Source organism: Plesiomonas sp. PI-19 (assembly GCF_021368255.1).
Classification (GTDB): Bacteria; Pseudomonadota; Gammaproteobacteria; order Enterobacterales; family CAMTGL01; genus Plesiomonas; species Plesiomonas shigelloides.
In genome coordinates this window covers 2,224,212-2,281,882 of sequence record NZ_JAJNMQ010000001.1, presented here as the reverse complement: position 1 = coordinate 2,281,882, position 57,671 = coordinate 2,224,212, and the positions used below count along the sequence as shown (strand labels likewise).

Here is a 57,671-nt window from a genome sequence, read left to right as displayed (position 1 = left end):
TGAGCGCGCTCAACAACAACACGCGAATTCGGCCGTTGTCGGAGGAAGAAAATGCGTTGGCGCAAGGGATCCTGAGCCGTATTGGTCGACCGTTTATTAACAGCAATGCCGCGTTAAGTGGTAATGGCGAGCAAGCGCCAGTGATTCAGGAGGTTAACCAAAAACTGACTGAGCTGTATCACTATCTGGAGCTGATTGTGAATGCCAATGATCCGGGCCAATCGGCGCTGAAAGCCGTGCAAGTCCGCCTAGGTAACAAGTATGCCGATCCGGTGTTTGCTCTGCAGCAGTATGCGCGCAGTCTGCCGGCGCCGCTGAATCGCTGGGTAGGGCAGATAGCCGAGCAAAGCGCTGCCTTGGTGGTGGATATGGCCATGTCATCACTCAACCAAGAGTGGCAAGAGCAGGTGATTCAGCCGTTTACCACCCTGCTGGCCGATCGTTATCCGTTTGATTTAGGGGCGGATAAAGATGCGCCACTTTCTGAAATGGAGCGTTTTTTTGCTCCTGGCGGCACGCTGGATAGCTTCTATCAAACCAACTTAAAACCGATGGTAGACAGTGGGTTAATGAGTAGCGAACAAGGCTCGCCGTTGCAAAATGAGCTGTTAAAGCAGCTGGAGCGCGCCAGCAAAATTCGGGAAACCTTCTTTAACGCTCAAGGCTATCTGGAAGTGCAGTTTGCGCTGGAGCCTATTGAGCTGACCGCCAATAAACGGCGCAGTGTGCTCAATATTGATGGGCAGCTGCTGGAGTATGCGCATGGCCGGCGTAGCAAAATCCCACTGATTTGGCCGAACACGATGCGTGATGGTGCTGAAAGTAAAATCACCTTGGTGCCAGCTAACCGTGAAAACTCGCCCCGCAGTGAAAGCTTTACCGGACCGTGGGCGATGTTCCGCTTGATGCAAAAAGGTGAGCTGACACAGGTGAATGCTGGCACGTTTGATGTGCGCTTCCCAGTCGACAAAGGCGCGATGACCTATCGGGTATACGCCGATGCTAGCCATAACCCATTTGCCGGTGGATTGTTCAATCAGTTCCGTCTGCCCGAATCACTGTATTAAGCCGTTACGGGGCCATCAGGCCCCGAAGTGACAGGACCTATTAAAGATGCAAGATGCACAACAGGCGCTGAAAGTCGGGCAAGACCCACGCATGCTGCCGGAATATGAAGCGCTGCGCGCGGAAATTAACAAACTGAGCCACGCATCGCGCCCCGATGTGGATTGGCAACGGATCCATCAGCTCGCCAGTCGCATTTTTGAGATTCACGGGGTGGATTTACAAACCGCCATTTATTTCACCTTGGCACGTGCGCGCTTACAAGGGCTGCGCGGCTTTACCGAAGGCTGTGAGTTTCTGGCGAATCTGATTGTGACGCAGTGGGACACCTTCTGGCCGCCTCGGCATCAAGAGCGCGCTCGGATCGAGATGCTGGATTGGTTCATTGCCCGGATCAGCGATGTGATGCGCCAATACCCGATTAGCCATGAAGACAAACGGCTGATTTACCGTAGTGAGCGAGCGCTGCAATTGATCAGTGAAAAGCTGCATACCTCGGGGCTGAGTCGTGTGCCGCGCATTGAGAATCTGCTGCATTTCGTCGAGGGCTATAGTCATCTGTTTGATGAGACCGAGATTGTGATTGTGTCTGACGAACAGATCAGCAAAGTCGATGACATGCAGGTCCCGCCAATGGTGTTCTTCAGCCCTGACAGCGCGAGTGATGGTGCCGTGACGGTGGCACCAACCTTGCCACACGGCAGCATCTTGGTCGGCCGTGAAAAAGGGCAAGTGAAACCAACGGTACTCAAAATTGAGACCCAGCGTAAGCCAAAACCGGCATGGTTCTGGTTTGCCTGTGGCGCTCTGAGTTGTTTATTGCCCGCGTTGATTGCGTGGATTGGCTATGGCCAGCAAGAGAAAAAAGAGGCTGCGTTAGCACTGGTGCAGCCAGTGGCAATCCAGCCGTTGGCGCTGACCTATGACGATATTCGCCAAGCGCGATCTACGTTAGGTGAGCAGGCATTGCAGGGGATGGAGCGCCGTGTGTTATCTCGCTACCAGAGTCAATTGACGCAGGCTGAGCAAGCCTCGCCTTTGTATTGGTATCGCTATGGCGACAGCTTAAATCAGGCATTACAGATGCTGTATCCGGACTCTTTGGCCGTTAAAACTATGAACCAGCAATGGCAGGATGGCTTGCAAAAAAATCTCACCAATTTGCCATCGCTGGCCGATTACGATGCCGCTCGGGAAGGTGTTGATGCGTTATTGGAGCGTTTACAGGTACTCGAGAGTCAGCGTAAAAGCGTCAGTATTTCCTACCTCAAAACTCAGTTGTACGAAGTACAAAAGTCGTTGCTGACGGGAGCCCCGTTTGCACAGCGCTTGAATGCATTGGAAGCCAGATTGAGTGCGCAAGAGCCGATCAGTCAAGCCGATCTCAGTGCACTGGAAAGTGAGTTGAAAGCGTTCAGCGTGCGTTTGTATCAGTTGCAAAAAAGCCGCTCTGATAGCTAAAGGCCTCATTAACGGATCAGACGATCAATAGGAGCTAACTATGTGTCCTTCAATTGTATTGCTGGGTGATATCGGCACCGATCATGACGGCTTTCATCCTTCTCCGGTGATTGCGGCCAGCCCTGATGTGTTCTTGGACAACAAGCCGGTGGCACGGCAAGGCGATGCCCTTGAGCCGCACGATAAACCCAATAATCCCCCCCATCCACGCAGTATTGCAGCAGGGGTTGGTTCAGTGTTGGTGAATGGCCAGCCAATAGCGGTTACCGGTAAGCCGGTCGATTGCGGTGGTGTCGTCATCGGCTCTGGCAGTGGTCAGGCTGGCTGATAAGCGCGACAGAGAAGAGGATGGGTGATGACAGACAGTACGGGATTACAGTTTACGGTTAAGGTGGGCGCGCTGCCGCAAAACACCTTTGCCGTGGCGGCATTTGACTTGGATGAGCAGCTTAATACGCCGTTTTTGCTCAGCCTAGATTTGGCCAGTTTGCAACCGGATATCGATGCAGCTGACGTGTTGGAGCAGCCGTGCGAGTTGCTGATATGGTTTGATGGCGAGTTACAGCGCCGCGTGAACGGCGTGGTGAGTCAGTTCTCACAGGGTGATACCGGTTTTCGCCGTACTCGCTATAGCCTAGCGGTGCGCCCCGCGCTGTGGCGCTTATCGCTGCGCCATAACGCACGCATGTTTCAAGCCCTGACACCACAGGAAATCATCAGTATCTTGCTGCAAGAGGCTGGGGTGACTGATTATGCTTTTGCGCTCAAAGATAGCCATGCGCAGCGTGAATACTGCGTGCAATATCGCGAAACCGATCTGGCTTTTCTGGCGCGCTTAACTGCAGAAGAGGGGATGTGTTGGTATCACGAGTTTACCTCGGGCAAACATAGCGTGGTGTTTACCGATCATCATGCCGCGTTGCAGCAAGGCCCCGCGCTGTTTTTCAATCTGGCTAATCAAGGTCAGCAACACGGGCCGTTTGTGCGCCGTTTCCAGTATGTCGAAGCGGTGCGTCCGGCGGAAGTTGAGCTCAAAGATTACTGCTTCAAAACGCCGGCTTACGCACTCTCCCATCGTCAGCAAGGCAGTGCGCTTGCGCATCAGCAGGACCACTACCAACATTTTGATTATCCCGGACGTTTCAAGCAAGACCCGAGTGGTAAAGCGTTGAGCGGTTATCGCCTTGATGCGCTACGCGCAGATGCTCTTCGGGGGCAAGGTGAATCGAATGCGCCGCAGTTGCAACCCGGCATGGCCTTTACGTTAAACGAGCACCCGAATGCCAAATTCAACGTCGCGTGGCAAGTGGTTGGCATTCGCCATACCGGTCAGCAACCGCAAGCATTGGAAGAAGAAGGCGGTAGTGAGCCAACACTGTATTACAACCAGTTTGCGGTGATCCCGGCGGACATGTCATGGCGTGCATTGATGCCGCATAAGCCGATGGTGGATGGCCCGCAGATAGCGACCGTGGTCGGTCCGGCAGGTGAAGAGATCTATTGTGACAACTATGGGCGTGTACGGTTGCAGTTTCCGTGGGACAGATACGGCGCGAGTAATGAACAAAGCTCTTGTTGGGTGCGCGTATCGCAAGAATGGGCCGGTGGACATTATGGCGCCATGGCGCTTCCGCGCATCGGGCATGAGGTGATTGTGTCATTTCTGGACGGTGATCCTGACCAGCCCATAGTGACGGGGCGAACCTACCATGCCACGCAGCGCCCAGTGTATCCGCTTCCACAACATAAAACGCGCACAGTGCTGCGGACGATGACTCATCAAGGGCAAGGGTTTAACGAGCTGCGCTTTGAAGATCAGGCTGGGCAGGAAGAGATCTATATCCATGGCCAGAAGGATCTGAACGCTCTTATTGAGCAGGATGCGACTTGGCACATTACACATGATGAGCACTGCGCGATTGATAATGAACGCGTGACGCGGATTAAGGCCAATGATCACCTGACGGTTGATGTGCAGAAACGAGAGCACATCCAAGCTGATTACTCTTTGACCGTAGATACCAATATGCACCAAAAAGTGGGGCAATCCCTGTTGGTGGATACAGGCACTGAAGTGCACATCAATGTCGGAGAGAAATTGGTATTAGAAGCAGGCTCGGAGCTGACGCTAAGTGGCGGCGGTAGCTTTGTGAAGCTCGACCCAAGTGGCATCAAGCTGGTGGGTCCAGATATTAAGCTCAATGCAGGAGGAAGCCCAGAAGTGGGGACGAGTTGGGCGGGGCAGGCTCCCGCGCTTCCTAAAGGCATTGGCGCGGAGAAGGCTCCAGAGCCGGTTGAGCTGATTAAGGCACTGCCTACGGAAGAGGCGATGGAGGCATTGCTCAAAGAGCGGATGCTTAAAGTGGATTATCAACCGTCTGTTTGATGGCTTACGTATAATATAGGGTTGAACAGTAAAGATGAAAATCGTCTACCCCATGCAGTTGGCGGGAGAGGGTACTCCCAAGGAAATTGCATCACTTGATGAGTTTATTAGCCAGCTCAATAAATTAAATAGTGGAACCTTCCCTATAGGACGTAATCGTATTTGGCATGGTGGAGTTCACCTCAGCGAAAAAGGGGGATGGCATTCAAGCGGTGCTGTTCGTGCTATTGCTGATGGAGAAATTGTTGCTTATCGGTTTGCGACTGAACCTGCTAAAGCAACGCGTAAATCTGAAGCCGGGGAGCCTGAGCACGAGATTGATTTGTATACCTCTCCTTCGTTTTGCCTAATTCGTCACCGCTATGAGGCGGGAGAGAAAAATAAAAACAGCTTAACTTTTTATAGCTTGTACATGCATATAGCTTGTGAAAACAGCTATAGCGCTGAGCCTGAGCGGTATGTTGTTGATGGTAATGACGTCTCTATTTATAAGGGATCTGCGGGGTTGCAGCTTAAGTCTGAAGATAAATTAGGCATTGCGCGGAAAGGGGCTGAAGTTATTTTAGTGGATAGGAATAATTGGTCTGAGAGATACAACTTGCGCAATGAGCCTCAAATTTACCAATTGATGTGCTATGCCGAGCCCAAGGCCGGAGATCCTGAACTGTTTTATATTGCGGCAAAATATATCAAGGCCGAGTGTAAAATGAAACCTAACTGGCTGACTCCACCGGAAAGTAAGCCAGCTCGCTATACAGTACCTAATAATACATGGCTAAGAAAAACGGCGGACAGTACTGAAGAAAGTACTGGAGTACCTGCCGGTAGTGAAGTTGTGTTGTTAGGTGAGCAACAGATGGTAACGATTAACGGTGGTCTTACTGATTTTCGTCAAGTTCAAGTGTTCAAAGTGGGGAACGGAACCGTCAAGAATAGTGCTAATCAGGTGATGGCTAATGCTAGCAAGGGTTCGATTGGCTGGTTAGCAAAAAATAAATTCGGTGCGGCTTTAACCGCGGAATCTAGCATCCCGATTGAGTTTGATAAGGTTGTATTGCGTGATAGTAACCCAATAGCTGTTCAGGCAGGCGAGGTTATCGGCCATTGGGGCGAGCACCAAGTGGCAACGTCCAGTGCGAGTGGATTTAGCCTCGATCCTGATCAGAAGGCTGTACATTTTGAAGTGTTTGTCACTGAGAAAGATACGCAAGATAAGCAGATGCTTAACGATTGTATCCAGAACAAAGCGCAGGTAACCGGTGGTCAGGATTACTTGGTTATTAAGAAGAATGAGGTTGATACGTGCCGCCTGACTAACCATAAAAACCAACCAAGTTATAAGAATGTGGCTAAACTTGGTCCACTGACTGTCCCGTTGGCGGTAAAGAAGGCTGATATTGTTACTCATGGCACCCAAAAATTTGTTCGAGTACGCGAACGTGCTGCGGCAAAAGGGGAATTGGCTGGGGAATTTGTCTTATTGGCGGGTGATACTGAGTTACTAAGCCAACATGATTGGGGCAAGTTAGGGGTTAAACTCGTTGATGGCAGTAGTGATCCTGATGGGTTCTTGGATAAACAGGATACAGAAGGTCAGGAAGGTGGGGCATTTTTTAGCACTCTTTATGACCAACTAACTATAGATCGAGACAATGATAATGTACTGAGTGGCGACGAAATTAAATCTGCTTTGGCCGATGATGATTTGGCAAACAAGCTGCGCCGGTTATTTATCAAGCATGAAAGTGAATGGATAAAGCGTGATAAAGGGTGGCCACGTCTTCAAAAAGAGCTAGCTGACCAGCCTAAACTGTATGAATATGCAATGCAGGTACACAACAATATGGCTTGGGTTGAAGAAGCTAAAGAGATATTGGGCAACTCTAAAATGTGGTTTATTCATCCGGCTGGGATGATGGGGTTGGTGTCTGAGTTTTCAAAGAAAAAAATCACACTGGCCATGTTAAGAAAAATATGGAGTGACATAGGATTAGTCTCTGACGATTTACTAGATGTTGTTGCTAATGAATTAAATAGTAATATTGAAAATATGAAAATTAATACTAGTAACCGACTATACCACTTTATGGCTCAAGTTTACCAAGAGGTAGGTTCTTCTTTTAAGGTTGTTGAGAATTTAAACTATAAGCCAAGTGTTCTTATTGGTAAATTTGAATACTATTCTAAGAGGCCAGATGAAGCTGAGCAAGATGGAAGGACTCGAGAGCATCCTGCTAACCAAATCACTATAGCTAATAAAGCTTATGCTAATAGATATGAAAATGGTTCTGTGAAAAGTGGTGATGGTTATAAATATAGAGGTAGAGGCGCGAAACAATTAACGTTTAGAAGTAATTACAAGGAGTTCACCCGATTTAGTCGGGCAGAGTGGGGTACGCTTGATGATTATGAGTTGAATCCCGATTTACTTGTTAACATAGATATATCAATTCGCTCTGCATTGTTTTTTTGGCGACAAAAGAAATTATATTCCATAGCCGATCAAGGTGTCACATACGCTGAATCAAGCGCTATAACTAAAGTGGTTAACAAATATGATGATAGCTATCAAAAACGATTTAAAAATCTTACGTCATTTATTTCAATGGGAGTTTTTGATGATGTTTTATAAATTTTTCATCGCTGCATTTTTTTTCGTTTTTCCAAATAGCTCTGTTATGGCTACGGAGGTTTATGCTCGATTATTGAACGATTCATCTTGGGGTATATTCATCGAAGGAAAAAGTCATGAAATAATATCTTTTGAGTTAGATGGAAATGCTAGGGATGTTAATATTGTTGAAAAACATAGGCGAGAATGTAATTCTCAGGTTGTTGATGAAGTGGTGGTTAATTCTAACTCATCTAACGGTGATAGTGGTGAGGTATATTTTTATAAAATAGCAATATCCTCATCTGGTATAGTGATATTTTTTGATGTGTCCACATTAAGTTTAAATAAAAAAAATGGGCTTCAATCTTCACAGTCAGATATTTGCGATTATATAGATTCCGATCTTAATTTAAATATTTTGTATAAGAAGAAAATAAACACATTAAAATCACCTCTTCTGTTAGAGCGATTCAAAGACTCCCAAAGAAAGTGGTTAGCTTATAGAGATGCAGCTTGTCTTTATGAGTCAACTGATTTTAATTATGAGAGTGACGCTCCTTATATGAAGGCGGTGGGTCAAACCTGTATATCGAAAATTACTCTAGATAGAAATAAGTATATCGAAACCATTTAGATTTTATAAGAGTTAAGTTAATTGTATATTTTTAATTTAATTTTGCTAGGAATGGGTCTTAGATAACATGGTTTTTATTGTTCATGTTGACTTAAAATAATTATGTGGTAGATGTAGCGTAGTTTAGAGTTATTCAGACTAATTATAAATAATTGTGGGTTACTTGTACAGAGCGAACACCCCTGTGTAAGTAACCAAATTAGGATTCAGTATTTGCATCTATCTTAAATTTAAAACAGTACCATAAATCACCCCCCATACATTAATCTTCATGTTTTTATTTACCAAACATTACCACTCATCTCCGCTTACAAAATGTAACTCGCTGTTAATTTCGATGATTTGTGGAGGGAAAAAAGTCAGTCTACTGTTTTAGTCTCGGTGAGACAGAAGAGAAAAACGGAGTTCCTTATGAAGACCACGCTGCTTGCTGCGTTGATGACAGCGCTGTTTGCTGGACAGGTGTCCGCTTGTACCACCATTTTGGTGGGGAATCAGGCGTCGGCGGATGGCTCATTTATTGCGGCGCGTAATGAAGATTATTCCGCAACCAATGCCAAACACATGGTGAGCCATCCGGCGGCACATCATCAGAAAGGGGTTTTCAAAGCACACGGTAATGATTTTACCTATCCGTTGCCGCAAGAGGCGCTGAGCTATACCGCAATCCATGATTTTGATACACAAGATAAATCTATGGGCGAGGTGGGTTTTAACTCTGCTGGCGTGGGAATGACGGCGACTGAAACTATCTATAACGGTCAGCCGGTGCTGAAAGTCGATCCATATGTGGAAAAAACGGGGATCACCGAAGACTCGATCCAAACCGTGATTTTGCCGCGGATCCATTCTGCGCGTGAAGGCGTGGAATTACTGGGAAAAATTATTGAGCAGCAAGGGGCGGGTGAAGGTTTTGGGGTGGCGTTTGTTGACCAGCACGATCTTTGGTATCTGGAGACCGGCAGTGGCCACCAGTGGATGGCCACTCGTTTGCCTGCGGATCAATATTTTGTCTCGGCTAATCAGGGCCGGTTGCAAAAATACGATCCTAAAGATACGGCAAACTATTTAGGCTCACCAACCTTGATTAGCTTTGCTGAGCAGCATGGTCTGTATAACCCACAGCAAGGGCCGTTTAATTTCCATCAGGTGTATTCACAGGATGTCGAAAACGATCTGACCTATAACTATCCTCGGGTTTGGACTTTACAGCATATGTTCAATCCGGAGCTGAAAACCACCATTACTGATGGCAAAAACTTCCCAGTATTCCTAAAACCGGCGCAGAAGATCTCGGTCGCGCAGGTTGAACAGGCGCTGCGTAATCATTATCAAGGCACCAAACACGATCCGTATACGAACAATAATCCAGCAGAGCCATATCGCCCGATTGCTGTGTTCCGTACACAAGAGTCGCATATTTTGCAGGTTCGCCCGAACTTACCCAAAGCCATTGGAGAGGTGGAGTATGTGGCTTATGGAATGCCAGCGCTGAGTGTGTACGTGCCGTATTACCAAGGTATTCAGCACTATTTGCCAGGTTATGATAAAGGCTCCGATCAGGCAGATAATGAATCGGTAAACTGGAAATACCGCAAACTGCAGACGCTGGTGATGCAAAACTACAACGCGTATGCCCCTGATGTGCAACGCGCTTATAAAGCGTTCGAAGAACAAACCGCTGCGCGGCAAGCAGCGATGGAGCAAGAGTATCTGAAGCTCTATAAAACCGAGCCTGCTAAAGCGCAACAAGTGCTGCAAAAGTTTGAAGATAAAACCATGCAAGCGGCGCTTGATTTAACCGATAAATTGACCAACCAGGTCTTTACTAAAATGACCCATGACACGGATATGAAGTACCACTTCGAGGGGGCGTGATCCGCGGTTATGAGTGTTTGATGTGAATCAATGCAGAAAAGCGGTGCTGAGCACCGCTTTTTTGTGTCCGAAAGGCGGAGATGAGAGCGTGGCTTACTCTTCAATACGTAAACCGTAGGTTTTGAATTTCTCCAGCACCACAGCGATCTCTTCGTCTGACAGCACCGGCACTGGATCGGTAATTGCCAGTGTCGTGAGATAAAGGCGCGCTAATACTTCGACTTCATGTGCTAGCCACAGGGCCTTGGTTAGGTTTTCTTCGCAGGCGATCAGCCCGTGATGTTGCAGCAAGGTCGCTTTACGGTATTTCAGCGCTTTAATGACATGTTCAGACAGCTCCCGTGTGCCGAAGGTGGCGTAAGGCGCACATGGAATGCTGTTGCCGCCAGCGGCGGCAATCATGTAATGAATCGCAGGGATCGGGCGGTTGAGAATAGATACCGCTGTGCAGTGGATAGCATGGTTATGCAACACGGCATTGGCATCAGGGCGTGTTTGATAGGCGGCCAGATGGAAGCGCCATTCACTCGATGGCAGCTTACCGGCTTCATGTTGGCCATTGCCATCAATATAGACAATATGATCTTCGGTCAATTGCTCGTAAGGAATGCCGGTTGGCGTGATCAGCATACCATCACGATAACGTACGCTGACGTTACCGGCAGTTCCCTGATTCAGACCCAGTCGGGTCATCTCCAGACAAGTCGCAATAATCTCACGAGCCAGTGTTGCTCTTTCCATGCTGTACCCCTTTTACGACGAGCGTCATCTATGTTCGGTTATATTCAATCAGTGATAGGCGATGCCGGATCACCGGTGTTGGCCTTGAGTATGTGCTGGCGCCAAGTAAAGCGGTTTGGCAATACGTGATAATCGCACCAGATGAAAGCGTTAATGATTACGGTGTTTCGATATTTCGTTTTGGATTTTAATTTCGATAATTCGTTAAATACGTCTGCTTCTCTATACCCGTCTCTATATGTGAGTCTCGATAGAGGCAGTGAGTAAATTGTTGTTGAGTTATCTTCAGCTTAATATCGGTTGAATTGAATTTTTCGCGTTTATTTTGTGACGTTCGTCAATAGGAATTACTTTCTTTAAAGTAAACCCTATGTTTAATCGGGAATTATTTTGTCCGTTTGTTTTGTTGGGTCGCTAAAACGGGCATTAAATATGTGCGTGGCTGTATGAATGACCGTTTTTGATTATTACGCGCTTATTCGGTCATGATGTATTTGGTATTTGTGTTTTTTCTTTAGGGAACGAATCAAACGGTCAGCGGTTTATGTGGTGATAAAGTGATTAAATTCACATTTTAACCGGATGAAAGGGGGCGATGTGAGCCCCGTCATATTTTATTCGTGTTAGGTCTTTAAATTAATTGTCAGCAACACCCGCAAGCAGAAAGAAATGAAAAACAAAACAGAAACAAAATACAAAGAGTGCAAGCCAATAGAGCTCAGCAACAGAGATAAAAGTAGAGTAAGAAAAGCTAAATCTGACTGAGGGTTTTTTATCGTACGGATTGTTAAATCGCGAAGCTTTTTATGGCATCACTGGCGTGGTGTCATGAATAAATTAGATTGTGTGATTTAATGGCGGTGTGATGAGGCCTAAATCAGGATTATGAAAAAATCAGGTAAGAAGCGTATTACAGGTAGCAAACTCTGTGGCATAACAGCGCTGTTATCTGGCTGATGTTACTGAGCTTGTTGCTTACGCTTGGCGCTGAGAGACCGGTTTAACCTGCTCTTAGCTCTGCGGTGATGTATGCGGTTACCTGATGGTTATCTTACTTAGGTTTCCTTTTTCGGCAGCAGTGCTGCGCTGAAAAATGGGCCAATGACGTTAATCTGCAGCGCATTATGGTGGGCGAATGGCTATTCATCCACAGGCGTATTCTGGCGTCAGTAGTAGAAAGAATAATGCATTGCATTGCGACCAATTCCTTCTGAACTGCGGGACATCCCTACAGTCATGTTCCTGATTATTGTTCGGTTTGACCGTAATAAATAACAGCATGACATAAAAATAATGATGCCCTACCCGATAACCAATGGAGTGTTAGCCATGTCAGAAATAACGACCAAAAGCACGGAGGCTGCGGACATTATTGCTGGTAATGCACCGTCAGCCGAGGTGGTGCCTAAGAATATTCTGATCCCGTTTATATTACTGACCAGTTGTTTTGCATTGTGGGGACTGGCCAATAATATGACCGATGTGCTGATTGCACAGTTTAGAAAAGTATTTACCTTGACGGATATGCAATCTGGTTTAGTGCAGACTGCTTTTTATGGTGCCTATTTTTGCCTGGCTTTACCCGCCGCGCTCTTTATTAAACGGTTCAGCTATAAAGCCGGCGTGCTATTAGGCCTCGGATTATTTTGTACTGGCGCATTGTTATTTTATCCCGCCAGTCAAATTATGGAGTATGGCCCGTTCCTGATGGCGTTGTTCGTGCTGGCCGGTGGTTTATCGATTCTGGAGACCAGTGCCAACCCCTACATTATTGCGATGGGGCCACAAGAAACGGCCACTCGCCGTTTGAATCTGGCGCAATCGTTTAACCCGATTGGCTCTATCACCGGTGTCTTGATCGGTAAGTTCTATATTTTGTCGCAACTGCACCCCGCAACCGATGCTGAACGGGCGGCCATGTCGCCGGAAGCGCTGGGTTCTATCCAGTCGGCTGAATTGTCGGCGGTGATGGGGCCGTATGTGGTGGTAGCGCTGGTTATCATGCTGGTGTGGTTAGCCATTGCGTTTACTCGCATGCCAGTGGCCAGTGATACCGGTGGCAGTGACCAGAGCCTGAAGAGCAGCTTTGGGCGCTTGCTGGCCAAGAAATACTTTGTGCGCGGTGTGCTGGGGCAATTTTTCTATGTCGGTGCGCAGATTGGTTGCTGGTCTTACACCATCCGTTATGTGATGACGGAAATGGGCGGTAACGAGGCGGATGCATCTACCTATCTGCTGGTGTCTATCGTGTTGTTCTCGGCCTCACGTTTTGTGTGTACCGCCATGATGAAGTTTATCTCACCTGCGGTGCTGTTGGGGTTACTGGCTTCTCTGGCGTCACTCAGTCTGCTGCTGGTGATGTTTGTGGGCGGGATGACCGGCATTTATGCGTTGGTCGCGGTATCTGCCTGCATGTCTTTGATGTTCCCTACCATTTTCGGTTTGTCAGTGCACGGCCTGGGGAAAGACACTCAGTTTGGTGGCAGCTGCTTGATTATGGCCATTTTGGGCGGCGCGGTACTCACTGCGATTATGGGACAAATCTCCGATATGGCCGGGATCCGGATGGCGTTTGTTATCCCGATGCTGGGCTTTATCTACCTGATTCACTTTGGTTTTAAAGGTCACAAGGCCTAAGAGGGAAGAGGGCCTGCCGGTCAGGCCTCTTCTTGAGACGCATTAACAATCATTTTCATAACGCGATTCTGACAGCAGGCTGGCCAAGGCCGCTCTGACTTGCTTAGCCGATTACATGAGGTAACCCGATGAAAACGAAATTAAGTCTGCCAAAAGTAGGGATCCGTCCGGCGATTGATGGCCGCCGCATGGGGGTGCGTGAATCACTGGAAGAGCAGACCATGAGCATGGCGCGCGCTACCGCAGCGCTGATCAGTGAAACGCTGCGCCACCCTAGCGGTGAGCCGGTTGAGTGTGTGATTGCCGATACCTGTATTGCTGGGCTGGCCGAATCCGCGGCCTGTGAAGATAAATTCAGTCGCCATAATGTGGGCCTGACCATTACCGTGACGCCGTGCTGGTGCTACGGCAGCGAAACTATCGATATGGATCCGCAGCGCCCGAAAGCCATTTGGGGCTTTAATGGCACTGAACGTCCTGGGGCTGTCTATCTGGCCGCAGCGCTGGCAGCGCACAGCCAAAAAGGGATCCCAGCCTTCTCGATTTATGGCGAAGATGTGCAGGATGCTGGCGATAACAGCATTCCGCAGGATGTGCAGGACAAATTGCTGCGCTTTACGCGCGCCGGTTTAGCGGTGGCCGCCATCAAGGGTAAGAGCTATCTGTCGCTGGGCGGCGTTTCGATGGGGATCGCCGGTTCAATTGTCGATCATGATTTCTTTGAGTCTTGGTTGGGGATGAAGGTGCAGGCGGTGGACATGACCGAGCTGCGTCGCCGTATTGATCAGGGCATTTATGACGAAGAAGAGTTAGCGTTGGCGCTGTCATGGGCGGATCGGCATTTCCGCTATGGGCCGGATCTGAATAGCGAACAATATCGCCGTTCGCCGGAAGATAACTACCAGGTGCTGCGTGAAAGTCTGCTGATGGCGATCTGTATCCGCGACATGATGCAGGGCAATCCAAAGTTAGCTGAAAAAGGATGGGGTGAAGAGGCGCTGGGGTATAACGCGGTGGCCGCCGGTTTCCAAGGTCAGCGTCACTGGACCGATCAATACCCGAATGGCGATACCGCCGAAGCGTTGCTGAACAGCGCGTTTGACTGGAATGGGGTGCGTCAACCGCTGGTGGTGGCGACCGAAAACGATAGCTTAAATGGTGTGGCGATGCTGTTTGGCCATCAGCTGACCGGTACGGCGCAAGTGTTTGCTGATGTTCGGACGTATTGGTCACCGGAGGCGGTACAGCGTGTAACTGGTCAACCGCTGACCGGTCTGGCGGAAAACGGCATTATCCACCTAATTAACTCCGGCTCGGCAGCGCTGGATGGAACCTGTCGTCAGCTAGATGCGGAAGGGCGTCCAACTATCAAGCCGCATTGGGAGATTAGCCAAGAAGAAGCAGATGCCTGCTTGGCGGCGACCGAATGGTGTCCGGCGATCCACGAATATTTCCGTGGCGGCGGTTTCTCATCTCGCTTCCTGACCCGCGGTGGCGTGCCGTTTACCATGAGTCGCGTCAACTTAATCAAAGGGGTTGGGCCGGTTCTGCAAATTGCTGAAGGTTGGAGCGTCGAGCTGCCGGATGAGATGCATGACATTCTGGACAACCGCACCAATGCCACTTGGCCGACCACCTGGTTTGTACCGCGCCTGACTGGGCAAGGGCCATTCCGCGATGTCTATTCGGTGATGGCAAACTGGGGCGCTAACCACGGTGTGCTGACAGCCGGACACGTGGGCGCTGATTTGATCACGTTGGCCTCTATGCTGCGCATTCCGGTTTGCATGCATAACGTGGCTGACGAAGCGATTTATCGTCCGTCCTCGTGGGCGGCGCATGGCATGGATAGCGAAGGCCAAGATTATCGCGCCTGCAGTAACTACGGTCCGCTGTACAAATAAGGGCTTTCCTTTGCGCTTACGTTGAAATTACCTCAGTGGGCGGCTATGCCGCCCACATTTGCCAAGGAGCCTGTATGACTCATGATGTGGTTTTGGTTCTGGATTGCGGCGCGACCAATGTCCGAGCCATTGCGGTTGATTCACGCGGTAATCGGCTGGCGCAGGCAGCGGTCGCCAATGCCAGTGCACCGGGAGCGGAAAATCCCGATTGGCATGTGTGGTCTTTGGATGCCATTTTGCAGCGTTTTACGGATTGTTGTCGGCAAATCATGCCGCAATTACAAGGGGCGCGAATTCATGCGCTGACGGTGACCACGTTTGGTGTCGATGGCGCATTGGTGGATGCCAAAGGGCAGATGTTGTATCCGGTGATCAGCTGGAAATGTCCGCGCACGGTGACCGAGATGGAGCTGGTAGCACGCTATATTGACGCGACGCAGCTACAAACCCTGTCAGGGATTGGGCAGTTCAGTTTCAATACGCTGTACAAACTGCTGTGGTTTAAGCATCACCGCCCTGATGTCCTCGAACAAGCGCATGCGTGGCTGTTTATCTCTTCCCTCATTAATCAGCGTTTGACCGGTGAATTTACCACCGATCGCACTATGGCGGGCACCAGCCAGTTATTGGATGTTCGCAGCGAACGTTTCAGTGACGAAATTTTACAGCGTACTGGCCTGCGCAGTGATTTATTCCCCCGTATGGTTTCCGCCGGTGAGGTGGTTGGGGCATTGCTCCCGCAGATGGCTGAGCAATTGGGCATACCGGCGGGGATCCCGGTGATTTCAGCCGGTCACGATACTCAGTTTGCGCTGTTTGGCTCCGGCGCTGGCTTAGATCAACCGGTCTTATCCTCCGGCACCTGGGAAATTTTGATGGTGCGCACGCCGAACGTGAACACGGCGCTGTTACCGGCACATGCTGGCTCAACGTGCGAGCTAGATAGTTGTACGGGGCTGTTTAATCCGGGTCTGCAGTGGTTGGCCTCCGGTGTTTTGGAGTGGGTGCGGGAGTTGTATTGGCCGCAAGTCGCACGGTCAGACGCTTATCCACTAATGATGGCGGAGGCGGCGGCGGTAGCGCCTGGTTGTGACGGATTGGTGATGGACAGCGGCCTGTTGTCGGCCAAACGGCAAGCGGGTTGGCGCGGCGCGTCACTGAATACCCGTCGCGGGCATTTTTATCGGTCGGCGCTGGAAAGTTTGAGTGGGCAATTGAGCCATAACTTGAACGTGTTGCAAACCATTGGTGGGTTTACTGCCGAGAGTTTGCTGTTGGTGGGCGGCGGCAGCCGTAACAGCCTGTGGAATCAAATCAAGGCCGATATGCTCGGGTTGCCGGTGCGCGTGTTAGATAATGCCGAAACCACGGTGTCGGGAGCGGCGATGTTTGCTTGGAGCGGCGCGGGACATTTTAGCTCACCAGAGCGCGCGCGCGCAGAAGTGGCGCTGACCTATCATGAATACTTGCCGGGTGCGCAGCAGGCGCAGTACCACGCGTGGCGTGAACAGCTGGCGAGTCAAATCGAATGTGAGAGTGAATTATGCTGAAAAATATTTCGCCGTTAATTTCACCAGATTTACTGAAAGTGCTGGCGCAAATGGGGCACGGTGATGAGATTATTTTTGCCGATGCACACTTCCCCGCCCACAGCATGGGCCCACAAGTGTTACGTGCCGATGGCGTGAGTGTCAGTGATTTGCTGGCGGCCGTGATCCCACTGTTTGAGCTGGATAGCTATGCCCCACCGTTGGTGATGATGGCCGCTGTCGAAGGGGATAGCCTCGATCCGCAGGTGGAGTTGCGTTATTTGCAGGCGCTGGCCGGCGCCGATGCGCGGCAGCCGTTACCGCCGGTGCAGCGCATTGATCGTTTTGCCTTCTATGAGCGAGCACAGCGGGCCTTTGCGATCGTAGTCACAGGAGAGTGTGCCAAATACGGCAATATCCTGTTAAAGAAAGGCGTGACCCAGTAATCTTGCCCTGCTGCCGCCTGCGAGGTGTGGGCGGCCTTGTGCAGGAGGCAGGATGAAAAGCGAACGCCATCAGGCTATTGTGCAGTTATTGGCACAGCATGAAACACTGTCTACCGAGGCGCTGGCGCAGATGCTGGCAGTCAGCAAGGAAACCATTCGTCGCGACTTGAATGTGTTGCAGAAAGAAGGGCGCATTGTGCGCCGTCATGGCCGCGCGGCCGCCATCGGATTGGGAAATCAAGACAGTGGTGATCCGTTTAGCTCCCGTCTAAAAAGTCATTTTTCCAGTAAAGCCGATATCGCCCGCCAAGCATTGTCATGGATTGAGCCGGGGATGGTGATTGCGTTAGATGCCAGCTCGACTTGCTACTATTTAGCGCGGCAGTTACCGGATATTGATATCACGGTATTTACCAATAGCGTGCGTATTTGCCAAGAGTTAGCGCGCTGTCAGCATATCCGGCTCATCAGCTCAGGTGGGGTGCTGGAACGCAAATATGCCTGTTATGTTAATCCGGCCATTCTCTCCCAATTACGTCATCTGGAGATCGATCTGTTCATTTTTTCCTGTGAAGGGATTGATGCGCAAGGCGAGCTGTGGGAGTCCAATGCCTACAACGCCGATTTTAAATCTTTGCTGCTTAAGCGCGCATCACAATCATTGTTGTTGAGTGATAAAAGCAAATTTAATCGTGCGGGGGAAATTCGGATTGGTTCGCTGGCAGACGTCACGCAAGTCATAAGTGACACTTAGTGTGTAATTTTATGTTTACGCTTTGCTGCCATTAGTCAAGCACTATTGTGTGTGGTATTGATTGTTCTGTATGCTCAAGTTCAAAAAAATGAGAAATATATTTCGCCTAAAAAATAAACGATGAGTTCTATTTATAGCGCTTTATTGTAATACATTATGTGTTATCAAAACATCGTATGAAATAAAATGACGGAATATTGTCAGCATTACGTTCCACATCAAATGTATGCTTATTCACCTCGTTTTACATCGAATTTTCGTTATGGTATACCTTCCCTAGCATCTGCGGGATGTTATTTAAAATGCCCTTATATAAAACGAAGATAATTATAAATGTTAAACAACGTTCTCTTTAAATATAAATATAGAGAAATGGAGTTCGGAGTCATCGCGCAACCAATAATTGAAAATAGGACTAAGAAAGTCAGTTCTTTTGAATTACTTTCACGAAGTATCGCCATTGATTGCGTGGACAGCTTCTTCGGAACCCTTTCGGCCTCTGATGTGACAAAAGTTAGCTGCATTCAAATGAACCAGATTGCTGATCTTTTATCGGTCAGTAATAAAGGTGATAACCTGCGTGTACATGTGAATATTCATTACAAAACGCTATTTAATGCCGATTTTATAAAGTTGGCTAAAAAAATAAAATGGGTTAAATTTGCCTTTGAGATTAATGGTTTTGAATGTGATGCAGAACAGCTAATTAAATTAAAAAACGCCTTTAAAATAATTCAATCTTTTGGTCATGAAATATGGTTGGATGATCACGGCGTCAATAATGCGACAGTCAGCTTGTTACTGGACTTACCTTGGGATGGGGTCAAGATCGATAAAGAGATTGTCTGGCGCAGTTCGCAAGAGCAACTCTGCGCCTTAGTGCATTGCTGCAAATGTTATGCAGGCAAAGTGACGCTAGAAGGGGTGGAGGATGAGTATCTGCAAGACTTGTCGGTGTATGCAGGATCAGATTTTAGCCAAGGCTTTAATTGGCGCTTGTTAAATAAGGGCTTTTTTATGCAAGAAAGCCCTCTGCTGCTCGAAGCGTGATGTCATGACTGTGCCACAAGCTCGACTCCGAGTGGATGTGTTGCTTGTGGCTACCATGCGGATTGTTACGGCGAATAGTCACGGCGGATTGCCACAGCTAGTGATCAATCCGCCGAGCAATGTTGCACGGTTTACGCGTAAGCCGTGCTTGCAACGGCAATGGATGGCTGCAAGTCGGCACTTTTAAGTTTAAATGTGCAGCCTTGCGCGATCAGTTCGGCGCGATTTTTCAAGATGATTGGCGCGTGTGCCGGTTGCTGATGATGCTCACCATCAAAGCTGACTTGCATCCGCTCCAGCGCGTAATGCATCAGCGGCATACGCTGGGTTAACAACAAATGTCCGTCGTCCATCGCGTAATCGGCGGCAATAATGGCTTGTTGTCCGGCGCTCAGATGTGGATTGGGGATAATCTCGGCCGTAACCAAGGTGTTCCATTCGACATCGTGCTCGCGGCCATGCTCGGAGGCATCCAGCAAATCCGGTTCACCGCGAAAGCGGCTCATCACAAAATCCAAATACTCGCCTTTTTTCTCGCAATACGCGCGCACATGCCAGCGGATCCCATCATAGACTAGAGTGTGCGGCACGATATTACGTCCGCTTTCCTCTTCCGAGCTGAGTGATACATAGTTCACATCCACCCGTAACTGACCACGTGCCGCTTGCACCAACCCGCGCACAATCACCGGATCGACATGGCGAGTGGGAACATCCAGCATCTCGATATGGCCGTAGCGCAAATCCAGCAGCGGGAGTGTCAGTAGCGCTTGTTGCTGCGATTGCACGGCGTGCTGTTTTTCGCGGTGCAGCAGCGTCAGGTATTCATCAACCTTTCCTTGGCTAAACAGCGGTTTAAATTCGGCGGTTGGGCGATAGCCTTTGAGGGAGTGGTCATACTCTAACCCTTGCGGAGCAAAATCATTTTTATAGCGGTTGATGTCCCGTGAGGCCTGTTGGCGACCAATATTAAAGGCGGTACACAAGTGGTTGGTAGTCAGGCGACCTTCCCACTGCAGGACAATCTCTAGCAGACGAAAGCGTAGCGTCTGATCCCAAGTTAGCTCCGTGCTCATGCGGTGTGCTCCAAAATGCGACATGTTGATGTAGCCAGTATCGGCATGACTACACAGGCTACATATACTGACAGGGTGAACAGGGCGCGTCAAAAATATGTGACGATGGGTTTTGTTAGTGGGCGTCAAATTGACCATACTGAATCGAGCGTCCTTAACACACCTTTGTATCTTCATCTGCTTAAGGAGTGAGCCTATGTATAGCCGACATGCACAACAACGGATGCAGCAGCGCGGCATTTCGAGTCAAGCCGTGGAGTGGTTGCTGGATTTTGGTCATGCTGATTATCATCGTGGACGGGAGATTCTCTTCTGGAGCCGCAAGAGCTTGGCGCGCCTCGCGCAACAGACCAGCATCAGTCACCAGCAGTGTCAGCGTTTACGCCGCCACTATCTGGTGCTGGATGATGGGGAGATAGTGACGGTCGGTCATCGCACGACCCATTTTAAGCGCGACCGCCACTAGTTACCCGCCCATGGCCTGCGGAGCTCGGCGTGCGCATTTCGCCGATGCCTTACGTGGATGGCTCTGGCGTGGATGACTTTGGCGTAGATGATTCAGGCAGATAGCGTGATGCAAAGCGGACCTTGCGCCGGACAATCAATCGTAATCTGCTGCCAATCGCGGATGATCGCGCGGACATCTGGATGTTGTTTTTGCTGTCCGCCGACTTGAATCACCTGACAACCGGCTTGCAAAGCGCTGGTGATCCCTGCATGGGCATCTTCAAAGACTAAGCAGCGTGCCGGTGCTAGGCCGAGGCGCGCTGCGGCCAGTAAATAGGGCTGCGGATCGGGTTTGCCATGAGCCACATCTTCTGCGCCAATCAGCAAGGCGGGTAAAGGTAAGTCGGCGCTTTGCAATCGCTGACGCGCCAACGGATGGCTGGCGGATGTTACTAGCGCCCAGCGCGAGGGAGGGAGGCGTTGCAGCCATTCACGACAACCGGCGATGGCGTGCACGTCGGTGGTTAGGCTCAGCTCCAGTGCATCCAGGCGCGCCGCTTCGGCGGCAATGTCCAAATGAGGGGCAATCGCTTGGATCACCTCTTGCGCGCGCTGGCCATGGCATATCGCCAGCACCGGCTCTGGTGCTAAAGCGTGCCATTGACACCATTGTCGCCAGACCTTTTCTACCTCTGTGGTGGATTGTACCAGCGTGCCATCCATATCTAGCAGTAATGCCTCGGCCTGCAGTTGTAAGTGCTTCATGCGATCACCTGTACGGGCTCCGGATGGCCATTTTTGCTGCGTGCGAGACGGGTGGTCAGGACTTGCAGCTGCGCGTGCTGGTCATAACAGTCTAACGCCTGCCGGCTGTCTGTGGCGCGAATGGTGACCGGTCCGACAATAAAGCCTTGGCGTAACAAACTGACCAGCAGTTCACCGGTTTCTGGTGCCTCGAGGGGTTGGGCGATCACCAGAGGCTCTTTGATTAAAAACAAAAATGTTTGGCTACTTTGTGCTGGGCGCAGCAGTCGGGATTCGGGGGATGTCGGCATAGGAAAACCTCGTTAGATAACGAAATAATTCACTGAATGCAAAGTGATGCATCGTGATGAATACAGTGTTGTCCCGCGCGGATGAGACTATTAGAACAAGTCAGTTAGATAATTTATAATCAATAAATCGCCAATTTCGATAACTAAATGGAATGAAATTCGATCTTCGACAGCTACAGGCTTTTGTCACTGTGGCGCAAACTGCCAACTATCGCGCCGCCGCCGAGCGCTTATTTATCACCCAACCTGCGCTTACCAAGCAGATCCAGGTGTTAGAGCAGACTCTTGGCTGCACCTTATTTCATCGCGGTCGACATGGCGCAGAGTTGACGGCGGTGGGCCGTCAGCTGTTGGTGCAGGCTCAGGCGTTGATTGAGCAGGCGAGTGAGTTCGAGCGTCATGCGTTGGCGTTGGCCAAAGGACTGGCCGGTCAGTTACGCATTGGTTTTGGCTTGTCGAGTTTTGTGTTGGCGCCGTCATTGGTGGCGCGTTTTAAGCAGCAGGCACCGGATGTTATGGTGCATTTGCAGGATATGCCATCGGCGGTGCAGCAGGAAATGCTGCTCTCTGGTCAGTTGCAACTGGGCTTTATGCGCCGACCACGGGGCACCACCTTGAGCGAGCATCGTTTGCTCAGTGATCGTCTGGTGCTGGCCGTGCCGACCAGTGTGGTGGGGGCGGATCCGGCTGCGTTTGATGTGCCGGCGGCGCTGGCCAGTCAGCCATTGCTGCAGATGGTAGGGCGGCGTTGTCCGGGCTTGAGTCAGCAAATTGCTAATTTCTTGGGCGCTAACCGTTTAACAGGGGTGATTCAAGAAGCCGAAGATATCCAAACGCTGGTGGCTTTGGTGGCGGCGGGGATTGGTAGCGCGATTTTACCGCATAGCGTCAGTTTTATAGCCGGGCCAGCAGTCACCTTGTTTCCGTTGACTGGGCCGCATTCTCGCTGGGAAATCAGTTTGGTGTGGAATCCGGCGTTGGCCGATCCGCTGCGTGACCGGTTTGTCGCGCTTGCTACTTCGCACTATCCGCAGCCGGTGCATGCCGTGTGTGAGTCGGCGCCACAATAACAGCGAGGTATAACGCGGTGGTTGATGTGGCTGATTCGGTGGATAAGTGAGCTATCGAGCCATTATTGTATTATTTCAAATATTGGTGCTTATTACTTCATCAGAATAATTTACGCCAAAACTCCTTATCGTCATTTATATGGCGTCAATCTTCGCATTCTCCGTCAGTAAATAGTCGTTTCATATTGAGAGTGAATATTCCATTGCTATTTGCTTGCCATTTATTTGACTGTTTCCTTGGCTATTCATCTTACTATTTCCGTAAATTGAACTGTCATTAACAAGTGCTATTTTTAAGTGTCGAGATATTTATTTAGCAAATAGTGTGAATCTACGAGCATAAGAAATCTGTTTGTTGTATTGGCGCTATTTTTTATGACATTATCATGCCCGCTTATTGAAGCACGCTTATCTTGAGTGCTGTTTCAAATCGGGTTATTCATGTGATAAATAAATTATCTCGGTAAGGGATTGGTGATTAGTCATATAAAATATCTGTGGCCGTGCAAACAATAGCAAATAATCATATGTATGATGTCAGCGAGGCTAGATATCCCATCGGCTATAGAGTGTTGGGTTTGTGTATATCGACAGTTTATTTAGGTTGATGTGCGGTTATACCGCGTGGCCATGAATTGCATGATTAAATACATGATGAAACCACGGCAATAACTAACGCTCTAGCGTACTGACTTTCTGACTTATAGGGTTAATCACCGCTCAAGGCGGTAATGTGATTATTCGTTTAGACAGCCTTATATCATACCTATTTAAATGGCATGCCGCGGCTGTCTACTCGTTTACGTTTAAGCTGAATTTGGGCTAATGCCACACGTTAGGTTGAGAATGAAACAATACGGTTATATCGCTTCGGCAGTCTGTCTGCTTATTTTATCTGGCTGCAGCGCCTCGACGAAAAACAGTGTGGCTGAAAGCATTGCTGAGAGTCAGGTACAAAAAATTAATCAAAGCCTGCCAGCAAAAGCGGCCGGTTATACGTTGGTCTTTGCACAGCAGCAGAGCGCGGAAATTAGTTTGACCTTGGTGGCGGATAATCAAAGTGCTGCGCGTATGAGCCCGAGCGCCGTGCTGGCTGGTTATCAACAAGGTTTATGTAGCGATCCGACGGTACGGACCTATTTGACCAAAGGGGTGAGCTACCGGCTGCAGGTGAATAATCTGCAAGGGAGCAGTCTGCAAGCCGCGCACCTCACGGCAGCACAATGCGCGAATCAGTCCTATGCCCGCGCGGTTAACCGCGCCGGTGAATGATTTTCTGAATATGACGGGTGGAACGAGCAGGGCGCGCCATGACAGCTCATCGACGGTTTAAGTTGCCCAGTGCGCCGTGGCGTGGGGCATGGCGTGCGCAGGGGCACCGTGTATCGCTGCGCGTGTGCTGTGGCTTTTTGCTGCTACCGGCCAGTTTGTTGACGGTAGGGGCGATCAGCTACTCGCTGTGGCAAGCGCTGACGTTCGATCCGGTTGCGGTCAGCGTAAGTTCGCCAAGGCACGATGCGGCTCTGTCTGCGAATACGGCATTCGCGACAGGCAGCGCTGATGCCGAGTCGCCAAATTGGCAGCGGGTAGCCCAGCAACATTGGTTTGGACGTCCCGCTCCGGTAACGGCTGTAGCACCACCGCCGCCAGCCGTCTTAAAAGAAACGCCGTTAAAACTGGTGCTGCGCGGTATCTCTGCGGGACGTTTTCCTTCGGCGGTGATCGATGCGGCGGGTAATACCCAGACGTACGAAAAAGGCGATGAACTGCGCCGACATAACGCCACCGTGGTGGATATTCAGCCGGATTTTGTGGTGCTGTCGATTAATGGTCGCTTGGAGCGTTTGAGCTTTCCGGCCGAAGCCGAGCAAGCCGGTTTGCTGACCGTGACGCGCACGGCTGCGCCCGCCCAAATCGAACTGTCGTCAATGGCGAAGGTGCGGCAAACCTTGGCTGCCGATCCGCAAAAGTTATTCAGTTTTCTTCGTTTTAATCCCGTGAACAAGGATGGGCACAGGTATGGATGGGGGGGCGAGCCTGGGGCTGACCGCACCCTGTTTGATGCTGCCGGACTGCAGCTGGGGGACATCGTGGTGGCGCTCAATGGTCAGTCATTGACTGAGCATGCCAAAGCGATGGAGCTCTTGATGACGCTACCGGCGATGACCGAATTGGTGATGACGGTTGAGCGGCAAGAGGCGCGCCACGAGTTGCGCATTCCCCTGCGTTAATAAACCGGCACTCAGTAAGACAGTGCTTGAACCACTACTTCAGTGATCCTGTACCAAACGGTATTCCATCCGGGAGAGATTTCCATCGTGTTGTGGCCTAACAGTTTTGTATCCCCTCGTGCTGCACGCACTTTTTGGCGTCGTCCGGCGGCCTTGATGTTGTGTTTGGCTTTAGTCGGCACAACGCTGAGCCCGCAGGTGGTATTGGCCGAAGAGTTCAGCGCCAATTTCAAAGACACCGATCTCAAAACCTTTATCGAGACCAGTGGCCGCAACCTGAATAAAACCATCATCATGGGCGCGGATGTCAAAGGCAAAGTCAGTATCCGCACCGTGACGCCGCTTAATGAGCGGCAGTATTACCAGCTGTTTTTGAATGTGCTGGAGTCGCAAGGCTACGCGGTGGTGACGCTGGATAATGGCGTGCTGAAAGTGGTGAAGTCGAATGTGGCGAAAACCGAGCCGCTGCCGGTATTGGGTGAACAGGGCGATGATTATCAGGGTGATGAGTTGATCACGCGTGTGGTGCCGGTGCGCAATGTGTCGGTACGCGAGCTGGCACCGATTTTGCGCCAGATGATTGATAACGCGGGCTCCGGCAACGTGGTCAATTACGATCCGTCGAACGTGATTATGCTGACTGGCCGCGCGGCGGTGGTGGAGCGTTTGACCGAGGTGATCCAACGGGTGGATCGAGCCGGGAATAAATCCGAAGAGGTGATCCCGCTGGAGCATGCTTCCTCCTCCGAAATCGCGCGCGTACTGGAAAATCTGACCAAAAATAGCAAAGACAGCCAACCGGCGAGCATGAAATCGCAAGTGGTGGCCGATGAGCGCACCAATAGTTTGGTGATCAGCGGCGATCCGGCAATCCGCGACAAAATGAAGCGCCTGATTCGCCAACTCGACTCTGAAATGGAGCGCAGTGGCAACAGTCAGGTGTTCTACCTCAAGTACAGTAAAGCCGAAGATCTGGTTGAAGTGCTCAATCAGGTCAGCGGTTCGTTGAAAGCGGCGCAAGGGGAAGGCCAAGCGGGCGTGCGTAGCCGTCAGGATGTGGTGTCGATCGCGGCCAGCAAAACCAGCAATGCGCTGATTGTCACCGCGCCGCAAGACATTATGCGCTCGCTGGAAAGCGTGATCACCCAGCTGGATGTACGCCGCGCGCAGGTGCATGTGGAAGCGCTGATCGTGGAAGTGGCCGAAGGCAATAACATCAACTTTGGCGTGCAATGGGCGTCCAAAGATGCGGGATTGATGCAGTTCTCCAATGGCACCCAGATCCCTATCGGATCTTTGGTCGGCGCGCTGTCGAAAGCCCAGCCGCAAAAAGGCTCCACCATCATCAGTGAAAATGGCGCGACCACCATTAACCCCGATAAAGAGGGGGATCTGTCGGCGTTAACCCAGCTGCTGGCCGGTTACAGCGGCACGGCGGTGGGCGTAGTGAAAGGCGATTGGATGGCGCTGGTACAGGCAGTGAAGGCCGATTCGTCATCCAACGTGCTTTCCACGCCAAGTATTACCACCTTGGATAACCAAGAAGCGTTCTTCATGGTCGGGCAAGATGTGCCGGTGTTAACCGGCTCTACCACCGGCTCGGACAATAAAAATCCGTACAACACCGTCGAGCGTAAGAAAGTCGGCATCATGCTTAAAGTTACGCCGCAGATTAACGAAGGTAATGCGGTGCAGTTGGTGATTGAGCAGGAAGTTTCCAAAGTGGAGGGCCAGACCAATCTGGATGTGGTGTTCGGCGAGCGTAAGCTGAAAACCACAGTGTTGGCCGATGATGGTGAGCTGATTGTGCTGGGCGGTTTGATTGATGATCAGGCCGGCGAAAGTGTCGCGAAAGTGCCTTTACTGGGCGATATTCCGCTGCTGGGCCATCTGTTTAAATCCACCGCCAATAAAAAAGAAAAACGCAATCTGATGGTGTTTATCCGACCCACCATCTTACGTAACGGGCTGGCGGCGGACGGCATTTCCCAGCGCAAATACAACTATATCCGCGCCGAGCAAATCTACCGTGATGAGCAAGGTTTGAGCCTGATGCCACAAACCGCGCAGCCGATTTTGCCGGCCTATGGCCAGCAACCGGTGGCGGTGGAAGTACAAGCCTTCTTACAGCTCGGGAAAGCTCCGCATGGCTAATCGGTTAACGGCTGAGCGGGTGACTGAACAGGGCGCTGAACTGGACTCGGAGCAACGCACAGCTCTGGGGGCGAACTCTGCGACCGAGCGTGCGCCGCGCTTACCCTATAGCTACGCTCGCCGCTGGCAATTACTGGCAGTGCCTAATGCAGAAAATACGCATGGCTTAACGCTGTATCACGTGCATCCCTTGTCGCGCGCGGTGTTGCTCGAGCTTCGCCGTGGCTTGGATACGCCTTTTGCTTTGCAGCACGTGGATGAGGCGCAGTTGGAGCTGTTGCTGGAGCAAACTTACCAGCGCGACTCATCTGAGCGCCGTCAGTTGATGGAAGACATTGGCGCGGACGATGATTTTTTCAGTCTGGCCGAAGAGATGCCGGAAACGGAAGATCTGCTGGAAAGCGCCGACGATGCACCGATGATCAAGCTCATCAACGCCATGCTGACCGAAGCTATCAAAGAGGGCGCGTCGGATATTCATATCGAGACATTCGAGAAAAGCCTGATCATCCGTTTTCGGGTTGATGGCGCGCTGCATGAAGTGCTGCGCCCGGGGCGGCGCTTGGCTTCGCTGCTGGTTTCGCGCATCAAGGTGATGGCCAAGCTGGATATCGCTGAAAAGCGGGTGCCGCAAGATGGCCGGATTGCATTGCTGCTCGGTGGCCGCGCGGTGGATGTGCGAGTCTCTACGCTGCCTTCCACCTGGGGTGAGCGCATCGTCTTGCGTTTGCTCGATAAAAATCAGTCTCGCCTGACACTGGCGCACCTTGGCATGCAGCCGGCGATGGCGGATGAACTGCGCACGTTGCTGCATCGTCCGCATGGTATTTTTCTGGTTACCGGCCCTACCGGTTCGGGGAAAAGTACCACCTTGTATGCAGGCTTACAGGAGCTGAACGATCAGGCGCGCAATATTCTGACGGTGGAAGATCCGGTGGAATATGTCATTGAAGGTATTGGTCAGACCCAAGTGAACAGTCGGGTCGGCATGACCTTCGCTCGCGGCCTGCGCGCGATTTTGCGCCAAGACCCCGATGTGGTGATGGTGGGCGAGATCCGCGATACCGAAACGGCGGAGATCGCTATCCAAGCCTCACTGACCGGCCACTTAGTGCTGTCGACTCTGCACACCAATACCGCCGTGGGTGCGATCACCCGTTTGCAAGATATGGGCATCGAGCCGTTTTTGCTCTCCTCCAGTTTGCTCGGCGTAATGGCGCAGCGTCTGGTGCGCACCTTGTGTCCGGCTTGCCGGCGCGCCGCGCCAGCCAATAGCGAAGAGCGCCGTTTGCTCGGCATCCGCCCGGATGACTCTAGTCCTATCACGCTCTTTCACCCCGAAGGCTGCCCAGAATGCAATTTCAAAGGCTTTCGCGGCCGTACTGGCATCCATGAATTGATGGTGGTGGATGAGGCGCTGCGCATTTTGATCCATCAGCGCGCCGGTGAGCCGCAGATGGAAAGTCATCTACGCGCCCTGCGCCCCGGAATTCGGGGTAACGGCTTACAAAAAGTGCTGGCGGGTGACACCTCGCTCGATGAGGTGTTGCGCGTGACACAGGAAGGATAAGCGCGATGGCGTTATTTCGTTATCAGGCTTTAACTGCTGCGGGGCGCACTCGTAAAGGGATGACCGAGGCTGACTCTCCCCGTCATGCGCGGCAATTATTGCGTGCGCAAGATTTGCTGCCGGTGGAAGTGTGGGCGGTAGACACGCCAGCTGCTGCGCCGCGCTCGACTACGGTAGGACATGCGGCGGGCAGTGTAAACACGGGGAAGCGCGCAGCTTCCGCACGGCGCTGGTTGCAGCGGCGGGTCAGTTCGGCGGATTTGGCGCTGTTGACTCGTCAATTGGCCACCTTGGTGCAAGCGGCGATGCCGCTGGAAGAGTGCTTACAGGCGGTGAGCGAACAGTGTGAAAAGCTGCATATTAAAACACTGGTGCTCAGTTTACGTGCCCGCATCCAAGAGGGGTTTACGCTGTCAGACAGCCTGCGTGAACATCCACAGGTGTTTGATTCCCTGTTTTGCTCGATGGTGGCGGCAGGGGAAAAGTCTAGCCACTTAGAGCGCGTGTTGCTGCGTTTGGCCGATTACACCGAACAAAAACAGCGCATGAAAAGCCGCTTGCTGCAGGCAATGCTCTATCCACTGATGCTGACCTTAGTCGCCATCGGCGTGATTGGCATTTTGCTCTCATCGGTGGTGCCTAAAGTGGTGGCGCAGTTTGAGCATTTAGGGCAGGCGCTCCCAGCTTCCACTCGCTTATTGATGAGCTTAAGCGATGGCGTACTGGTGGCGGGGTTACCGCTTTTGATCTCACTGCTGGCGTTAGCCGTGTTGATGCAGCGTTTACTGCAAAAGCCAGTGCTGCGCCTGCGTTGGGATCGCTTCATTTTACGTTTACCGGTGATTGGGCGCGTGAGTCGTGGCCTGAATACCGCGCGTTTTGCCCGCACCTTAAGCATTCTCACCGCAAGCCGCATTCCGGTGCTCGATGGCGTGCGTATTGCCGCCAGCGTGTGTGCCAATCGCCATATCGAACAGCAAATTCTTTCTGCTGCTGAGCGGATCCGCGAAGGCAGTAGTTTGCGCGCTGCGCTCGGCGAGCTGCGCTTATTCCCGCCAATGATGCTGTACATGATCGCTTCAGGCGAGCGCTGCGGCGAGCTAGAGCCGATGTTAGCGCAGGCTGCGGATAACCAAGATCGCGAATTTGATACCCAAGTCGGGATTGCGCTGGGGGTGTTTGAGCCTTTGCTGATTGTTCTGATGGCGGGCGTGGTGCTTTTTATTGTCATCGCCATTTTGCAGCCGATGTTGCAGCTCAACAACATGGTTGGGATGTAAGTGTGGTTGGCGCGTAAGTGGCCAAAATCTAACTCACGGAGATAACGCATGTATTCAAAGTCTGTCAAACGCGCGCCGCAAGCGGGTTTTACTTTGCTGGAAGTGATGGTGGTAATTGTGATTTTGGGCGTACTGGCCAGTTTGGTGGTGCCCAATTTGCTCGGTAATAAAGAGCGCGCCGATCAGCAAAAAGTGGTCAGTGATTTAACCGCGCTGGAAAACAGCTTGGATATGTACAAGCTGGATAACGGCCAATATCCGAGCACCCAGCAAGGGTTGCAAGCGTTGGTCAGCAAGCCGGATGGTGAGCCGCAGCCGCGTCGCTACCGTGAAAATGGCTATATCAAACGTCTACCAACCGATCCGTGGGGCAACGAATATCAGTACTTAAGCCCGGGCGAGCACGGTCAGATGGATATCTATTCACTGGGCGCTGATGGCGTCGAGGGTGGTGAAGGTAATGGCGTGGATATCGGCAATTGGAACATGCAGGAGCTGCATAAGTAAGTGGTGACGCGCGGCTTTACTCTGCTCGAGATGATGTTGGTGATAGTGCTGCTCGGCACTGTCACCAGCATGATTGTGCCAACGCTTTCAAGTGGCGCCAAGCCCGTCGCGCATGGTGCTGCGGCCACCTTTTGGTCGCAGTGGATGCGCTTGCGTGATGAAGCCTTGGTCAGTGGCGAGATGGTGGGCGTGCGAGTGGAGCCTGATGGTTATCAGCTGATGGTGCGCCGGCAAGGTCAGTGGCAGCCGGAGTCGCGTGCTCGCCAGAGTGCACAGGTCACTTTGCCGCCACAGGTGCGCAGTCAATTAGAGCTGGCAGCGCTGCCTTCTGCCCGCGCCGGTGATTTGGATTTGCAGCAGCAACGTTTGAGCCTGCATGACATTGAGCTGGAGATGCAAAGCCACAGCGCTGAGCGCCCGCCGCAGCTGGTGTTTGCCGAGCATCAACTGGAGCGGCCATTTAGTTTGCGTTTTGTGCAAAGCTATCCATCAGCCTGTTGGCAAGTCAGTGCTAGTGCCGGGCAGTCGCCGCAGTTGATCGAATGTACGGTGGGGGGATAAGTCATGGCGAATATGCGTCAGGTTAATCCGACACCTTTTAATCCGACTCCTTTAGGTCACCGCATTTATGGTCGAAGCATTCATATGCAAGGTCCGCAGACCGGATTTACCCTGCTCGAAGTGATGATCGCCTTGGCCATTTTTGCCATGGCGTCGCTAACGGTGATGCAGGTGTCGGGCACTACGTTGTCGCACCAAGCGCGCTTAAAAGAGCGCATGCTGGGTGACTGGCTGGCCGACAATCAAAGTGCCTTGCTCTATTTGCAAGCCGGAAGCCGCGAGAGTGCGTTGGCCTATCAAACCCAGCAAGGGGAAACCGTGGTGGACGGCCAGCCTTGGTATTGGCGTACCCGCGCGGTAGAGGGTGATAATCGAACGCTGCAAGCGATGGATATTGAGATCAGCCGCAAAGCCGATTTTAGTGCGTTGCTGGTCACGCGCCGTATTTGGTTGCCAGCACCACTGACGGAGCTGCGTTAATGAGGGCGACTCGGGTGACAGTCTCTTCTCATCGCAGGACGGGTATGTCTACGCGAATTCCCGCCGCAGGCTTTACCCTGCTGGAGATGCTGGTGGCGATTGCGGTTTTTGCCATGCTGAGCGTGATGAGTCAGCAGGTGGTGAGCGGTGTGATGCAAGCCGATAGCATTAGCGAGCAGCAGCATAGCGAGTTGCAGGCATTGCAGCAGATGATGCAGTACCTGACTCATGATTTAACCCAGATGATCCCCAAAACGGTGCGCAGTGGCCCTGCTGGGCGTGAAGCGGCGTTGCTGGTGGGCAATGGTGTCCTGGACTCGCAAGGTGTCGGGCTGCGTTTTACCCGAGGTGGGGTGGTCAATCCGCACATGATGCAGGCGCGCAGCCACTTTACCCAAGTTGGCTACCGAATCTCCGAGGGTAAGTTAGAGCGTTGGCTGTGGCCGCAAACCGATCTGGATAGCCGCGTGACGCCGCAAGTGCAGGTGTTAGCACCGGTGAATGCCCTGCGCGTACAGTTTTATGATAATGGCCGTTGGAGTGGACAGTGGAGCAGTCCACAAGCGATTCCGCAGGCTATCCGCATTACTTTCGATTTCCCGCAATTAGGCACCATTGAGCGCGTGTGGTTACTGCGCGGCGCGCTATTGCCCTCTGGCCGTGGAGGGCGGGCATGAAGCGAAAACTGGCTAATGTGCCGCGTCGACTGGCTCCGCCGCCTAAGCCACCTAAGCCACCTAAGCGTGGTATGGCGATGGTGATTGTGATGGTGTTGCTCGCCGTCATGACGCTGCTGGCCGCTAACATGAGTGGGCGGATACAGCAGCAAATCGGACTCGCCTTGCATCAGCAAGAATATCAAGGGTTGCCGTGGCTGACGACTGCGGCCGAAAGTCAGGCCTTGCGCCTGTTACGCGATAGCGTGGGGCTTGAGCCGACAGTGAATTTGTCACAAGCCTGGGCGCAAGAGGATTTGCACTTTGCGCTACCACAAGGGCGCGTGAGCCTTGCGCTGTCTGATTTACAGGCCTGCTTTAACCTTAATGCGCTGCATGAAGCGCAAATCTTGCTGGCCGGTCAAACGTCAGGCTCGTCATCTAATACCGGTGAGAGCGGCGGGGAAAATACCGAGCCCGAAAACGGCGAGCCGGGAAATTCAGTACCTGAAAATCCAGCGCCCGCACATCCAACGCGGGAAAGTGCAGCGCAAAACGGCACGCCGTTGGTTGTCCGCCAATTATTGGCACTGCTTAAAAGTCAGGATGTGCCGGAGTACCGCGCCGAGCTGTTGGCAGACAGTTTATGGGAATTTATTGACGCTGACTCCGTGGTGCAAACCGCCCAAGGGCGAGAAGACGGTGAATATCTAGCGCGCGATCTGCCTTTTTATCCGCCCAATAGTTTATTGACCGATGTAAGCGAAATACGTCCGGTGCAGGGGATGGATGCTGAGCTGTATCAGCGTGTCGCGCCAGTGCTGTGCACTATCCCCGAGAAGAATTTACGTATTAACGTCAACACCTTGGGTCAGGATAACGCGCCGCTGCTTGAAGCGGTGTTTACCCCTTATTTAAGCCGTATGCAGGCGGAACAAATCTTGCGGGAGCGTCCGCAGCAAGGTTGGGGAAGCGTTGCGGCCTTTTTACAAACACCGGCGCTGGCCGATGTCGATAGCGCCGTTAAGCAGCGGCTAAAAACCTTGCTGACGGTGAGCAGTGATTATTTTCGCCTGTCAGTGCGCATTGAGATGAACGGCGTGCGCCGTGACAGTGAAGCGGTGATTGGCCGTTCGGCCTCGGATCAACAAGGGTTTTATGTGCTGTGGCATCAGCAAGGAGATTTGGAGTGAGTGAGTTACTGAGTCTGTTGTTGCCGGTCAGCGCCGAGCAGCCGATCCGCTGGCAGTGCGTTGCTTTAGAATCGCCTTCTGGCGCGTTAGCGCAAACCCCCAATCAGCAAGGTCAGTTTGGCCATGCTGAACTCGAGAGTGTAGCCGCATTAGTCACGCCAAACACCACTGTTCAGCTGTTGATCCCCGGCGAGTGGGTCAGTATCTGGTCGGTGACATTGCCAAAAGGTGCGCAGCGCCAAGCCGATAAAGTGCTACCCGCCTTGCTGGAAGAAGAGCTGACACAAGATATCGAGCTTTTGCATTGTAGTTTGCTACAGCTGCAAGGCGATAAGGCCAGCGTGGCAGTGATTGAACATCGGCGCATGCAGCAGATTGTCGATTGGCTGGCGAAGGCAAACATCACCTCGGCACGCGTGTTACCCGATTGGGCTGCATTGCCGGAAAATAGCTTGCTGATCGCCGCCGATCGCGTGCTGTGTCATCAGCAGGGCTGGCACGGTTTTAGTACCGATATGGCGCTGGCGAGCGTATTGCTGCAGGCGGATAGCAACCATGATGAGATGGCGCGTGGTGAGTCACGTGCGCCAGAGTGGCAAGTCTTTAGCGCGCAGCCGTTAACTGACTATCCGGCTTTATTAACGGCGTTAACCGGTGATGAGTTAGCGCGTGATGCACATACGCTGACGGTTAAAGATATCAATACATTAGTGCTCACCACATCCAGTGCGGCTATCGCCAGTAACGCGACGTTGCTCACTGGCCGCTGGCGTTTACGTACGGATGTGCGGCGTCAGTGGCGGCGCTGGCGGCCGTTGGCGTTTACGGCGGCGCTGCTGTTGTCACTGTTGACCGTTGAGCGAGCGGTGGCGCTATGGAGTGTGGCGCAGCAAAGCGCGCAGGCGCGGCAGGCAGCTGAGCAGCAGTTCCGCCAGTTATTCCCTGAGCAAAAACGGATCGTCAATTTACGCGCTCAACTCAACGCTGCGCTGCGCGAAACGCAATCAGCGAGCAGTACGCAGGAGTTATTGGTGTTGCTACCGACCATTGCGCAGGCATTAGACAGCGCCGCGCTCGCTACGCCAGTGAGTGTACTTAACTTGCGCTTTGATCAGCCGCGCCAAGAGGTGCGTTTAAAGTTGCGAGCAGGGAGTTTTTCCGATTTTGATACGCTGCGCCGTCAGCTGGCAACGCACTTTTCGGTGGAGTTAAGCCCACTGGCGCAAGAGAGCAGCGTTAACCGCAGCAGTGGCGTAAGTGGTGGCGTAAGTGGCGAATTTATTTTACGCGGAGGAAAAGCCTAATGCGCGGTTATCTATCTAGCCTATCAGAGCGGCTGGCGGCACAGGGGTCAGGCTTTGATTCACTGCGTCATGCTTATACTCGAGTGGTCAGCATGGCAGTGCTGCGGATGGCCCCTTATTGGCATGCGCGCTCAGCGCGTGAAAAACGCCTCGTGCTCCTGGCCAGTGTTGCATTGCTGGTGGGCGGATATTACTGGGGCATTTGGCAACCGTTGCAGCAAGCGTTAGAGCACGAGCGCAGTCAATTGCAGCAGCAGCAAACCTTATTAACGCGCATGCAAGTGGTGCAGCCGCAGATACTGGCACACCGTAACGCGCAACCTAAGGCGGGGCCCGCTCGCCCACAAGGCTCACTTGCACAGGTGATCAGTGAAAGTGCGCAGCAGCACCAGATAGTGGTAACGCGAATAGTGAATAAAGACGATAGCATTCAACTGAGCATCAACCCGCTCAGTTTTAACAGTTTGCTGGCATGGCTTAATACGCTACATGATGAGTTTGGCATCCAAGTGCGTTTCTTGGATGTCAGTGCCGAAATGATGCCGGGGCAGGTGCGCGTATTGAATTTGGAGTTGGCATAATTTTAATCGACACTCAGATATCTAACTCAATAGTACCTAATTAGAGGTATGCAAAACAAAATTCGGTGAGAAATAAACCGTGATTTGTGCGATTAATTTCAGAGAGGCTAATCTGAATGCGTTCTATTTAGAGTGTTTAATCTATTTTGATTAGTGGATATTACGAATTAATGAAAACGTCATCTAAGCTTTATTGACAGCCCATTTACCCCTGTGCTCAAATGCCAATAAAATGAGAAGTCTATTTGCATGCTTAACGCACACTCTATTTTCTGACTGTTTTCTGAGTTTGCGGGTCAATATATTGTCGTTATTTGCGTTTTGGTTTGACGGTTTATTGTCGAATTTCTCTATTTGCTTAATGAAATAATTAAATTGATCATTAAAGCGACCAGTTAGTGCACCAAATTGTCTGATGTATATCAAGCGCAGACGATAGATTTAAATCCAAATATAAATTAAGTTTATCCGCTTTGCGTATTGCATGGTGGAGGATGAGTAACAGCGCTGATTTATTATTGATATGCATCAATGCTGATATCCGTGTCGTGGCGTGGATATAAATAATCGCGGATATAAATAAAAAAATTAATAAATCCCTCTTAGGGAGTGCATCAACGTTTTTGACCGCAGCGGTATCACGCCGAGGTGGTCTTTTTTGGCGCAGCATCGCTTCTGCGCTGTTTTTTATCTCTAAACTGGAACTATGATGAAACTGACTAAAATTGCATTGCTAACAATCGCCGCGTTTAGCTCGACGGCTTGGGCCCACGGTTATGTGGAAGCGCCACAATCACGTGGCTACGCCTGTAAAACCGGCTTAAACAGTGACTGTGGCGCAGTGCAGTGGGAGCCACAAAGTATTGAAGGGCCAGATGGTTTTCCGTTAGCAGGCCCTGCGGATGGCAAACTGGCGAGCGCGGGCTTGGTGCAATTTAGCGAGCTGGATGCGCAAACCAGCACTCGCTGGAGTAAAACGCCGATTAAAAGCGGTAAGCAGACCATTCGCTGGAATTTTACCGCCAACCACGTGACGCGCGAGTGGCGTTATTACATCACCAAACCGAACTGGGATCAGAATGCGCCATTGACCCGCGATGCATTTGAATTAACACCGTTTGCGGTTCATAGCGGTGATATGCAGCAGCCGCCGAAGCAATTTAGCCATGACATCGTGATCCCTGAGCGTAGCGGTTACCACGTCATTCTGGCGGTGTGGGAAGTGGGTGATACCGTCAACAGTTTCTATAACATGATTGACGTGATGTTTGACGACGATAACAGCGAAATCCCTGATTTTGGCTGGGAAAACGTGGGTACCATCTATCCAAGCGTCAATCTGAGCGTTGGCGATAAAGTCAAAACGCGCGTGTTTGATGCCCAAGGTGAGCGTCATGCGCTGTCCACCACGCTGACCATCGCCTCAAATGAGCAAGGCGAGAAAAATCAGTGGGCTTACGCACTGTCGAAAGCGATTAATAGCAGCCAGCCCCTGTATCAGGCTGGCCAGAAAGATGCGCAGGGCAATATCAATCCGGCTTATGGCCAAAATACCGTCTATGCCAAGAAAGACAGCGGTTTGGAGCGAGTTGAGATTGAAATCATTAAGGATGAAAGTGCGTTGCCACTGGATCTTGAGCTGAGCGGCCTGCAAGAGAGCTATACCTTAAGCGAAGGTAAGGCCAGTATTAGCTTTGACGTGCGTGCGGTTGGCGATTTAGCGATTCAGGCGACTATCTATAATCATGGCGGCGTGGCACAGGCGTTCACAGCGTTTGATCTGCAAGACAGCACGCGTAATGTCACGCTGGCGGTGCAAGATGCGCAGGCCGGTCATCATCGCTTGGTGGTTAAAGCCAGCAATAAAGAACAAAAAGTGCTGCAAAAAAGCGCTGATTTTATGCTGAAGGCGGAAGAAACTGGCGAACCATCCGGTGAGTATGAGTTTACGTTCCCGCAGTCCATCAAAGCCTATACTGCTGGTACAACGGTGCTGCAGCCGAAAAATGGCAAAGTCTATGAGTGTAAGCCATTCCCATACAGTGGCTATTGCACGCAGTGGAGCGAAACTGCAACCCATTATGAGCCGGGCGTCGGTTCACACTGGCAAGATGCGTGGATTGAGAAAAAATAACGCGACTGGCGAATTAGACTCAATTATCACTACATAAAGTGAGTAATACCTAAAAAAGCCCTGTCTTAACAGGGCTTTTTAAACGGCGTTATTTATTACTTTTTTATGCCATTAAATGCGTATTGGGTTATTCATTGTTATATAAAATGCGTTAATTAAAAAGATAGCCAGTAAGTTGCATATAGGATTTATTTAATGCCGTAAATTGTATGACATTAAAATTTGTTTGTATGGATAAAGCGAACGGTGGTTTTGTTTATTAATGCTAAATAGATATAACTCATTGACACTTACTTTAAGTACGTGCTGAAATCAAAGAGTCTGTGGGTAATATATTTGCACGTTTATTCAGAAGCGTGCTCGTCAAATTAATGTCGTCATAATATTGTCGCTTTAAAAGTCATGGCGGCAGAAATAAGTGTGTTTTATCCATTTAAAATAGATGCGCAGCACATAATAAGAATGAAAAAACAGCGCTTTTCTTTTAAATCTGCCACCACAACAACAATGAATAAAAAATAGTCGCGCTGGGTGTAAGCGAGCGCGGCGTAAATAAGTTTTCGCGCGTAGGTCAATCGCCCAACCGGTGATGACTATCCGTGTTGTTCAATATTGTATATACCCAAACAACCTGAAGTTGCAGGTAGGCGGTACGTGAGTGAATCCCCATGAGCATAGGAAATATGTGATTGGGGTGAACGAACGTAGCCAACACCGCTGCAGCTTCAAGTAGGAAGGGGATAGAACGAATTGCACAGAATTTTGTACCAATTACAGCGCACGTGTACCGCACACCGTTTTAGGGGCGTTGCACTGCGTATGTATGAGTTTTGAGTATTTGCTGGTAAGGCGTTGTTAACGCATAAATGGGAGAAATAATGAACAAGCTGAAACTATCTTTGCTGGGCTGCCTGATTGGCGTGAGTAGCCCAATGCTGCATGCGGCCAATGCCGGTCAGACAATGGTTAATCCATCATCCGGTGTGGTGGTGGGTTACTGGCATAACTGGTGTGATGGCGCCGGTTACAAAGGCGGTATTGCGCCATGTGTGAAGCTTGATCAAGTCAACCCACAGTACAACGTGGTTGATGTCTCCTTTATGAAAGTGTACGGCAGCGATCCGATCCCGACGTTTAAGCTGGATCCGGCTGTTGGCATGAGTGAAAGCGAGTTCATCGCACAGATTGCTGAACTGAACCGCCAAGGTCGCTCGGTACTGCTGGCGCTGGGCGGCGCTGATGCGCACATCGAACTGCGTAAAGGCCAAGAGCAGGCGTTTGCAGATGAAATAATCCGTCAGGTGGAAACCTATGGCTTTGATGGTCTGGATATCGACTTGGAACAAGCGGCGATCACCGCTGCCGACAACCAGACTGTGATCCCAGCAGCGCTGCGTATCGTCAAAGACCACTACCGCGCTCAAGGTAAAAACTTCCTGATCACTATGGCGCCAGAGTTCCCGTATCTGACCACCAACGGTGCGTATATTCCGTACATCCGTAATCTGGAAGGCTACTACGATTGGATCAACCCGCAGTTCTACAACCAAGGCGGCGATGGGATCTACATCGATGGTATTGGCTGGATTGCCCAGAACAATGACGCGCTGAAAGAAGAGTTCATCTACTACATCGCGGACTCTCTGAGCAACGGCTCGCGCGGTTTTTACAAAATTCCACACGACAAACTGGTGTTCGGTATTCCAACCAACATTGATGCCGCGGCAACCGGCTACGTTCAAGAGCCACAAAAGCTGTACAACGCCTTCAATCGTCTGAAGAGCCAAGGTCAGCCACTGCGTGGGGTGATGACGTGGTCCATTAACTGGGATATGGGGCGCAATGCTGCCGGTCAGACGTATAACGAGTCGTTCATTAAGAACTACGGCCCGTTCATTCATGGTCAGGACATCACTCCGCCACCGGTAGAAAACGGCAAGCCAATCTTCTCCGGCATCAGCGACATCCGCATCAAGCAAGGTGCGCAGTTTGATCCACTGCGCGGCGTTAGCGCCAGCGATCGCGAAGACGGCGATCTGACCGCGCAGATCCGCGTCGAAGGTTCAGTGGATACGCAGCGTATCGGCCTGTACCCGCTGATCTACAAAGTGAGCGACAGCGACAACAACCAGACCGAGCAAGTGCGCACGGTTGAAGTTTACAACATGAAGCCAACCTTCAGTGGTATTGCCGACACCACCTTGATCCTCGGCACCGCCTTTGATCCATTGGCAGGCGTGAGCGCGCAGGATGAAGAAGATGGCGATCTGACCTCTCACATCAAACTGAGCGGCAGTGTAGATAGCAACACCGTCGGCCGTTACACCCTGACCTACCAAGTGAGCGATAGCGCCGGTCAGACCGTGACGCAAGCGCGTAACGTGACCGTGAAAGAAAGCGGCGGCGTGTGCACTAACGGTTGGAGCGCCACTGCGACTTATGTGGGTGGCGATCTGGTGAGCCACAACGGCAAGAGCTGGCGCGCCGAGTGGTGGACGCAGGGTGACGAGCCGGGCACGACCGGAGAGTGGGGCGTTTGGCGTCTGCAAGGTGACAGTGATTGTGACGGCGGCGTAACTCCGCCTCCGGTAACCGGCAGCAGCGATTTCACCCTCAGCAACTTCGACTCCCGTTACACCTTGGTCAACGGTCAAGTCAGCATTCGCTTTAATCTGGCCACCAAAAACCCGGTCCAAATTGCCGCCAGCCTGCAGCAAAACGGCCAATCATTTGGCGCGGTGAATGCGCTGGTTAACGGTAACAGCGCACTGACCTTGGCGGTGAGCAATGCCACGGCGGGCAGCTATGAGCTGGTGATTGAAGGTCAGGCCGAAGGTCAACAGCCGGTGGTACAGCGTCATGCCGTGACCCTGAGCGAAGACAACCAAGGCGGTGGCGGTGAGGGCGATTACCCAGCCTATGTGGCCGGTAATGCCTACCAAGCGGGCGATCGCGTGAGCAATGGCGGTGCGAACTATGAGTGCAAACCGTGGCCGTACAGCGGCTGGTGTGGCAGCTCCCCGGCGCACTATGCACCAGGCAGCGGCAGCGCTTGGGGTGATGCGTGGGATCGCCTGTAATCCATCGCGTTATCTAATCTGATTATCTCATCGCGATATTCATCGACATATCGGGGCAGCTCGGCTGCCCCTTTTTATACGCGCAGTATGAGTATCTGATGAAATTGAAAGCAAACAGCTCTTGTTAACATGTTGATTTTTATTAATTAACAAGCATAAGGGCGCAGTTGTTTGATGGCTGTTCATTTAACAAACAGTTGTTTAATAAAAGGTAGGTAATATGGAAATGAGCTATCTCTCATGCTTGATTGCAGCCTCACTGGTCACCGCTGCTTTACCTGTATCCGCTAATGACACCTCTCCGTTATATTTCAACAGCATCCAACCGAAAAATGATTTGGTGGGAAAGCTGGAAGCCAAAGTTCAGTTTGCTCAAAGCCAAATCTTGCCGTCTAAGGCTCTCGAAGGCGATCGCCAGCCCATCCTCACCAGTTTGCGCAAAAGTCTGATTTTGGTGCAGCCATTGCAACCGGATGCGGTCACGCCGATGTTTGTTGATGCCCGTGATAGCAGCGGCGCGCTTTTGGGCACCGTGACCTTAGCGCCGCCATCGGCGTTGCCAGAAACGGTCTACCATCTACCGGGTGTTCCTGCTGGTGGCGTTAACTTTACCCCAGAAAGTGGTGAAACGCGGGTCATTAACAGCAGCGCTGAATTGGCCAAATTGGATGACAAGAATGGCGCTTTTCTGAAAGAGCGTCTGGCCACGAGTGCATTGGTTGAGATCCAAACTGCTGATGGCCGTTGGGTGCGCGATATCTATCTGCCACAAGGCGCTGAGCTGGAAGGCAAGATGGTGCGGATGCGTTCACGCGCCGGTTATAACTCAAACCTTTATTATGGCGAGCGCAAAGTCACTGTATCGAATGGTCAAACCATCGCGTTTAAATATGCCAACGGCCAGTGGTTTCGCGAAGGCGAGTTGGAAAACAACCGCCTGAGTTATGCCCCAGATACGTGGAGTGGCGAGTTACCGGCCGAGTGGATTGTGCCAGGGCTTACGCTTTCCGTGCGCCAAGGTAATTTAACCGGTGAGCTGACGGATATTCCCGTCGGTGCGCCGGGCGAATTGCTGCTGCACACCATTGATATTGGGATGTTGGTAGAGCCGCGCGATCGTTTTTCGTTTGCCAAGGATTTTGACGCGCAACGCGAATACTTCCAGACCCTTCCAGCACGTCGCATGGTGGTTAACCAGTATGCACCGTTGTACTTACCGGAAGTGATGTTGCCTAACGGCACTTTGCTGACGGACTTTGACCCGAGTGATGGCGGCTGGCATGGCGGTACTATGCGCCAGCGGATCGGTAAAGAGCTGATCTCGCACGGTATTGATAACGCTAACTACGGTATTAACAGCTCGGCGGGCGAAGGCGAGGGTAGCCATCCGTTTGTGGTCGCTCAGCTGGCGGCACATAACAGCCGTGGCAAATATGCGAATGGCGTACAGGTGCACGGTGGTTCGGGCGGCGGCGGTATTGTCACGCTGGATAATTCACTGGGTAACGAATTTAGCCACGAAGTGGGTCATAACTTTGGCTTGGGCCACTATGTGGATGGTTTTCGTGGCTCGGTGCATCGCAGCGCCGATCAAATCAACTCGACCTGGGGTTGGGATAGCGACAAGCTGCGCTTTATTCCAAACTTTTTCCCGCGTCAAAATCAGGCCGAAACCTGTCTCGACGGTCAGTGTCAGTTGCCGTTTGACGGGCGTCAGTTTGGTAAGGATGCGATGGCCGGTGGCGAGCCATTCTCTGCAGCCAACCGCTTTACCTTATATACCCCAAACTCGGCGGCGCTGATCCAGCGTTTCTTTGCCAGCAAAGCGGTGTTTGATAGCCAATCACCGACCGGATTTAGCAAATGGAATGCTGATACCGCACGCATGGAGCCATACCAACATACCGTAGAAGGACTCGAAACGGTCAATGCCCCGGTCGATAATCTGAGCGCCGAGAATCTGGCTCAGCTGCTTTCGGAGTATGAGCTGGTCAAAATTGGCATGTGGAACGGACACTGGGCGCGCAACATTTATATGCCGGCGGCATCAAGTGAAAACCGGGGCCGCAGCATCAGTATTGATCACCGCGCAGGCTATAACAGTCATCTGTTTATCAATGGCAGCGAAATTCTGGTCAGCAACGGCTACAAGAAAACTTTCACCTCTGATGGCCAGCGCTGGCAAGAGCGGGCGGAGGTGAATACACGCGTTGCCCGTCAACCACAGCGTTTCGAAATTCCGGTGACCACCTTGGTCGGCTACTACGATCCGCAAGCGCGTCTGCAAAGCTACATCTATCCGGCACTGCATGCAGCGTATGGATTTACCTACCCCGATGACAGCGCCACAGTGTCCAGTAATGACTGTCAGTTACAGGTCGAAACCCGTGACAGCGTGCTGCGCTTTAAGCTGCTGAATCACCGCGCATCGAGCGCTGTGATGAACAAATTCCACATTAACGTGCCTAGCGACAGTCAACCGAGCAAAGCGCGGGTGGTGTGTAACAACCGCACCTTGAGCGAAACTGCGCTGTCTGCTGCGCCGACCGATTTGGTGTACACCATCAATGGCAAGTTGCCGGAAACCGACGGTGGTGGTGAGTGCAGCAATGCCTGGCGCGCAGAGGCAACCTACGTGGGCGGCGATCTGGCCAGCCATAACGGTAAGAGCTGGCGCGCTGAGTGGTGGACGCAAGGCGAAGAGCCAGGTACCACCGGCGAATGGGGTGTCTGGCGTCTGCAAGGTGACAGTGATTGCAGCGGCGGGGTCACGCCACCTCCGGTGACCGGCAGCAGCGATTTTACCCTCAGTAATCTTGATTCCCACTACACCTTGGTCAACGGTCAGGTCAGCATCCGTTTGAATCTGACCACCCAAAATCCGGTGCAGATTGCCGCGAGCTTGCAGCAAAACGGTCAGCGCTTTGGGGAAGTCAGTGCTCAGGTGAACGGCAACAGCGCACTGACGCTGGCGGTCAGCAATGCCAGCGCCGGTAGCTATGAACTGGTGATTGAAGGCAAGGCCGAAGGCCAGCAGCCAGTGGTGCAACGTCATACCGTGACGCTGAGCGAAGACAATCAAGGCGGAGGGAGCGAAGGCGACTATCCGGCCTATGTGGCCGGCAATAGCTACCAAGCCGGCGATCGCGTCAGCAACAGCGGCGCGAACTACGAGTGTAAGCCGTGGCCGTACAGCGGCTGGTGTGGTCTGTCTCCCGCCCATTACGCGCCGGGTACCGGTAGCGCGTGGTCTGATGCATGGCAGCGCCTGTGATCCGGCAATCTAGATCTGCAACTTAGACCTGCAATCTAGCTCTGCAACCTAGCTCAGTAACCAATAGGGGGCGGCCAGCCCGCCCCTTCATTTTCGCTATGGATATTCCCTTTCCGTTTTAGCTTTTAAGGCACTGACTTTTCGACGGTTGCCTATTCACGCCACTGACAAAAGGAGCGTTACATGATGAGGATCTCCACCCTTGCCGCCATGATTGGGGTAAGTCTGTCGCATTCAGTGTGGGCGACCACCAGCGAACAAGATTATTTTCGCCAGACCTATCAAACACATCACCAACTGATGACCGACCGTTTGGCGGCGCTGCGCGCTGAAGCGGAAAACGGCGATAACGTGAGCATTAAAGACGGCCAACGTTACCTGAACGTCAACGGCACCGAGTATCGTCTCACTGCCGATAACCGGATCCTGTTTGATTTTCCAAAGCCGACCTTTACCGATGAAACCGCCATCCGTAATGTCTTTAATTTCTTTAATCAAGACTGGGAGCTCACTTGGTATGACAGTGGGGTGGTCGCCGTTAACAAGCTGTTTGGAAATTATGATTACGGCAACGGCTGTTTGATGGAGTATTACCCGCGCGGCACCATCCAAAATGGTGAGCAAACCCATGTGGTACTGGAAACCGCCTCGTGCCGCGTCAACTCGTTTGATACGACGGTGAAAAATCTGGATATCGGCGAGCAGATCCCAGCCGAACAATTGGGGCTGGATGCCAGCTTGATCACCGCCGTGGAGCGCTATCAAGATCGGTTATATGTCAGCCAGAATACCAATCCGGGCAGCGTGCAGATTATCGATCTGGCCTCTCGCCAAGTGATCGGCCAGATCACCGGAACAGGCAGCGAATACAACCAAGTCAGTGAGCTGTATATCCGCAATAACCTGCTGTACGTGGTATCGCGTTACTCGCATCGGGTCGACATCTTCGATCTGGATAATAACCACCAGCATGTCACCACACTCGGTACTGGTCGCGATTCGGGTAGCAACAGTTTGCATCGCACTCAAGCGGTGGTGGCGAATGACCAGTATGTGCTGGTGGCCGATGCGTTGAGCCAAATTAAGGTTTATCGCCAGCAAGATATACTGCCGGAAAACAACTTAAAAACCCCGATTGCCGGCTTGTTGGAGTTTGAAGGCAAATACAGCCACCGTCTGGTGCAACTGCATCTGCTGCAAGACTATTTGATTGCCCATACCACCGGTAAAAACTACTACATTTATGACCTGCGCAAGCTTGAGCAAGCCATGCGTGATGGTGTGCCGTTAGCGCCTGAGCAGGTGATCTCCGATAGCTCACTGCAAAAAATCGATACCGATGGCGAGCAGTTGGTCGTCAATTTTAAAGATCGGATCGCGTGGTATTCGATGCGTGATTTTATTGACGGCGGCTTCCGCTTTACCAATGAAACCTTTGCGGTAAAGCGTATTAATGATGCGCCGGTAACGTCGCTCAATGATCTGCATCTTGCGGGGAACACGTTGATTTCGGCCAACAGCCAGGGCTTGGGGATCAACGAGCTACTGACCAAAGAGATCGCGTTTGTGGCGGGCAGCAGCTTGTCTGTGCCGCAGTTTAAATTTGATCAGTTGCAGCCCAGCTCAGTGGGGTACATCTTTGATAAAGATGAGCCGTATGAAGTGTTGGTCAACAAGTCACTGCGCTCGGTCAACATCAACTCCTTGGTGAAAACCGAACTGCTCGATAATGAGCGCGTGCGCATCACCAACTATGCGGCGCGAGAGCTGCGTGATATCAACATTGAGTCCAAACTCAGTGGCGTCAACAAGTGGTTTATCCTCGGCCAGTTTGATCGCTTGCCGGCTTATGCCCAGATTGTCCTGCCGTTAAGTGCGTTTGGCGAAAGTGGCCGCTTTAACAGCGCTAACCGCGATGGGGTGTTTGATCTCAATGCCTTGTTTGATAACCGCGTAGCCTTACCGGCGCAATTTACCCACCGTTTTAGCTCTGACAGCGATCCGTTTGCGCAAAAACTCTCGCGCTTGAAACCAACGTGGAATGTCGGATTTGCCAGCACGAATCCGAATGACACCAAGTGGCGCGCCATGAATGCGCTGTATGCCAAAGAGTGGCTGATTATTGCCACTAACTTGGCGTACATGGTATCGGCCGAAGAGTTCAAGCATGTCTGGTTCAATTTCAAAAACATCATGGGCTATGACATGTTTGGCAACGGCGGCAACAGTTACGTCGCTAATGGGATCTTTACTGCCGAGGATTATGCCCATTACTACCAGAGCTTGATGAAACGCTCGCACCTTAATTTTGGCATCACTGCAATGGGCGGCGGTCTGGGAAATGGGGGGATCACTGGCGTCGATACCTTTAACTTCGTCAGCCACTATTACGGTGGTTGGGGTGTTATTGCGCATGAATTTGGTCACGGTTTTGATGGCGGTCACTATGGTCACCAAAGCGCGTTTGCCAACGGGGGCTACGGTTGGCATCCGCTGATGACCGAATTGGCTAACTACCACATCCGCAAAGGCGATCTGCCGTATATGGATGACGATCTTAATGGTTTCCATAAACCAGAGAATGATAGCTATCGCTATAACTCGGTTAATCAAGGGGCGCGTAAGTACCGGGCGGATAGCCACATGTACACCATTGATCGTTATTTCATGCAGTATTCGCAAATGCCCATGGGCTGGGTGGCTAACGGCAGTGAGTTTAGTGCAGAGCAGCTGAGCGGTCTGAACAATCAAGAGCGGTTGCTGATGAGTACGCTGCCGAAAGAGAACGAAAAGCGCAACTTGTGCCGCTTTACCTTCACCGATGGTGAGCAGTATTACGGTTATGTGGAGCCGGTAGACGGCGGCTATCGCTGTGACGCCGGTGAACTGATCCGTTATCGCCAATCGAATGGCCAATTTGTTCCATTAGTTTCCCCCGCAAACCAGTTTGATTGGCTGTCGCTGCACCAAAAAGGACAGCTTAATCAGCCGGTATTACACCAAAATGGACAACCCCTGTGTTACATGAGCTCGTCGGGTTTCTACGGTATTGGCTTTATTAATACCAAAAATCAATGTGCTCAATTACCCAATGTTTATCATGTAAATGGTAATAAGTGGCTATTTAGCAGCCGTTGGACGCAAATTAACTACGTTAGTGGCGATTTTGTACCGCCTACGGCAGGGGCGAGCAGCGAGTTCACGCTGAATAACCTTAATGCTGAATACCCGTTGGTGAATGGGCAGGTCGCTATGTCGTTGGCGCTCACCACCGCTAACCCCGTGGATATCACCGCGACCTTAGCGCAAGCGGGTAATCCGCGCGGTAATGCCAGCGCCCGCATTGAGGGGAATGGCACCTTGTTGTTGGCGTTAGACAACCTCAGCGCTGGGTCTTATGACCTGTTACTGGAAGGGATGGCCGAAGGCGGTAAGCAAGGTTCTCAGCAGCGTTTTAGTGTCACGCTGGTCGATACCGTTGCCGGCGGCGGCAATGAAGGCAATGGCGGTAATGAAGGAAATGAGGGCAACCAAGATAATTACCCGGCCTATACCCCAGATACCGCCTATCAGGCCGGTGATCGCGTGAGTCATGCTGGGGGGGATTACGAGTGTAAACCGTGGCCATTTAGTGGGTGGTGTGGTGGCTCTACCAGCCATTATGCTCCTGGCACCGGTAGCCACTGGAACGATGCGTGGGTGAAAATTTAACCGCAGGATAAAGTGCGGATAGCATCGAAGTAATAAGTCAACGGGCTGCATGGCAGCCCTTTTTGTTGGGAGGAATCATGTGCAGCGATCGTGAGAGAAAGCCGTGATGTAAGGTTTGCAGGAGGCGGCACTCACGTAATCTATCCCTAATCAAACGCTTATAACCATCCCTACGTTGATTCTTTTTTGTTCTTCTGCCTGCGCAATAAACACAACACGCCACCGCGTTTTTAAAAATCCTGTCTATTCTTAACTGTATCTCTACCGCCATGCTGAGTGAATGGTCATTAACAGCGACTACCGGAGATACCTGATATGCCAACCAGTAAAGCTAGTACCGGATTTAACAGCTATGTTTCAACCGGCCACCTGCCAGATCAACATACCGTGACCACCTTAGTGCAAGAAGCGCATGCGCGTTTCGGTACCGATACGAATGGGAAGGTTTCGACGGTTTATCCGGCATTAGAACGCGTCGATCCGGATCTGTTTGCGATTTGCATGGTGGGAACCGACGGTTCGCTGCACGCCGCCGGCGATATTGACCATGAATTTACCATCATGAGTGTCTCGAAACCCTTTGTGTTTGCGCTGGTTTGCCAAGCCATTGGCCCGAAAGTCGCACGTGAACTGCTCGGAGTGAATAGCACCGGCATGGCCTTTAACTCCGTGGCGGCGATTGAAAAAACTACCGATGGTCGCACCAATCCCATGGTAAACCCAGGCGCTATCGCCACCACCAGCTTCGTGCCCGGTACCACGAGTGATGAACAATGGAAATTTATTTACGACGGACTTTGCCGTTTTGCCGGTCGCAAACTAACACTTAATGAAGAAGTGTATCAGTGCGCCAGCGATACCAACTTTCGTAACCGTGGGATCGCCAACGTGCTGCAAGGCTATGGGCGGTTAGGCAGCGATCCGATGGTCGCGACCGATTTGTACACCCGTCAGTGCGCTTTAAATGTCAGTGCGCGCGACTTAGCGGTGATGGGCGCGACCTTGGCTGACGGCGGCGTCAACCCGCTGACCAAAGAGCGGGTGGTCGACAACGATGTCTGCCACTACACGTTGGCGGTCATGGTGACGGCGGGCTTGTATGAAACCTCCGGTGATTGGCTGTATGACATTGGTTTACCGGGGAAAAGCGGGATTGGCGGCGGGATCGTCACCGTCTCCCCGGGCAAAGGCGGCTTAGGGACATTTGCGCCGTTGCTAGACAGTGCGGGTAACAGTGTGAAAGGACAGCTGGCCGCGCGCTTTTTATCGCGCACCTTGGGCATGGATATGTTTGTTTCCGAACCGTATATCGATAAAACCATCGACAAAGGTTAAGTCACGCAGGCGGCGGTCTGCTGGCAGACCGCCGTGAATGTTGGCAGAACAAAAACACCTGTTAAAAGGCTAGAGATCTTATGGGTAATCAATCAGCTCACCTCACGGGTCAAGAAGTCAAAGAATCCTGGGTACCAATGATCGCCATTGCGATGGCTCAGGTGCTCATGTCCTTCAACGTTGCCTCTCTGCCCGTTGCTCTGGGCGGGATGGTCAGAAGCTTTAACGTTCCACCGACTACCATTGCCACGGCGATCGTTATGTACTCGCTGTCGGTCGCGGGTTTTGTGATGTTGGGTGCCAAACTTAACCAGCGCTTTGGGCCGGTGCATGTGTTCCGGGTCAGCGTACTGGTCTTCGGTGTTGCTCAGATCATGATGACCTTCAGCCCGAATGCCACCATCATGATCAGCGCCCAAGCGTTAAGCGGCTTGACCGCAGCGGCACTGGTACCGGCGCTGGTGGCCTTGATTGCTGAAAACTACCGCGGCTCACAACAAGCCACGGCGCTGGGTGCATTGGGTTCGGCCCGTGCCGGTGCGGGGGTGAGTGCGTTCCTTATCGGTGGTGTGCTGGGCACCTACATCGGTTGGCGTCCGGCGTTCGGGATCTTGATTGGTCTGTCGGTGATCATTTTCATCCTGAGTTTTCGTCTGAAAGCCGATAAGGCGCGCCCAGATGTCAGCATTGATCTGGTTGGTGTGGTGCTGGCGGCGGCGGCGATCATTTTGATGTCGTTCGGTTTTAATAATCTCAATCGCTGGGGCTTTGGCTTAGCCACTGACAGCGCACCGTTTACCTTATTCGGACTGTCTCCGGCGCCGTTCATGATTGTGGTCGGTATCGTGTTGGCGCAAGCCTTTGTGGTGTGGACGCGTCGTCGTCAAGAGCAAGGCAAGACGCCGCTGCTGGCGCTGGAAGTGATTAACTCGCCGAGTGAACGGGCGGCAGTAATTGCCATGTTTGCGGTGGTGGCGCTGGAGGCAATGCTGAACTTCTCGGTGCCACTGTATATCCAGATTGTGCAGGGCAGTACCCCAATGGCGACCGCCATTGCCATGATGCCGTTTAACCTGTCGGTGTTCTTCTCCGCCATGTTGATTGTGCGCTTTTACGGTAAGTGGACGCCACGGCAGATCGGTCGTTACGGCTTTATTACCTGTACGATCGCCCTGCTGTGGCTGTCGTTCGTGGTGCGCAACAACTGGAGTGAATTCGCGGTACTGTTCGGGTTGGTGGTGTTCGGTATTGGTCAGGGTTCGTTGGTGACCCTGGTGTTCAACGTGCTGGTAAGTTCGTCACCCAAAGAGCTGGCGGGGGATGTTGGCTCATTGCGTGGTACCACCAACAACTTAGCGGGCGCGATCGGTACTGCGGTGGCGGGGGCCTTACTGGTGGGATTACTCAGCGCTAACGTCATGCGCGGAGTGGCGGAAACGCCGATCCTGACTCCAGAGCTGCAATCGCAAGTGAATATGGACAGCATCAACTTCGTCAGCAATGACCGTCTGGAAAGCGTACTGGCACAAACCTCGGCCACACCGGAGCAAGTGGCAGAAGCAGTGCGCGTCAATGAAGAGGCGCGCTTACGCGCCTTGAAGTTCGGGCTGCTGATTATGTCTATGTTGTCACTGTTGGCGATTTTCCCTGCCAGCCGTTTACCGGATTATCTGCCGGGTGAATTGACCTCCGACAATCTGGATAAACCCAAAGCTAAATAAGGTTAAGCCACAAACGAAACAGCAAGCATGACACATGCCAGTGCGGTTGACTCAATCGCACTGGCAGATTTTCTAAGCAATAAGCATGTAATAAAGACCGCGTTACTGAATAAAAAATACCTCTATACCGGAACACAAAATAACGTCCCTGCAGGCAGTGAGCTTGGTGAACATGGTCGTCACGGTAAGGCTGAGCATGAGCTCTACATAACGGAACATGTGGCCAGCTATCCAGAGTAGGAAACCAAGGTAGGAAGCAGGGCAATTCAGAAAAAGGAAAGTCACAATGGCCAGTACAACTAAAACGGCAATCGGCGTGGCAACAAGCACCGGCAAAAAGGCATTTTGCTGTGGTGTTATGGTATTGAGCTCTTCTTTCTTTGCGTCGACGGTGTTGGCCGCTGGCAGCGAAGCGAGCACTCCGCAGTGGCATTATGAGTTGACGCCCTATATCTGGGCCGTCGGCCAAGATGGCAAGGTGGGGATAGCGGAAGGCCCCGGTAACGGCCAGCAATTTGAGCAAAGTTTTTCTGATATCTGGGATCGCATGGACATGGCGGGGATGGCTGCCTTTGAAGCGCGCTATGACCGCTGGGGTGTGATGGTGGACGCCATCTATCTGCGGATCTCGGATCAGGCCACCTTATCTGGCCCACGCGGCTTGGTCGACATCGATGCTGACGGCAAAGTGACGCAGCAACAATATGCTGTCGCAGGGTATTACCGCGTGCTCGATGAGCAAACCAAAGTCGATGCGGTTGCCGGTCTGCGCTACAACATTATCAACTGGGACGCGAATGCCACCCTGACATCACCTTTATTGCCCGATGTGAGCGTCACACCGACAACCTCAGAGCGTAAACGCTGGGTAGACCCTTATGTGGGGATCCGCGTACTGCATGATTTCGTGAACTATAACCAGTGGAGTGTAACGGGCTATGCCGATGTTGGCGGCTCAGGCTCTGGTTCTGATTTAACGTGGCAGATGATTGGCAGCGTCAACTACGCCTTTAACCCGACACTGCAAGGTCGATTTGGTTACCGCTACTTCTCGATTGATTATGACCGTGACGGTTTTGTTTATGATGTTGCGACCTCGGGTGTATATGTTGGCCTAGGTTTTGCTTGGTAGTTAATGAAATTACATGCAGTTAAATTAATTGCTTATGCGCATTACCAAAAAAGAGGATGCCGGACCCCAAGTAGTAGCTGTACTGACCCGATGCTTTGCTATCTGTATCTGTAAACGAAAAGGACAGAGCCATGAGATTAAGTAAGCTTGCTCAGATTACCGCGATGATGATGACCGTTCATGCCACCACCTCGGCTTATGCCGCCGGCAGTGAAACGCCTGCCGCTACAGCGACAGATAGTGGGCCAGCACACTTCCACCCACAGGGCAAACCACCATCAAAATATACGATTGCCCTGCACGATCAGAATAAAAACAGCTTACCGTTTGAAGATGCGCGTGATTTTGAAGAATCTCAAAAAGGCTTTATTGCCAAACCGCCATTTAAAAAGATCATGGCCGATGCCGGCAACGTTGCTTGGGATATGGAAAGCTATGAATTCCTGCTGCAGGGCAAAGACTTCACCAGTATTCACCCCTCATTACAGCGACAAGCCATTTTAAATATGGCTTATGGCCTGTATGAAGTGGTGCCGGATCGTATTTATCAGGTACGTGGTTTTGATTTGGCCAACATGACCTTCATCAAAGGGGATACCGGCTGGATCATCTTTGACCCACTGACAACTCGCGAAACTGCGGCGGCAGGGCTGGCGTTCGTGAATGAAAAACTGGGCAAACGGCCGGTAGTTGGCGTGGTGATTTCGCATTCGCACGGTGACCACTTTGGTGGAGTGCGTGGCGTAGTGGATGAAGCCGATGTGACCAGCGGGAAAGTGCCGTTGATTGCTCCAGACGGTTTTGTTGAAGCTGCCATTTCTGAAAACGTGTTTGCGGGTAATGCCATGGCACGCCGCTTTCAGTATCAATATGCGGTGTTGTTAGATCGCAGCCCATTTGGGCATGTGGATCAGGCCATTGGTAAGAATGTGGCGGTGGGTAATACCGGCCTGCTGGTGCCAAATCGCTTAATTAAAGATGATTTCGAAGAGATCACCATTGATGGCGTGAAAATGGTGTTCCAGAACACCCCAGATACCGAAGCGCCGGTGGAAATGAACACCTACTTCCCGCAATTCAACGCGTTTTGGGCGGCAGAAAACGTTACGGGAACCATCCATAACATCTACACCTTGCGCGGCGCACCGGTACGAAATGCGTTGAACTGGTCAAAACAGATCAATACTGCTTTGTACAAATTTGGCGATGATGTGCAGGTGATGTTTGCCTCACACAGCTGGCCTCGTTGGGGTAATGATCGCATCAAAGAAGTGCTGCGTGCACAGCGCGATCTGTATGCCAATATGAATAATCAGGTGCTGCATTACGCCAATCAGGGCGTCACCATCAACGAAATTCACAATGTCTACCAAGCGCCACCAAGCTTGCAGCGTCAGTGGGCGGCACGCAGTTACCACGGCTCTGAGCCGCATAACTCACGGGCGATCATCAACCGTTTTATCGGTTATTGGGATGGTAACCCAGCCACCCTGATCCCGCTGTCGCCACGTGAATCTGCGCCTTTGTATGTCGAGATGATGGGCGGTGCGGCCAAGATTTTGGCCAAAGGCAAAGAGCTGAACGAGCAAGGCAAATACTTGGAGGCCACCGAGATCCTGAACAAACTGGTGTACGCCGAACCGAAAAACCAAGATGCCCGTAATTTACTGGCTGATGCGTATGAACAGCTCGGTTATCAGAAAGAAAGTACCAGTTTGCGTAATAGCTTCTTGCAAGGTGCTTACGAGTTACGCACCGGTATTCCGCAATCGTTACCGCCAAGAACCACCGGCCCCGATGTGATTAGCGCCATGCCGACCTCGTTATGGCTGGATTTCCTCGGCATCAGCATGGATAGCAAAAAAGCCGATGGCATGGCATTTACCATCAACTTGGTGACGCCAGATAACAACGAACGTTACTTAATTGAGATGAGTAACGCGACCCTGACCAACATTGCCAACTATCAGGCGAAGAACCCGACCTTAACCATCACCTTGAATCGTGCTGATTTGAACAACGTCATGATGGGGGCGACGACCTTTGAAGCACTGGAGTCAGCGGGCAAGGTGAAGATGGAAGGGGATCGCTCAGCCTATAACAAGCTGAAAAGTACCTTAGTCCGCTTCACGCCGGACTTTGAAATTATCCCTGGAACCACCAATGCGCAGCCAACTCCGGCTTCCGTTACTAGCACCAGCACTACCACGCCAGCGGATAACAGCAATAACCCGTTTGAATATGTGATTTATCCTTCAGAAGAGGATTAATTCCACGTAATCAAACGAAATAAACCGTTATGGGCGTGATTTATTGCGTTCGCGCCCATAACGCAATAAATAAGACATGTCGGTACGTTTATCGGTGAGCGATTTTAGGAAGTACGTGAATAAAGAAATAGTTAACGTAGAGGGAGAGTACGACATGAAAAAAAGAATAAACGTACCGCGATGTGCCGTCATAAAACCGACGAAGCGATATAGAAAAATAATATAGATAAACCATATAGACGAAACCATAAGAGCGACCGCAGACGGTAATCGACAATTTTCTGGCAGGTGCTGTTGGCTAAGTAAATGATAACGAATGATATAAAGATATAACAGGGTGTAGTTAAACAGGCACCAATAACAAAACTTGTCACTCAGTGGCATTTTAACCAACCCTGTTTATACTCATTCTAAGTACGGGCTCGTTATCTGTATGAACTAAAAGCCATTATTAACAGCGCATACTTGCTTTTGGGTGGGTATTCATGATGTTAAATAATAATTTTTTTAAAAAAATTTTCGGGTTAGCGTTATTTTCAGTCAAGACAGTGAAGAAAATCTTCGTCTTGCTACTGGTATTTTTAGTGGCGCTGATTGCTATTCGAATTTATGACACTGAACGCGGCCCTAAACTGCAGGCGTGGCACACGTGGACGCCCGATGAAATGTCGGTGGCGCAAGTTGATAATGCGAGCTTTAGTGATTATCTGGCGCGCGAAGATGATATTTATAAAAATTTAAAAGAAAATGTCACGGATAAAATTCCCGAAAGTGAAAAAACTGAACTGAATCGTTATTACGAAAATAGTTTGGTTTACCCGCCAAAATTCCATCAAGACTGGAACCGTTCGTATTTATTGATGCCAGAAGGCAAGCCGCAGGGCGCGGTGGTGTTGCTGCATGGGCTGACAGATACGCCGTATAGTTTGACCGAGATGGCTGCTCTGTATCAGTCGAAAGGGTTTGTGGTGGTGGCGCCGCGGTTACCGGGGCACGGTACCGTTCCGGCCGGGCTGACTAGCGTTGGGCGCAATGAGTGGTTGGCGGTAACCCGTATGGCGGTGCGCGAAGCCACCGCGCTCGCCGGTGAACAGGTGCCGTTGCACATTGTGGGCTTTTCCAATGGCGGCGCGCTGGCGATGAAATACACCCTCTCTAGCCTCAATGACAAAACGCTGCGCACGCCACAACAAGTCATTCTGTTATCGCCGATGATCGGCATTACCAGTTTTGCTCGCTTTGCTGGCTTGGCGGGATTGCCTTCTATCTTCCCTGCGTTTGCTAAATCCGCATGGCTGAGCATTATTCCGGAATTTAATCCGTTCAAATATAACTCGTTTCCGGTAAAAGCGGCCAGAGAGTCATTTTTGCTGACGCAGGAGTTACAGCAAAGTATTCGTGAGCTGACACCGGAAGACTTGCATAAAGTACCGCCGATTTTAACGTTCCAATCGGTGATGGACTCAACGGTCAGCACCCGTGCGGTAGTGAACTCGTTATACCGCTATTTAGGCGATAACGGCAGCGAACTGGTGCTGTTTGATATTAACCATGCGGTCAGCTTCCCTCCGTTATTCCGCCGCTCCGCTTACACCGCGGTCAACTCCTTGTTGCCACGCGGGGCGCGCAATTACAACACCATCGTGATTACCAACTTAACGCCGAACTCACCGGAAGCGGTGGCGACAGTGACCCGCGCAGGCGAGACGCGCACCCTGACGACGCCGATTGGGCTCCGCTATCCGAATGACATGTTTTCGCTGTCCCACGTTGCGCTGCCGTTTTCTGTGACGGACTCGCTCTATGGCAGTGCGCCGGTAGATAAAACTCGCTATGGCATCAATCTAGGGACAATTTCGATGCGCGGCGAATCATCGGTACTGATTGTGGGGATGGATGCACTGATGCGTGCCACATCCAATCCTTTCTTTACCTACATGATGGATGTGGTCGAAGGCCGGATTGCGTGCAGTGACAGCAGTGATCTCTTGGCCTGTCTTAATCAGCACTAAGCTTAATCCGTACTAACACCGTTCGGATGGCACAAGGTCGAGCATAAATGGCGGCGTAGCGGATAGCCGGTACGCCACGAAAACGTAAATTCAATCGCTCAGGATTCAGCAAACTGTTTGCGCCCCGCTGTTCTGTGAGTGACCGCATTCAATGTTAAGTGAAGAGATGCTGCCGTGAATATGAAGCGCATTATGATGGTATGTCTGGTGATGGCCCTCTCCGGCTGTGATAGAGGTGCTCAGACTGAGCAAGATACATTACGGCCGGTGAATGTCTACGACGTGAGTAATTCGTTGAAAAAAGGCGTTCGTACCTTCCCTGCGCGCGTGGTCGCTGGCGATAAGACTGACTTGTCATTCAAAGTGCCGGGCACGCTCAATCGGGTCGAAGTGTTGGAAGGCGAGCGAGTCACGCCGGGGCAACTGATTGCTAGCCTCAACAACTATGATGTGCTGCATCGTCTGTCGGATCGCCAAGCTTCCTATAATTTGGCGCAAAAACAATTTAACCGCTTCTCGCAGCTCAGAGCCCGAGATGTGGTGTCCAAGGCGGATTTTGATGTGCAGCGCGCCGCTCGAGATTCTGCCTTGGCGGCACTGAATCTGGTCAAACAAGAGCTGCAAGATATGCAGTTACGCGCGCCATTTGCGGGAATTATTTCGAATGTCAGTGTCAGCAATTATCAGGTGATCTCCCCTGGGCAGACCATTGTGACCTTAAACTCCCTTGATACATTGGATGTGGTGTTCAATGTGCCGGAAAGCTTATTCAAGCTAATCAATGAACAGAACAAAGCTTATCAGCCGACAGTGACCATCAATAACCTGCCCGGTAAAGAGTTTATTGCTCAATATAAAGAGCACCGCGCTAACGCATCGGCTAACTCGTTGACTTATCAGGTCACGCTCACCATGCCACGGCCGAAAGATTTCCCTTTATTATCAGGGATGAGCGGCGTGGTGCGTATCAATCTCGATAACATCCCGTCGGCGGCCAATCGCGTGAGCGTGGTGGTGCCGGTGGATGCGGTCTTTAGCCCAGATGGCAATATCTGCGGCAAAACCTGCGTGTGGGTGGTGCAGGAAAAAGAAGGTAAATATTTTGTCGAAGCCCGTAACGTGACGCTGGGCGGGTATACCTCCGAGGGCGTGCAGGTGCTCTCCGGCTTATCCGATGGTGAGCGCATCGTAGCGACAGGGGCCAATGAACTTAAAGAAAATCAGCAAGTGAGGATCTGGGTCCGCGAGCGAGGTTTATGATGAAACTGCTAGATTTTTTCATAAAAGACAATACCCGCGCTTGGCTGCTGATTATCTTGTTGGGCGTGGGCGGCGTTATCTCGTTTCTTAACATCGGAAAGTTGGAAGACCCCGCGTTTACCATCAAAACGGCGGTTATCGTCACCCGTTATGACGGTGCGTCGGCCAAACAAGTTGAAGAAGAGGTGACGTTACCGCTGGAGCGCTTTATCCAGCAATTGCCGTATGTGGATAACATCACTTCGATTTCTGGGGTGGGCTTATCGCAAATCACGGTCTCCATCTTGGATCGCTATGGCCCGAATGAGCTGCCGCAAATCTGGGATACCTTGCGTCGGCGGGTGGCTGACGCCGCGCTGGCGTTTCCGCCCGGAGTCAGTCCGCCGTTTGTGAATGACGACTTCGGTGACGTGTACGGGATTTTTCTTTCCCTGTATGGCAAAGGCTACAGTAACCAAAGCTTACGTGACTTTGCCGA

General features: G+C 51.5%; 43 protein-coding genes (2 of these 43 cut by a window edge). 39 read left to right on the top strand and 4 right to left on the bottom strand.

Annotated features, from left to right (window positions below):
- From tssM to LQ901_RS10110, 7 genes are all read left to right on the top strand, one after another.
- Positions 1-1,067, top strand: the final stretch of a protein-coding gene (tssM, locus tag LQ901_RS10140) for a type VI secretion system membrane subunit TssM (protein ID WP_230405915.1). The gene continues 2,371 nt to the left of window position 1, outside the view; only the last 1,067 of its 3,438 coding nucleotides appear in the window; the start codon falls outside the window, past its left edge; the stop codon is at positions 1,065-1,067.
- A 46-nt stretch (positions 1,068-1,113) separates the two neighbouring features.
- Positions 1,114-2,526, top strand: a complete 1,413-nt coding sequence (locus LQ901_RS10135) for a VasL domain-containing protein (protein ID WP_064977343.1) — start codon at positions 1,114-1,116, stop codon at positions 2,524-2,526.
- Between the two features lie 40 nt (positions 2,527-2,566).
- On the top strand, positions 2,567-2,854 hold the full coding sequence (locus LQ901_RS10130; protein WP_010862294.1) for a type VI secretion system PAAR protein: 288 nt from the start codon (positions 2,567-2,569) through the stop codon (positions 2,852-2,854).
- Between the two features lie 27 nt (positions 2,855-2,881).
- Positions 2,882-4,912: a type VI secretion system tip protein VgrG gene (locus LQ901_RS10125; RefSeq protein WP_064977344.1), complete on the top strand. Its 2,031-nt coding sequence runs from the start codon at positions 2,882-2,884 to the stop codon at positions 4,910-4,912.
- A gap of 34 nt (positions 4,913-4,946) precedes the next feature.
- Complete coding sequence (locus LQ901_RS10120) at positions 4,947-7,544, top strand: hypothetical protein (RefSeq protein ID WP_064977345.1); 2,598 nt, start codon at positions 4,947-4,949, stop codon at positions 7,542-7,544.
- Complete coding sequence (locus LQ901_RS10115) at positions 7,531-8,160, top strand: lysozyme inhibitor LprI family protein (protein WP_064977346.1); 630 nt, start codon at positions 7,531-7,533, stop codon at positions 8,158-8,160. The genes LQ901_RS10120 and LQ901_RS10115 overlap by 14 nt, the downstream gene beginning before the upstream one ends.
- Positions 8,161-8,571: 411 nt before the next feature.
- Positions 8,572-10,038, top strand: a complete 1,467-nt coding sequence (locus LQ901_RS10110) for a C69 family dipeptidase (RefSeq protein WP_064977347.1) — start codon at positions 8,572-8,574, stop codon at positions 10,036-10,038.
- Positions 10,039-10,131: 93 nt separating this feature from the next.
- Here the strand turns inward: LQ901_RS10110 and fucA are convergent, their stop codons facing one another.
- A complete protein-coding gene (gene fucA / locus LQ901_RS10105) occupies positions 10,132-10,779 on the bottom strand; it encodes an L-fuculose-phosphate aldolase (protein ID WP_064977348.1) in 648 nt (215 codons plus the stop codon).
- 1,329 nt (positions 10,780-12,108) lie between these two features.
- Between fucA and fucP the strand changes: the two genes are divergently transcribed.
- The 6 genes from fucP to LQ901_RS10075 all read left to right on the top strand — a co-directional run bounded on the left by fucP (position 12,109) and on the right by LQ901_RS10075 (position 19,099).
- The gene (gene fucP, locus LQ901_RS10100) at positions 12,109-13,416 is read left to right on the top strand and encodes an L-fucose:H+ symporter permease (RefSeq protein ID WP_010862288.1); all 1,308 of its coding nucleotides are present in this window, start codon (positions 12,109-12,111) and stop codon (positions 13,414-13,416) included.
- A gap of 128 nt (positions 13,417-13,544) precedes the next feature.
- Positions 13,545-15,320, top strand: coding sequence for an L-fucose isomerase (fucI, locus tag LQ901_RS10095; protein WP_152136082.1), 1,776 nt, complete (start codon positions 13,545-13,547; stop codon positions 15,318-15,320).
- Positions 15,321-15,394: 74 nt separating this feature from the next.
- Complete coding sequence (fucK, locus tag LQ901_RS10090) at positions 15,395-16,870, top strand: L-fuculokinase (protein WP_152136081.1); 1,476 nt, start codon at positions 15,395-15,397, stop codon at positions 16,868-16,870.
- Positions 16,864-17,295: an L-fucose mutarotase gene (fucU, locus tag LQ901_RS10085; protein WP_010862285.1), complete on the top strand. Its 432-nt coding sequence runs from the start codon at positions 16,864-16,866 to the stop codon at positions 17,293-17,295. Before fucK ends, fucU begins: the two co-directional genes overlap by 7 nt.
- A 52-nt stretch (positions 17,296-17,347) precedes the next feature.
- Entirely contained in the window at positions 17,348-18,049 is a 702-nt protein-coding gene (fucR, locus tag LQ901_RS10080; RefSeq protein WP_010862284.1) for an L-fucose operon activator, read from the top strand.
- Between the two features lie 333 nt (positions 18,050-18,382).
- Positions 18,383-19,099, top strand: coding sequence for an EAL domain-containing protein (locus LQ901_RS10075; protein WP_010862283.1), 717 nt, complete (start codon positions 18,383-18,385; stop codon positions 19,097-19,099).
- Between the two features lie 131 nt (positions 19,100-19,230).
- Here the strand turns inward: LQ901_RS10075 and LQ901_RS10070 are convergent, their stop codons facing one another.
- A complete protein-coding gene (locus LQ901_RS10070) occupies positions 19,231-20,175 on the bottom strand; it encodes a WYL domain-containing protein (protein WP_152136080.1) in 945 nt (314 codons plus the stop codon).
- Between the two features lie 196 nt (positions 20,176-20,371).
- Between LQ901_RS10070 and LQ901_RS10065 the strand changes: the two genes are divergently transcribed.
- Positions 20,372-20,641 (top strand): DUF4258 domain-containing protein, encoded by a 270-nt coding sequence (locus tag LQ901_RS10065; protein ID WP_152128505.1) that lies wholly within the window; start codon positions 20,372-20,374, stop codon positions 20,639-20,641.
- 92 nt (positions 20,642-20,733) lie between these two features.
- Here the strand turns inward: LQ901_RS10065 and LQ901_RS10060 are convergent, their stop codons facing one another.
- The gene (locus tag LQ901_RS10060) at positions 20,734-21,387 is read right to left on the bottom strand and encodes an HAD-IA family hydrolase (protein ID WP_152136079.1); all 654 of its coding nucleotides are present in this window, start codon (positions 21,385-21,387) and stop codon (positions 20,734-20,736) included.
- Positions 21,384-21,677 carry a hypothetical protein gene (locus tag LQ901_RS10055; RefSeq protein ID WP_218572483.1) on the bottom strand — a complete coding sequence of 98 codons (294 nt, stop codon included), beginning with the start codon at positions 21,675-21,677 and terminating at the stop codon, positions 21,384-21,386. Before LQ901_RS10055 ends, LQ901_RS10060 begins: the two co-directional genes overlap by 4 nt.
- 152 nt (positions 21,678-21,829) lie before the next feature.
- Between LQ901_RS10055 and LQ901_RS10050 the strand changes: the two genes are divergently transcribed.
- From LQ901_RS10050 to LQ901_RS09930, 25 genes are all read left to right on the top strand, one after another.
- Positions 21,830-22,747, top strand: coding sequence for a LysR family transcriptional regulator (locus LQ901_RS10050; RefSeq protein ID WP_152136078.1), 918 nt, complete (start codon positions 21,830-21,832; stop codon positions 22,745-22,747).
- Positions 22,748-23,593: 846 nt separating this feature from the next.
- Positions 23,594-24,019 carry a type II secretion system pilot lipoprotein GspS-beta gene (gspS2, locus tag LQ901_RS10045; protein ID WP_233672243.1) on the top strand — a complete coding sequence of 142 codons (426 nt, stop codon included), beginning with the start codon at positions 23,594-23,596 and terminating at the stop codon, positions 24,017-24,019.
- 38 nt (positions 24,020-24,057) lie between these two features.
- Positions 24,058-24,978 (top strand): type II secretion system protein GspC, encoded by a 921-nt coding sequence (gene gspC / locus LQ901_RS10040; protein ID WP_233672242.1) that lies wholly within the window; start codon positions 24,058-24,060, stop codon positions 24,976-24,978.
- Positions 24,979-25,134: 156 nt separating this feature from the next.
- A complete protein-coding gene (gspD, locus tag LQ901_RS10035; protein ID WP_152136087.1) occupies positions 25,135-27,132 on the top strand; it encodes a type II secretion system secretin GspD in 1,998 nt (665 codons plus the stop codon).
- On the top strand, positions 27,125-28,702 hold the full coding sequence (gene gspE, locus LQ901_RS10030) for a type II secretion system ATPase GspE (RefSeq protein WP_233672241.1): 1,578 nt from the start codon (positions 27,125-27,127) through the stop codon (positions 28,700-28,702). Before gspD ends, gspE begins: the two co-directional genes overlap by 8 nt.
- Positions 28,703-28,707: 5 nt before the next feature.
- Positions 28,708-29,982: a type II secretion system inner membrane protein GspF gene (gene gspF, locus LQ901_RS10025; RefSeq protein WP_233672240.1), complete on the top strand. Its 1,275-nt coding sequence runs from the start codon at positions 28,708-28,710 to the stop codon at positions 29,980-29,982.
- Between the two features lie 48 nt (positions 29,983-30,030).
- Positions 30,031-30,489 carry a type II secretion system major pseudopilin GspG gene (gene gspG / locus LQ901_RS10020; protein WP_233672239.1) on the top strand — a complete coding sequence of 153 codons (459 nt, stop codon included), beginning with the start codon at positions 30,031-30,033 and terminating at the stop codon, positions 30,487-30,489.
- Positions 30,490-31,050, top strand: a complete 561-nt coding sequence (gene gspH / locus LQ901_RS10015; RefSeq protein WP_233672238.1) for a type II secretion system minor pseudopilin GspH — start codon at positions 30,490-30,492, stop codon at positions 31,048-31,050.
- Between the two features lie 3 nt (positions 31,051-31,053).
- On the top strand, positions 31,054-31,530 hold the full coding sequence (gspI, locus tag LQ901_RS10010) for a type II secretion system minor pseudopilin GspI (protein WP_233672237.1): 477 nt from the start codon (positions 31,054-31,056) through the stop codon (positions 31,528-31,530).
- 44 nt (positions 31,531-31,574) lie between these two features.
- Positions 31,575-32,207: a type II secretion system minor pseudopilin GspJ gene (gene gspJ / locus LQ901_RS10005; protein ID WP_233672236.1), complete on the top strand. Its 633-nt coding sequence runs from the start codon at positions 31,575-31,577 to the stop codon at positions 32,205-32,207.
- Positions 32,204-33,379 (top strand): type II secretion system minor pseudopilin GspK, encoded by a 1,176-nt coding sequence (gene gspK, locus LQ901_RS10000; RefSeq protein WP_233672235.1) that lies wholly within the window; start codon positions 32,204-32,206, stop codon positions 33,377-33,379. Before gspJ ends, gspK begins: the two co-directional genes overlap by 4 nt.
- A complete protein-coding gene (gspL, locus tag LQ901_RS09995) occupies positions 33,376-34,683 on the top strand; it encodes a type II secretion system protein GspL (RefSeq protein WP_233672234.1) in 1,308 nt (435 codons plus the stop codon). Before gspK ends, gspL begins: the two co-directional genes overlap by 4 nt.
- Positions 34,683-35,264, top strand: a complete 582-nt coding sequence (gene gspM, locus LQ901_RS09990; RefSeq protein ID WP_233672233.1) for a type II secretion system protein GspM — start codon at positions 34,683-34,685, stop codon at positions 35,262-35,264. The genes gspL and gspM overlap by 1 nt, the downstream gene beginning before the upstream one ends.
- 709 nt (positions 35,265-35,973) lie before the next feature.
- Positions 35,974-37,398 carry an N-acetylglucosamine-binding protein GbpA gene (gbpA, locus tag LQ901_RS09985; protein WP_233672232.1) on the top strand — a complete coding sequence of 475 codons (1,425 nt, stop codon included), beginning with the start codon at positions 35,974-35,976 and terminating at the stop codon, positions 37,396-37,398.
- 878 nt (positions 37,399-38,276) lie between these two features.
- Entirely contained in the window at positions 38,277-40,478 is a 2,202-nt protein-coding gene (locus LQ901_RS09980; RefSeq protein WP_064977366.1) for an immunoglobulin-like domain-containing protein, read from the top strand.
- A 220-nt stretch (positions 40,479-40,698) separates the two neighbouring features.
- Positions 40,699-43,752, top strand: a complete 3,054-nt coding sequence (locus LQ901_RS09975; RefSeq protein ID WP_152136070.1) for a M66 family metalloprotease — start codon at positions 40,699-40,701, stop codon at positions 43,750-43,752.
- Positions 43,753-43,935: 183 nt separating this feature from the next.
- Positions 43,936-47,463: a hypothetical protein gene (locus LQ901_RS09970; RefSeq protein ID WP_233672231.1), complete on the top strand. Its 3,528-nt coding sequence runs from the start codon at positions 43,936-43,938 to the stop codon at positions 47,461-47,463.
- A 315-nt stretch (positions 47,464-47,778) separates the two neighbouring features.
- Positions 47,779-48,798, top strand: coding sequence for a glutaminase A (glsA, locus tag LQ901_RS09965; protein ID WP_010862260.1), 1,020 nt, complete (start codon positions 47,779-47,781; stop codon positions 48,796-48,798).
- A gap of 80 nt (positions 48,799-48,878) precedes the next feature.
- Entirely contained in the window at positions 48,879-50,519 is a 1,641-nt protein-coding gene (locus LQ901_RS09960; RefSeq protein WP_010862259.1) for an MFS transporter, read from the top strand.
- Between the two features lie 27 nt (positions 50,520-50,546).
- Entirely contained in the window at positions 50,547-50,759 is a 213-nt protein-coding gene (locus tag LQ901_RS09955; protein WP_064977369.1) for a hypothetical protein, read from the top strand.
- A gap of 46 nt (positions 50,760-50,805) precedes the next feature.
- Complete coding sequence (locus tag LQ901_RS09950; RefSeq protein ID WP_064977370.1) at positions 50,806-51,651, top strand: hypothetical protein; 846 nt, start codon at positions 50,806-50,808, stop codon at positions 51,649-51,651.
- A 131-nt stretch (positions 51,652-51,782) separates the two neighbouring features.
- Entirely contained in the window at positions 51,783-53,921 is a 2,139-nt protein-coding gene (locus tag LQ901_RS09945) for an alkyl/aryl-sulfatase (protein WP_082935471.1), read from the top strand.
- Positions 53,922-54,409: 488 nt separating this feature from the next.
- A complete protein-coding gene (locus LQ901_RS09940) occupies positions 54,410-55,933 on the top strand; it encodes a carboxylesterase (RefSeq protein WP_052021516.1) in 1,524 nt (507 codons plus the stop codon).
- Positions 55,934-56,107: 174 nt separating this feature from the next.
- Positions 56,108-57,193, top strand: a complete 1,086-nt coding sequence (locus LQ901_RS09935) for an efflux RND transporter periplasmic adaptor subunit (RefSeq protein WP_167550121.1) — start codon at positions 56,108-56,110, stop codon at positions 57,191-57,193.
- Positions 57,193-57,671 carry the 5' portion of an efflux RND transporter permease subunit gene (locus LQ901_RS09930; protein ID WP_064977371.1) on the top strand. The gene runs 2,674 nt beyond the window's last position, so the window shows 479 of its 3,153 coding nt (coding positions 1-479); its start codon is at positions 57,193-57,195; its stop codon lies off the right edge, out of view. Before LQ901_RS09935 ends, LQ901_RS09930 begins: the two co-directional genes overlap by 1 nt.

Coding starts and splice junctions, on each gene's coding strand:
- LQ901_RS10135 (WP_064977343.1), top strand. CDS start 1,114: ATGCAAGATGCACAACAGGCGCTGAAAGTCGGGCAAGACCCACGCATG.
- LQ901_RS10130 (WP_010862294.1), top strand. CDS start 2,567: ATGTGTCCTTCAATTGTATTGCTGGGTGATATCGGCACCGATCATGAC.
- LQ901_RS10125 (WP_064977344.1), top strand. CDS start 2,882: ATGACAGACAGTACGGGATTACAGTTTACGGTTAAGGTGGGCGCGCTG.
- LQ901_RS10120 (WP_064977345.1), top strand. CDS start 4,947: ATGAAAATCGTCTACCCCATGCAGTTGGCGGGAGAGGGTACTCCCAAG.
- LQ901_RS10115 (WP_064977346.1), top strand. CDS start 7,531: ATGATGTTTTATAAATTTTTCATCGCTGCATTTTTTTTCGTTTTTCCA.
- LQ901_RS10110 (WP_064977347.1), top strand. CDS start 8,572: ATGAAGACCACGCTGCTTGCTGCGTTGATGACAGCGCTGTTTGCTGGA.
- fucA (WP_064977348.1), bottom strand. CDS start 10,779: ATGGAAAGAGCAACACTGGCTCGTGAGATTATTGCGACTTGTCTGGAG.
- fucP (WP_010862288.1), top strand. CDS start 12,109: ATGTCAGAAATAACGACCAAAAGCACGGAGGCTGCGGACATTATTGCT.
- fucI (WP_152136082.1), top strand. CDS start 13,545: ATGAAAACGAAATTAAGTCTGCCAAAAGTAGGGATCCGTCCGGCGATT.
- fucK (WP_152136081.1), top strand. CDS start 15,395: ATGACTCATGATGTGGTTTTGGTTCTGGATTGCGGCGCGACCAATGTC.
- fucU (WP_010862285.1), top strand. CDS start 16,864: ATGCTGAAAAATATTTCGCCGTTAATTTCACCAGATTTACTGAAAGTG.
- fucR (WP_010862284.1), top strand. CDS start 17,348: ATGAAAAGCGAACGCCATCAGGCTATTGTGCAGTTATTGGCACAGCAT.
- LQ901_RS10075 (WP_010862283.1), top strand. CDS start 18,383: ATGTTAAACAACGTTCTCTTTAAATATAAATATAGAGAAATGGAGTTC.
- LQ901_RS10070 (WP_152136080.1), bottom strand. CDS start 20,175: ATGAGCACGGAGCTAACTTGGGATCAGACGCTACGCTTTCGTCTGCTA.
- LQ901_RS10065 (WP_152128505.1), top strand. CDS start 20,372: ATGTATAGCCGACATGCACAACAACGGATGCAGCAGCGCGGCATTTCG.
- LQ901_RS10060 (WP_152136079.1), bottom strand. CDS start 21,387: ATGAAGCACTTACAACTGCAGGCCGAGGCATTACTGCTAGATATGGAT.
- LQ901_RS10055 (WP_218572483.1), bottom strand. CDS start 21,677: ATGCCGACATCCCCCGAATCCCGACTGCTGCGCCCAGCACAAAGTAGC.
- LQ901_RS10050 (WP_152136078.1), top strand. CDS start 21,830: ATGAAATTCGATCTTCGACAGCTACAGGCTTTTGTCACTGTGGCGCAA.
- gspS2 (WP_233672243.1), top strand. CDS start 23,594: ATGAAACAATACGGTTATATCGCTTCGGCAGTCTGTCTGCTTATTTTA.
- gspC (WP_233672242.1), top strand. CDS start 24,058: ATGACAGCTCATCGACGGTTTAAGTTGCCCAGTGCGCCGTGGCGTGGG.
- gspD (WP_152136087.1), top strand. CDS start 25,135: ATGTTGTGTTTGGCTTTAGTCGGCACAACGCTGAGCCCGCAGGTGGTA.
- gspE (WP_233672241.1), top strand. CDS start 27,125: ATGGCTAATCGGTTAACGGCTGAGCGGGTGACTGAACAGGGCGCTGAA.
- gspF (WP_233672240.1), top strand. CDS start 28,708: ATGGCGTTATTTCGTTATCAGGCTTTAACTGCTGCGGGGCGCACTCGT.
- gspG (WP_233672239.1), top strand. CDS start 30,031: ATGTATTCAAAGTCTGTCAAACGCGCGCCGCAAGCGGGTTTTACTTTG.
- gspI (WP_233672237.1), top strand. CDS start 31,054: ATGGCGAATATGCGTCAGGTTAATCCGACACCTTTTAATCCGACTCCT.
- gspJ (WP_233672236.1), top strand. CDS start 31,575: ATGTCTACGCGAATTCCCGCCGCAGGCTTTACCCTGCTGGAGATGCTG.
- gspK (WP_233672235.1), top strand. CDS start 32,204: ATGAAGCGAAAACTGGCTAATGTGCCGCGTCGACTGGCTCCGCCGCCT.
- gspM (WP_233672233.1), top strand. CDS start 34,683: ATGCGCGGTTATCTATCTAGCCTATCAGAGCGGCTGGCGGCACAGGGG.
- gbpA (WP_233672232.1), top strand. CDS start 35,974: ATGAAACTGACTAAAATTGCATTGCTAACAATCGCCGCGTTTAGCTCG.
- LQ901_RS09980 (WP_064977366.1), top strand. CDS start 38,277: ATGAACAAGCTGAAACTATCTTTGCTGGGCTGCCTGATTGGCGTGAGT.
- LQ901_RS09975 (WP_152136070.1), top strand. CDS start 40,699: ATGGAAATGAGCTATCTCTCATGCTTGATTGCAGCCTCACTGGTCACC.
- LQ901_RS09970 (WP_233672231.1), top strand. CDS start 43,936: ATGATGAGGATCTCCACCCTTGCCGCCATGATTGGGGTAAGTCTGTCG.
- glsA (WP_010862260.1), top strand. CDS start 47,779: ATGCCAACCAGTAAAGCTAGTACCGGATTTAACAGCTATGTTTCAACC.
- LQ901_RS09960 (WP_010862259.1), top strand. CDS start 48,879: ATGGGTAATCAATCAGCTCACCTCACGGGTCAAGAAGTCAAAGAATCC.
- LQ901_RS09955 (WP_064977369.1), top strand. CDS start 50,547: ATGACACATGCCAGTGCGGTTGACTCAATCGCACTGGCAGATTTTCTA.
- LQ901_RS09950 (WP_064977370.1), top strand. CDS start 50,806: ATGGCCAGTACAACTAAAACGGCAATCGGCGTGGCAACAAGCACCGGC.
- LQ901_RS09945 (WP_082935471.1), top strand. CDS start 51,783: ATGAGATTAAGTAAGCTTGCTCAGATTACCGCGATGATGATGACCGTT.
- LQ901_RS09940 (WP_052021516.1), top strand. CDS start 54,410: ATGTTAAATAATAATTTTTTTAAAAAAATTTTCGGGTTAGCGTTATTT.